The sequence below is a fragment of the Bradyrhizobium acaciae genome, assembly GCF_020889785.1.
Lineage (GTDB): Bacteria > Pseudomonadota > Alphaproteobacteria > Rhizobiales > Xanthobacteraceae > Bradyrhizobium > Bradyrhizobium acaciae.
The window spans coordinates 1-41,192 of the sequence record NZ_JACMYK010000062.1 but is presented as its reverse complement, the minus strand read 5'-3'; the positions used below and the strand labels follow the sequence as shown (position 1 = coordinate 41,192).

The window sequence follows — 41,192 nt, the reverse complement described above, 5'->3', positions numbered from 1 at the left end:
CCCGGTTGCGACAGCGCCGGCTTCACCGCCGCCCGCACCAAAGGGCCCCGAGATCGCCCTGCCGCCACCCGCGCCTCCGCCGCCGGTGGTGATCCAGCCCACGCCGGCTCCGAGCAATTCGCCCGTGCTCGCCGACGATCCGACGATCAAGGGCCTGAGCGACAAACTGGACAAGAACCCCGACGACGCGGCCGCGCTGTATCGCCGCGGCCAGGTCTATGCCAGCAAGGGTGCCTACGACCTCGCGGTGAAGGACTTCACCAATTCGCTGCGGCTGAACCCGAAGGATGTCGAGGCCTATAACAACCGCTGCTGGGTCCGCACCGTGATGGGCGACCTGCAGGCGGCGCTGAAGGACTGCAACGAGGCACTGCGGCTGCGCCCGAATTTCGTCGACGCACTCGACAGCCGCGGCCTGATGAACCTGAAGGGTGGCCAGAACAAGAACGCCATCGCCGATTTCGATGCCGCGCTGAAGATCAACCCGCGGCTGACCTCGTCGCTGTACGGCCGCGGGCTCGCCAAGAAGCGCAACGGCGCGGTCGCGGAAGGCGACCTCGACATCGCCAACGCCAAGGCGATGGACCCGAACATCGTCAAGGAATTCGCCGACTACGGCGTGCAGTGACAAATCAATCGAGGCCGCCCTGGCCTCGAACCGCCGCTGGAATTGCGCGACTAATCAGAGGGTGCGCGCCGGGCCGCAATGCCCGCGATCTGAAGAGTTGCATGGAACCGCGCCAGCCTGCGCAGGAGGGACCGAAATGTTCAAGCCGTCGGCAAGGGCCGCGATCCTTTCAATCATGACCGCCTGCGCCGCCCTGTCGTTCGGCATGGCCGCGCGCGCCGGTGACGGCGTCACCGAGGAACAAATCATCAAGGCGCTTACGCCGGAGAAGAAGCCGCTGACCCGCGGCCTTTCGGTCGGCCCGCAGACCTCGCCCGGGCTGAACGCCGACCAGGCCAAATTCATGCAGAGCGTCCGCGGCCGCACCACCCGCTCGCTGTCCTCGACTGAGCGCGAGGAAATCGCGACCATCGTCCAGGACAAGCCGAAGATCGATCTCGAGATCAACTTCGACTACAACTCCGCCGACATCAGCGCGAAGTCGCTGCCCTCGGTGCAGGCGCTCGGCCGTGCTCTCACCAATCAGGACCTGAAGGGCTCGACCTTCGTGGTCGCCGGCCACACCGACGCCGCCGGCGGCGAGGACTACAATCAGGGCCTCTCGGAGCGCCGCGCCGACGCCATCAAGCGCTATCTGGTCGACAAATATGGCATCAACGGCACCGATCTCGTCACCGTCGGCTATGGCAAGAGCAAGCTGAAGGACCCCGGCCACCCGATGGCGGACGTCAACCGGCGCGTGCAGGTCGTGAACGTGGAAAACAAGGACACGGCCTCCAAGTGATCCAGTCCAAGTAATCCAGCTGTGATGGGCGGTGGCGTGGCCGCTTTTTGAGGTTACAATGCGTCCCGCACCCCCGGCGGGGCGCATTTGCTTAGGGGCTGAGGCCCAAAGCTGCCCACAGGTGACCCGCCTCACATGACGTCATGGCATGATCCGGAACAATGGACACCGGCCTTCCGCATGCTCAAAGAATACGATGGCGAGCGTGATGAGACTTCGACGAGCGCACATGACGCGCCAAGTTCTGGATTGATCAGGCGATGAATTTCTCCCAGTACCTCAAGCCTGCGCTCGGCACGGTGGTCTTCCTCGCTTTGGCTGTCGCCTATTACGCGTTCGAGCACCGCTCCCATCCCGAGGAGAAGGAGACGCCGGGCCAGGCGCTGGTCGTGGTGACAAAGTCGACCAATGCCTGCTTCTCCGACATGGTCCGCGTCACCGGCTTCATCGTGCCGCGCCGCGAGGCGCAGGTGAATGTCGACCAGGACGGCTCCAAGGTCACCGACGTGCTGGTGCGCGAGGGCGATATCGTGACCGAGAACCAGGAACTGGCGCGGCTGACCCCGCCGCCGCAACAGGCCGCCCAGGCCAATGCCAAGCCGATCGTGCTGCGCGCGCCGGCAGCCGGCCTCGTCACCGAAGTGCGCACCGCGCCCGGCGCGCCGGCCTCGCCGCAAGGTCCCCCGATGTTCAAGATTTCCATCGGCAACGAGATCGAGCTCGACGCCGAGGTGCCGGGCTTCCAGCTCCTGAAGCTCAATCCCGGCGCCAATGTGCGGATCAGCCGCGACGATGCACCCGACATGGTCGGCAAGGTCCGCCAGATCTCGCCGCAGATCGACCGCGCCACCCAGCTCGGGCATGTCCGCATCACCATCAACAACAATCCGACACTGAAGGTCGGCATGTTCGCGCGCGCCAATATCGACGCCAAGCGCTCCTGCGGCGTCGCGGTGCCGCGCACCGCGATCGACCGCCTGACTTTGCAGGTCGTGAAGGGCAACACCGTCGAAACCCGCAGGGTGCGCGTCGGGCTGACCTCCGACACCTCGACCGAAATCCTTGAAGGCCTCGACGTCGGCGAAATCGTCGTGGCCGATGCTGGCACCTCGCTGCATGACGGCGACCAGATCAAGACCATGTTCGCCGACGAACTCGATCGCTCGCGATCACGGTAATTCGGGCACGCTAATGGCTTTGAACATCTCAGCATGGTCGATCCGGAACCCGCTTCCCTCGATCGTCTTCTCCATCATCCTGCTCGTGCTGGGCTGGGTCTCGTTCACCAAGCTCGCGGTGACGCGGCTGCCGAGCGCCGATATTCCGGTGATCTCGGTCGCGGTCTCGCAGTTCGGTGCCGCGCCGTCGGAGCTCGAGTCGCAGGTCACCAAGACGATCGAAGACGGCGTCTCCGGCGTCGAGGGCGTGCGCCATATCTCCTCCTCGATCACCGACGGCCTGTCGGTGACCACGATCCAGTTCGCGCTGGAGACCAACACCGACCGCGCGCTCAACGACGTCAAGGACGCGGTGACGCGGGTGCGCGCCAACCTGCCGCAGAACGTCACCGAACCGCTGATCCAGCGCGTCGACGTGATCGGCCTGCCGATCGTGACCTATGCTGCGATCTCGCCCGGCAAGACCCCGGAGCAGCTGTCTTACTTCGTCGACGACGTGGTGAAGCGCGCGCTGCAGGGCGTGCGCGGCGTCGCCCAGGTCGAGCGCATCGGCGGTGTCGAGCGCGAGATCCTGGTCTCGCTCGATCCCGACAAGCTGCAGGCGGTGGGGCTCACCGCGGTCAATGTCAGCCAGATCCTGCGCGGCACCAATGTCGACGTCGCCGGCGGCCGCGCCGAGATCGGCAAGAATGACCAGGCGATCCGCACCCTCGCCGGCGCCAAGACGCTGAACGAGCTCGCCGGCACCATGATTCCGCTGTTCGGCGGCGGCGAGATCCGGCTCGACGATCTCGGCACCGTCACCGACACCATCGCCGACCGCCGCACCTTCGCCCGCTTCAACGGCGAGCCTGTGGTGGCGCTCGGCATCAAGCGTTCCAAGGGCGCCAGCGACGTCGTCGTCGCGGCCGCGGTGCAGAAACGCATCGACGCGCTGAAAATTGCCTATCCCGACGTCGACCTCAAGCTGATCGACACTTCGGTCGAATTCACCAAGGGCAACTACGAAGCTGCGATCTCGACCTTGTTCGAGGGCGCGATCCTCGCCGTCATCATCGTGCTGCTGTTCCTGCGCGACATCAGAGCCACGATCATCGCCGCGGCCTCGCTGCCGCTGTCGATCTTCCCGGCATTCTGGGCGATGGACCTGCTGGGCTTCTCGCTCAACCTGGTCTCCTTCCTCGCCATCACGCTGTCGACCGGCATTCTGGTCGACGACGCCATCGTCGAGATCGAGAACATCGTCCGCCACATGCGGATGGGCAAGACGCCGTATCGTGCCGCGCTCGAAGCCGCCGACGAGATCGGCCTCGCGGTGATCGCGATCTCGCTCACCATCATCGCGATCTTCGCTCCCGCGAGCTTCATGTCCGGGATCGCCGGGCAGTTCTTCAAGCAGTTCGGCATCACCGTCTCGGTGCAGGTGTTCTTCTCGCTGCTCGCCGCGCGCTTCGTGACGCCGATGCTCGCCGCCTATTTCCTCAAGCATCACGACCACGACGACCCGCCGCCCGGCCGCATCCTGCGCACCTATCACAGCCTGGTCACCTGGTCGGTGAGGCACCATTACATCACCGTGCTGGTCGGCTTTGCGGTGTTCGCGGCGTCGATCTGGAGCATCACACTGCTGCCGCAGGGCTTCCTGCCGGCGCAGGACACCGCGCGCTCGCTGCTGGCGATGGAGCTGCCGCCCGGCTCGCAGCTCGCCTACACCGAGAAGGTCACCGAGGAGATCGTGGCGCGCTTGCGCAAGCGGCCCGAGGTGAGGAGTGTGTTCGTCGACGGCGGCCGCGTGCCGCCGGGCATCCAGGAGGTGCGCCGCGCCGCGCTGATCATCAACTACACGCCGAAGGCCGACCGCAGGATCACCCAGCGCGAGCTCGAGCTGTCGATCGGCAAGGAGCTCGATAACGTCCCCGATATCAGGTTCTGGTTCCTCGACGAGAACGGCCTGCGCGCCATCTCGCTGGTTGTGACCGGCACCGACAGCAACATCGTCAACAACGTCGCCAGCGAGCTGGCGACGCAGATGAAGCGGATCCCGATCATCGCCAACGTGATCTCGGAGACCGCGCTCGATCGGCCGGAGCTGCGCATCCGTCCGCGTGCCGAGCTTGCGGCGCGGCTCGGCGTCTCGACCGAAAGCCTGTCGCAGACCATCCGCGTCGCCACCATCGGCGATGTCGGCCCGGCGCTGGCCAAGTTCGACGCCGGCGAGCGCCAGGTGCCGATCCGCGTCCAGCTCGAGGACAATGCGCGCAGCGACCTGCAGATGCTGGAGCAGCTGCGCGTGCCGCTCGGCCAGCGCGGCGAACGCGGCGGCGTGCCGCTGTCCGTGGTTGCCGACATCCAGCTCGACCAGGGCCCGACCAGCATCAACCGCTATGACCGCGAGCGGCAGGCCACAGTCGCCGCCGATCTCGTCGGCAATGCCGCGCTCGGCGATGCCACCAAGCTGATCTACGATTTGCCGGTCATGAAGAGCCTGCCGAAGGGCGTGAAGGTCAGCCCATCCGGCGACGCCGAGAGCCTCGCCGAACTGTCGGACGGCTTCGCCACCGCGATCACCGCCGGCCTGATGATGGTCTACGCCGTGCTGGTGCTGCTGTTCGGCACCTTCCTGCAACCGATCACCATCCTGTTCTCGCTGCCGCTCTCGATCGGCGGTGCGATCGGCGCACTGCTCTTGACCGGAAAGCAGCTCACCACGCCGGTGTGGATCGGCATCCTGATGCTGATGGGCATTGTCACCAAGAACGCCATCATGCTGGTGGAGTTCGCGGTGGAGGCGATCCGCGACGGCAAGGCGCGCGAGGAAGCGATGATCGACGCCGGCATGAAGCGCGCCCGCCCGATCGTGATGACCACGATCGCGATGGCCGCCGGCATGATGCCGTCGGCCCTTGCATTCGGCGCCGGCGGCGAATTCCGCTCGCCGATGGCGCTCGCGGTGATCGGCGGCCTGATCTTCTCGACCGTGCTGTCGCTGGTGTTCGTGCCGGCGATGTGCATGGTGATGGACGACATCGGCGGCCTGATCTGGCGCTTCGGCAAGCGGCTCGTGGTCTCGCATGCCGACCACGAGCTGACCCCGAGCGAGCCCGAGGCCGACAAGGCCAAGAAGCCCGGCCCGCCGAACATGATCTCGCCCGCCGCTGAATGAGGCCGCCGCCGCAGCGGCGCATTTGCCAAAATATCGAAAACAACCCCATGCAAAGTAGCCAGCGGGCGCCGGCGTACGACACGGCAACTTGACACGCCGGGCAACTCAGGGGTACTTTTCCATTATTCCGAAATCGTGCGGACGCCCTGGGGCTTGCGGGCGAGGTCGCCTCGTATCAGGGGAAAACCCTGGCGCGTTGCGTTCACTGTGGCCATCCTTCGAGACGCCGCCGTTGAGTCCGCGGCCCCCCAACACGTCGGCCCTGCGAAAGGGGACCCATACGTCGCCGCGGACCTTGTTGCAGGGACTCGCCGTTCCAGCACCGCCCAACAATTGACAGTTGTGGTTATGGGTCCCTGCTTTCGCAGGGACGACCACGAGGATGATTCTCGATTCAAGGCGTCACACCTGCGGTCAGCCTGGTGATGACAGCGATAGACGAGGGTATACAACCTGTTTCGCGGCTGACGTGCCCCCTCAATACAGCCGCGTGCGATAGGCTTCTTCCATCGCCTTCTCAGCGGTCTCGACCTCGATCGCCGCGGTCTGCTCGGCGATGATGCGGCCCAGCGTCGGGAAGCTGTGGCGCTCGACCTGTGCGGCGGGACTCCACAGCTTCGAGCGCATCAGCGCCTTGCCGCAGTGGAAGTAGGTTTCATCGACATGCACCTTGAGGCCGATGATCGGCGTCACATTCTGCACCGTCAGCGGGGTCAGGAGATCCGGCTCCTGCGAAATCTCCGCCCGCCCGTTGATGCGCAGCGTCTCGTTGATGCCGGGCACCATGAAGATCAAGCCGATTCCGGGCGACGCGATGATATTGCCGAACGTGTCGACCCGGTTGTTGCCGCGACGGTCCGGGATCAGCAGCGTCTTATCGTCGAGCACGGCGACGAAGCCCGGCGCATCGCCGCGCGGGCTGGCGTCGGCGTGGCCCTTGCCGTCGCTGGAGGCGATGACCAGGAACGGCGACAGCGCGATGAAGTCGCGGCAGAACCTGTCGAGATGGTGGAGCACCTTCTTCTCGGCAAGCGGGCTCACTTGCCCGAAATGCCCACGAAGATCCTCCTGCGACTTGACCGGCGGCTTGCCGCCTGCGCCCTCGTGACCCATAGCGAACCTCCCTTTGTTTGTTAGTCTATACCGCGTCGATGCCCGATTCGATCCCTGCTATGTGGCGTGCGTCGGCCGCAAAGCCCGGCTGATCGAAGAAGTCGCGACCCGGAATCGCATCGAGCAGGTCCCGCGTGTAGGCCTGTCGCGGCGCGGTGAAGACCTCGGCCGTGGTGCCTTCCTCGACGATTTGCCCCCTCTGCAGCACGATGACGCGGTCGGCGATCTCGGCGGCAATCCGCAGATCATGGGTGATGAAGATCATCGCCAGCCGCATCTCCTGACGCAGCTCGGCGAGCAGCGCCAGCACCTGGGCCTGCACCGAGACGTCGAGCGCCGACACCGCCTCGTCGGCGATCAGCACCCGCGGCTTCAGCGCGAGCGCCCGCGCGATGCAGATGCGCTGGCGCTGGCCGCCGGAGAATTCGTGCGGGTAACGACCCGCGGCGGTCTCCGACAATCCGACCCGCACCAGCAGCTGCCTTGCCTGCGCCATCGCCTCGGCGCGCGACGTGCCATAGGCCATCGGACCGCGCGCGATGGCATCGCCGACCTTCTGGCGCGGATCGAGGCTGGCAAACGGATCCTGGAACACGATCTGGAGCTGCCGCCGCGCCTGGCGCAACGCCTCGCCACGCAGCTGCCGGAGATCAGCGCCGCCGAAGCGAATGGCGCCGGCATCCGGCTCGGTCAGCCGCATGATCATGCGCCCGAGCGTCGATTTTCCGGAGCCGGATTCGCCGACGACGGCGAGCGTCTCACCCTCGTGCAGCGTCAGCGAGATCCCATCGGCGGCGAGCACCTCGCGCGGCGGCTGCAACCAGCCGCGCTTGACCCGAAAGGTCTTTTCCAGGCCGACAACCTCCAGCAGCGGCTCCGGCCGTACGATGGTGGCATGGATATCCGCAAGCCGCGCCTTCGGCACCGCGTCGATCAATTCGCGCGTGTAGGCGGCTTGCGGATTGCGCAGCACCTCACTGGCCGTGCCCTGCTCGACCACCTTGCCGTGGCGCAGCACCACGACGCGATCGGCGACGTCGGCGACGACGCCGAAATCATGGGTGATCAGCAACACGCCCATGCCGCGCTCGCGCCGGAGATCGTCGATCAGGCGCAGGATCTGACGCTGGGTCGTGACATCGAGCGCGGTGGTCGGCTCATCCGCGATCAAAAGCGCGGGTCGGTTGGCCATTGCCATTGCGATCATCACGCGCTGGCGCTGGCCGCCGGACAGCTCGAACGGGTAGCTCTTTTCCAGCAGCTCGGGGTTCGGCAGCCCGACCTGCGTCAGCAGCGTCTGCACCCGTTCGTGAATCTCCACCATCGAGGGCGCGGGCCGCTGGTGCGCCAGGATCATCTCCTCGACCTGCTTGCCGACCCGCTTCAGCGGATTGAGCGAGGACAACGGCTCCTGAAAGATCATCGCCGCATTGCCGCCGCGCAGGTTTCGCAGGCCGCGGCCGCCGAGCTTCGACGGATCCTGCCCCGCGACCGTCACGGTGCCGGACACGATATCGACGCCCCGCGGCAACAGCTGCAGCACCGCATGGGCGATCATCGACTTGCCGGAGCCGGATTCGCCGACCAGGCAGACCACCTCGTTCGGCTTGATCTCGAAGGAGACGTTCTCGACCGCGAAGGGCCGGTCGCCGCCCTTGGGCAGTGCGATCGAGAGATCATCGACCGCGAGGACCGGGGCGCTGGACTGCATCGCGTCGCTCATGACCGGCGCCTCGCGACGCGCGGGTTGAGGACATCGGACAGTCCCTCGCCGAACAGATTGATCGCCAGCACGGTGAGAAGGATGGCAAGGCCGGGAAACACGCTCATCCACCACGCATTCCGGATCACCGTGCGCCCCGCGCCGATCATGAAGCCCCACGACATCAAATTGGGATCGCCGAGCCCCATGAAGGACAGCGCGCTCTCCAGCAGGATTGCGGTCGCGACCGTCAGCGAGGTCACGACCAGGATCGGCGAGATCGCATTCGGCAGGATGTGGCCGAGCACGATGCGCCAGGTGCGCTCGCCCTGGCACAGCGCGGCCTCGACGAATTCGCGATGCCGCAGCCGCAGGAATTCCGCGCGGGTCAGCCGCGCCAGCGGCGGCCAACTCACCGCCCCGATGGTCAGGATGATCGTGAGCAGCGACGGATTGAAGGTTGCAACCAGCAGGATCGCCAGCACGAAGGCCGGAATGGTCTGGAACAACTCGGTCATCCGCATCAGCACCAGGTCGACCTTGCCGCCGAAATAGCCCGAGATCGCACCGATCACGACGCCGATCGCCATCGCCGCCAGCGCCGACGCGATCCCGATCAGCAGCGAAACGCGCGCGCCATAGGCGACACCGGCCGCGACATCGCGACCGAGCGTATCGCCTCCAAGCCAAAGCCCATCCTCGCCGGGCGGCGTGAACGGCGCACCGACCATCTCCCATGGCGAGACCGGAAACACGATCGGCGCAATGATCGCCACGACCACGACGACGAGCAGCAGGACGAGGCCGATCATGCCGCTGGGATGACGTAGGAAGGCGCGCACCGTCTCCATCACGCAGCCCCCGTGGTCATGCGCGGATCGATCAGCCGGTAGACCAGATCGGTCAAGAGGTTGAGCGCGATCACCACGATCGAGAGGATCAGGAAGATGCCGAGCAGGACCGGATAGTCGCGTTGCAGCAGCGCTTCGAAGGTCAGGCGGCCGAGGCCGGGCCAGGCGAACACCGTCTCGATCACCACGGCGCCGCCGACCAGCGCGCCGGCCTGCATGCCGGCGACGGTGACGACCGGAACCAGCGCATTGCGCAGCATGTGGCCGACGACGATGCGCGATCCGGACAAGCCCTTGGCGCGCGCCGTCTTGATGAAATCCTGCTGCGCGACCTCGATGATCGAGGATCGCATCAGCCGCGCATAGATCGCCAGATAGATCGCCGCCAGCGACGTCACCGGCATGATCATATGCTTCATGATGTCGAGCGCATGCTCGATCGGCGAGAGCTGGACGTTGATCGTCTCGTAGCCGAACGGCGGCAGCCAGCCGAGCGTCACCGAGAACACCAGCACCAGCATCAGGCCGAGCCAGAACACCGGTGTCGCATAGAGCACGAGCGAGAGCACGGTGAACACCGTGTCGAGCACGCTGCCTGCCGCGAGCCCCGCCAGGGCACCGAGCGCGGTGCCGATCACGAGCGCGAGACAGAACGCCGTGACCGTCAGCAACAGCGTCGCCGGAAGCCGTTCGAGGATCAGATCGACCACCGGACGGCGCTGCCGATAGGAGTAGCCGAGGTCGAGCCTGACGACACGGCCGAGATGGCTTACGAGCTGCACGAGATACGGCTTGTCGAGCCCGTACTCCCTGCGCAGATCGTCGAGCAGCTTCGGATCGGACGCGCCGGATTGCCCGGCCATCACCTGGGCCGGGTCGCCGGGGGCGGCCCGCACCAGCACGAAATTGAACGTCGCGATGACGAGGATCACGGCGACGAGCTGCGCGATGCGGCCGATCGCCTGGAGCCCGATCGCCGCTGCGCTGCCGAGCCGGGTCACGATTTGTAGACCGACCCGAAGGTTTCGTGCGAGCCGATGCCCGTCGTCACGACATTCTTGAACGCCTTGTCGTAGATGATGGGATATTCGATCTCCAGCGTCCAGGCCACCGGCACATCCTCGACCAGGATCTGCTGCACCTTGCTGTAGAGCTCCTGACGCTTGGCTTCATCGAGCGTGATCGCGGCCTCGTCGAACAATTTGTCGACCTCAGGATTCGAGTAGCCCTGCGTGTTCGAGAACAGGATGCCCTTCTTGATGTTCGACGAAATATAGGTGCGAGCAACGCCGAGCGCGGGATCGCCGAGCTGGTAGAGCAGGTTCTGGGTCATCTCATAGTCCCAGTTGCCGACCTTCTCGGCCCAGCCGGCCATGTCGGTGCCGACCAGCACGAGGTCGATGCCGACGCGTGCAAAGCTCTGGCGGAAGAACTCGCCGGCGCGCTGATAGGACTCGCCATAGGGCGGCACGATGTACTTGATCTCGGCCCGCTTGCCGTTGGCGCCGGGCTTCAGTCCCATGTCGTCGAGCAGCGCCTTGGCCTTGTCGACCGAGAACTCGTAGCGCTTCACGTTCGGATCGTAGAACTTTGTCTTCGACGAGACCGGGCCGGTCGCAACCTTGGCGTTGCCGAAATAGACCCGCTTGCTGAACGCCTCGCGGTCGATCAGGTGCATCACCGCCTGCCGGAACCGCTTGTCGTTCATCGGCGCGATGCGGTTGTTCATCTCGAGCCACTGATGCGGCGCGAAATACTCGTACCCCTTTGTGGTGAATTCGAGGTTCTTCTGCGCCTTGAAGCGCTGCACGTCGTAGAATTCGACGTCGGACCATTGCACGAGCTGCACCGTGCCGTTCTCGAGCGCGAGCGCACGCGACGCCGCATCGGGAATCACGCGATAGACGATCTCGTCGAGATAAGGCTGATCCTTGAGATAGTAGCCGTCGTGACGGACGAGGTGGACGTGCGAGCCGCGCACCCACTCCTTCAGCTTGAACGGGCCGGTGCCGATCGCCTTGTCGTTCTCCGGATTCTTGCGATAGTCGGTGCCGTCGTAGACGTGCTTGGGCACGATCGGCGCGGACGTGCAGTCGAAGCAGCCGATGAACGGCGCGAACGGCTGTTTCAGCTTGAACACGACGGTGAGCGGATCGGGCGCTTCGGCCGATGCCACGCGGGCGAAATTCTGCCGCGCGCGCGGATGGGTTTCCACCAAGAGCTTCATGCAGCTGAAGACCACGTCCTCCGAGGTCATCGGCTTGCCGTCGTGGAAGGTGATGCCGGGAAACAGCTTGAATGTGTAGGTCAGGCCGTCCGGCGAAATCTCCCAGGACTGCGCCATGCCCGGCATCGGCTTGAGGTCGGCGCCGTATTTCAGCAGGCCTTCATAGATCTTGCCGCCGAGCGTCAGGGTCGGCTGCTGCTGGTTCAGCGCAGTCACCAGAACCGGCGGCTCCGGCTGGATGATGGTGTTGAGCGTTCCACCGCGGGTCTGGCCCGCCGCCCGCGTGATGCCGAACGGGATGGCTGCACCGCAGGCCAGCATTGCCTTGGTGAATTCGCGTCTGTTCATCGGACCTCTCCGTCGCCGCGCGTCAGGCATTCGATTTCGGCGAATGTCGCGGGGTGAGGCATTGTTGCCAAATGCCATACCCCGCGCTACCTGATTGGGGACAACAACCATCGCGATCGGGCCAACTGGCCCGGAAGATGCATGAGCACCCTGCGAAAACGACGATCGATCAGGAGCTCACGACACTTGAAAGTCGCAGCGCGACGAAATGACACCACCGGCTTGCGCGTTTGCCGCAAGCAATCGGGTCCGGTAGCGGCAGCGCATTACGCAGGACAGTTGCAACAGGTCGAACGGCCGCTCGCGGCAATGGCGGCCTCCTATCCGAACGAAAGCACGAGCGCGCGACACACGCATCGACGCGATCAATTCATCCTGCAGACCGCGGGTGTAACCTCGATGATGACCGAGCGCGGTCATTTCGTCGTGCCGCCCGGCCATGGCCTGTGGATTCCGGCCGGCGTTGCGCACCAGTCGCGCGCATGGGGCGAGGTCGAGATCCAGACCGTCTATGTCACGCCGGATCGCGTGCGGGATGCTCCGGCAACCTGCCGCCTGATCAGGGTCTCCGCGCTGGTCGAAGCGCTGATGGAAGAAGCGGTCCACATGCCGACCCGTTACGACCCGGAAGGGCGCGACGGCCGGCTGGTCGATTTCCTGCTGGATGAGATCGGCAGGATGCCCGAAGTGTCGTTGCATGTGCAGGTGCCGCCCGATCCGCGGCTCGCCGCGATCTGCGAAGCGGTGCTGGTCGATCCGAGCTCCGATCTCACGCTCGATGAATGGGCCGATCGCTGCCAGCTCAGCCGACGGACGTTGACGCGTTTGTTCCGGCGGGAGACCGGACAGAGTTTTGCGGCCTGGCGTCAGCGGGTGCGGCTGCTCGAAGCACTGGCCCGGCTCGGCGCCGGCGAGGCCGTCACCTGCGTTGCGCTCGATGTCGGTTATGACAGCCCGAGCGCCTTCGCGGCGATGTTCAAGCGCGAACTCGGCGCCGCGCCGCGCCAATATCTGCGCTGGGCCGATCCCGAAGTGGTGTTGAGGTAGGCACGCTCGCGCCGCGCAGCTTCCGGAACGGAAAACCCCTGCGGTCAACGGGAAGACCGCAGGGGTTTGCAGGTGGATGGCGTGAGGCCAGCAAGGCTGGGTGTCACCCCAAGGACCGGCGCGCCGATGAAAGCGATACCGGCCTCGTCATGCAAGCAAGTCTTTTAGGCAGGGGTGCGTCGACATTCGCAGGCAAAGCGCGCGAGAGAATCAAATCCTCGCGCGCGCGTTGCATGTGATCCGATTGGATTCTTGTTCGACGCGTTTCTTTGCGCGAACCGACGTCCACTTCGCTCGATAATGCCCTAATCGTTCCGTGCGACCGCGGTCAGCTTGGTCATGTTGTGCAGCATGATCCGCCCGCGTTGCAGGTCGACGATGCCGTCCTTGCGCCAGGTCTGCAGTTGCCGGTTGACGCTTTCGCGCGCGGCACCGACGAAGATGCCGAGCTGTTCCTGCGAGATGTGCACCTCGGAACCGAAATCCTCGGCCAGCGCGCACAGCCGGCGCGCGAGACGAACCGGTAACGGCTGCAGCACGGATTCTTCCATCCGTTCGCTCTGCCAGCGGATGCGCTGGCACAGCAACGCGATCAGCCTGACCGCGACCTTCGGCTCGCGCTCGAGGAAGCCCAGGAAATCCTCCCGCCGCAAGACGAACAATTCGGTGGGCTCGCCCGCGGTCGCATCCGCAGTGCGATCCTGACCGTCGAGGACGGCGACTTCGCCGAACAGATCGCCGGATCCCATGAAGTTCAGTGTGAGCCGGCTGCCGTCGGAGGCACCGGTCTCGATGCGCATCTGGCCGCGGCGGACCCCGAACAGGGCATCGCCGGGATCGCCTTTCTGGAACAGCACCTCGCCGGCCGCGAGCTGCTGGGTGTGACAGAGGCCCGAAAGCCGCTGCAACTCGTCCGCACCGAGATCGGCGAACATCGGATTCATCTTCAGAATGACCGCAAATTCGGCCTGTTTGCTCATTGTACTGCCTTCCAAATCCATTCCGAGCGATCCCCTGACGCCCGGTTAGCAAAAATCACCCTCATAAGAGTGTGTGGGAGGTCACATAAGTTCATGCTGGTAACGGAATATTTTTCCGGTCGTTGGAGCGAGGTCCCGTTTGCGGGATAATCTCGTGCGATCGGCCGTGCCTTTCCGCGGCGGAACCCTGTCTGCCCGGCCTGGAATATCGACATGAGAGCACTGAAATTCGCCGGGGCCGCCCTTGCTGGCGTGATCGTGATCATCGTGCTGGTGGCGGCGGTCGGGATCCCGGCCTCCTTCGTCACATCCGCCATCACCGAGCGGGTCGAACGAGAGACCGGCTACAAGCTCACGATCAATGGCGGCGCGAAGGTTGGTCTCTGGCCGACCGTCACTCTGACGCTGCGCGACGTCGTGTTGCAGGACCCGCGTGAGCGCGAGGCCAACAACCGGTTCGCCGCCGATCGCGTCGAAGCCGAGCTGACGCTGTCGAGCCTGTGGTCGGGCAAGCCCGAGATTACCGACCTCGCGATCGAAAGGCCCGTGGTCAATCTGCCGCTGCAACGCGAACGCACCCGCGATCACAATCCGCCGGCGAAGTCGTCCGCGTCCGACAATGGCGGCATCACGATCCGCCATGTCGGCATCACCGGCGGCACCATCGTGTTCGCCAATGTGCGCGACCGGGTCGAGAACCGGATCGAGACGCTCAACGCCGATGCGACGATCGGCGGCGACCGCAAGATCGTCCTCACGGGCGACGCCCGCACGAGCGACAAGCCGCTGAAGTTCGAGATCCGCGCGACCGCGCCGCAAGACCATCAGAGCGTGCCTGCCGAATTCAACATCGATGCGCCCGGCCTGTTGCCTGCGGCGATCAAGGCCAATGCCGAGCTCCGCCTGAACGGCACGGTGCTGATGTTCAACGGCGTGTCCGGCACGCTCGGCGATGGCGGCTTCACCGGCTGGGCCTCGGTCGATTTCGCCAGCAACAAGCCGCTGGTGAAGCTCGATCTCGACTTCCAGCGCATTGCGATCGCGATGACGCCGAGCCCGTCCGACACGGCGCAGCCGCTCGGCACCAACATTTGGAGCAACGCGTCGATCGATCTCAATGGGCTCAACTACGTCGACGCGCAGGCGCGCATCTCGACGCCGGAGCTCGTGATCGGCGACGGCCGCTTCGCACAGGCGGCGATCGATGCCTCGATCGACAGCGGCGTGCTGAAGGGAAAGCTCGCCAATCTCGGCGCCTATGACGGCACCGCCAACGGCGACGTCACAATCGACGCGCGAGCCGCGAATCCGACCTATGCGCTGCGGCTCGATCTCGCCAGCGTGCGCGCGTTGCCGGTGCTGAAGAGCCTCGCCGAGTTCGACAAGCTCGACGGCAAGATGCAGGCGAAGATCGCGCTGACCTCGCAAGGCACCAGCGAGCGGGCCATCGTCGGCAATCTCGGCGGCACCGCTTTCGTCGTGTTCCAGGACGGCAAGATCCTCGGCCTCAACGTCGCGCAGATGATCCGCAACCTCACCACCGGCACCCTCTCGGGCTGGCAGCAGGGCCAGGAGCTGTCGACCGATCTCAGCCAGCTCTCGGCCTCGTTCAAGGTCGACAAGGGCCAGGCCGTCACCACCGATCTCAATTTGATCGGCCCGCTGGTGAAGATGACCGGGGTCGGCACCATCGATCTCAACACCCGCCAGATCGGGTTCCGGGTCGAACCGCAGCTCGTGATGACCACCGAAGGCCAGGGCCGCGCCGGCAATCCGGTCGGCCTCGGCATCCCCGTGATGCTCGAGGGTCCCTGGGTCGCCCCGCGGATCTATCCGGAGATGCAGGGCATCCTCGACAATCCAGAGGCCGCCTATGCCAAGCTCAAGGAGATGGGCAAGGGCCTGTTCGGGGCGAATGGCCAAGGCTTGAGCCAACAAAGCCTGACCCAGGGCCTCAACGGGCTGACCAACCTGCTGAACGGCGTGCAGGGCGGCGCAACCGGCGCACCGCCCGGCAGCAGCGGCCAGGCGCCTCCCGGCGGCGCTGCCGCCAGCCAGAACAACCCGCTCGGCGGGCAGCTCGGCGACACCATCGGGAACCTACTGCAGCAGGGCCTCTCTACCCTGAACCAGGGCAACGCGTCGCGCCCGAGCCGCAGCCTGGCTCCGCCCACGCCGGACGCCCCATCGGCCGCCGATCAGCCCCCACCGCCGCCCCCTCCGCCAGGCGATACCGCCGAGCAGCGCGAGAATCCCGCGATGAAGGACGTGCTGCGTCAGCTGTTCAATCGCTGATATTCCCGGATATTCCCGCCAAGATCGAAGGGTGACTCGGCTAACCATGCACCCGGAGGGGCCGCCTCGGCCCACCGATCCGTGCTAAACAGCGACAGATCCAATGGCGCACCCGACTGATTGGAGGGGACGGACGAGGCTGGATGAACGCGGCTACGGACAAGGGCAAGAACTGGTTCCTGCGCGGCGGCCTGTTCGCCAAATATGTCCTCGCGCTGGTCGGCCTCGTCGTGTTCGTGCTGGCGGTCAACGGCGCGCTCGAGACCTGGATCAGCTATCGCGGCATCAAGAGCACGCTGACCGACGCGATGAGCGAGAAGGCGGATGCCACCGCCAAGCGCATCGAACAGTCGATCTCCGATCTCGAGCGCCAGATCTCCTGGGTGACCCGCGCCTGGTCCAACACGATCGACCTGCGCCGCGCCGACTATGCCCAGCTGCTCGGCCAGGTGCCGGCGGTGAGCCAGCTCACCCTGATCAACGCCAGCGGCCACGAGGTGCTGCGGCTGTCGCGCCAGACCGTCACCCTGAACTCCAACGCCGACCTCTCCCGCGACCTCCGCTTCACCGAGACGGTCAACCGTGGCACCGCCTACGCGCCGGCCTATTTCCGTGACGAGCGGCCGTTCATGTCGATCGGCGAACAGCATGCCGGCTTCAACGCCGACGTCACCGTGGCCGAGATCGACCTGCGTTTCCTGGCCGACTATTTCAGCGATTCCCAGGTCGGCCACGTCGCCTACGCCTATGTTGTCGACGCCAAGGGTCGCGTGCTGGCGAGCTCGTCGAAGGGGCCCGAGGTCGGCAAGGATCTCGCCGCGCTGCCGCAGGTCGCGGCCGTGCTGTCGCCCAAAGGCAGGCCCGTCGCCTCCGGCAAGGATATCGACGGCAACGCCGTGCTGACGGCCGCGACCGCTGCGCCGAACCTCGGCTGGCACGTCTTCTATGAGCAGCCGACGGCGCAGGCGCTGTCGCCGATCCGCGACCAGCTGGTACGCATCGCGCTTCTGATTGCGCTCGGCCTCGTGGTCGCGATCATCGCCGGCACGATTTTGGCGCGGCGCATGCTGGTGCCGATCACCGCGCTCCGCGCCGGCGCGCGACGGTTAGGGGCCGGCGACTTCGGCCATCGCATCGAGGTGAAGACCGCGGACGAGCTGGAGGAGCTCGCCGGGCAATTCAACAGCATGGCGGGGCAGCTTGCGGAAACCTATTCCGACCTCGAGGCCAAGGTGAAGGAGCGCACCCGCGACCTCGCGCAATCGATCAACGAGCTGAAGGTGCTGGAGGAGGTCGGCCGCGCGGTCGCGTCATCGCTCGACCTCAACGCCGTGCTGCCGACGGTCGCCGCCCGCGCGCTCGAGATCACCCACGCCGATGCGGTGCTGATCTATGGCTATGACGCGGCGCGCCGCACTTTCAACCTGACACAATCGATCGGCATCGATGGCGACGCCGAGGGCCATCATCGCGCGATCGATGCGGCGAACAGCCCGCTTGCCGTGGCGGCAGCGAACGGCGAGCCGCTGGCGTTTCCCGATCTCGCCGCAAATCCTGATGACCAACCCGATCATCCGCTGCGTGATGTCGTGGTCGGCGCCGGCTTCCACTCCGTGCTTGTCGTGCCGCTGGTCGACCAACAGGGCGTGCTCGGCGCGCTGGTGGTGCTGCGCAAGGCGGCCGGCGATTTCCCGGCCAACATGATCGGGCTGATGAAGACCTTCGCGCACCAGGCGGTGCTGGCGATGCGCAATGCGCGGCTGTTCACCGAGGTGGACCAGAAGAGCCACGCGCTGGAGCAGGCCAATTCCACCGTGCGCGAGCAGGCCGACAAGCTCCGCGAACAGACCGAGCAGCTCACCGACTGGAACAAGTCGCTGGAGGCGCGCGTCGAGACCCAGCTCGGCGAGATCGAGCGCATCCGCAAGCTCGAGCGTTTCCTGGCGCCTCAGGTGGCGCAGCTGATCGCCTCCTCCGACGGTCATGAGGGACTGCTCGACAGCCACCGGCGTGAAGTGACTGTGGTGTTCTGCGACCTGCGCGGCTTCACCGCCTTCACCGAGGCGACCGAGCCGGAAGAGGCGATGAACGTGCTGCGCGAATATCACGCGGCGCTCGGCAAGCTGATCTTCAAGTACGAAGGCACGCTCGATCGCTATGCCGGCGATGGCGTGATGATCCTGTTCAACGCGCCGATCCAGCTCGAAGACCACACGCTGCGCGCGGTGAAGATGGCGGTCGAGATGCGCGACACCATCGGCGCGCTGACCGAGAAGTGGCGCAACCGCGGGCACAGCCTCGGCTTCGGCATGGGAATCGCGCTCGGCTATGCCACGCTCGGCCAGGTCGGCTTCGAGCAGCGGCTGGAATATGCCGCGATCGGCAGCGTCACCAACCTCGCCTCCCGCCTGTGCGGGGAGGCCAAGGCGGGCCAGATCGTGGTGAGCCGCCGCGTCTACGGCATGGTCGAGCCCCATGTCGAGGGCCGTGCCATCGACGACCTCGTGCTGAAGGGCTTCAATCACCCGATCCTGGCCGCCGAAATCCTGACCTGGAAGGCCGAACCGAGCGCAGAAGCGACCGCGGCGGAGTGAACCCCCGGCGGAACCGGCTACCGCCAAAACCTTGCATTCGCGCGCAAAGTGTGTATATTTGCGACATTCGATTAGCCGTTGTGCCTTGTTGAATGGTCAGAACGGCCCTCCTCCAAAGACATCGTGAACTCAATCGATGATGCGCAATTCCGCGCAGCACCGCGCATCAGCGCATTTTGGAGAAGAGAAGATGGCAACAGGTACTGTGAAGTGGTTCAACGGCCAGAAGGGCTTTGGTTTCATCGAGCCGAGCGATGGCAGCAAGGATGTGTTCGTTCACATCAGCGCCGTCGAGCGCGCCGGTCTGACCGGTCTGGCTGAAGGCCAGAAGGTTTCGTTCGAGCTGAAGACCGACAAGATGCGCGGCAAGACCAGCGCCGAGAACCTTCAGATCGTCTGAGGCTCTTGATCGGCTTGATCTCCGCGCAAACGCTTTGCGTTTGACGCCGGGGATCGTGCCCCTCGTCATTCCACGGATGTACTGGGATGACGTCGCGACCCGCTCGGTCCCACTGGATTGGGCGGGTTTTTGCGTATCTTTATTCCGCGTGATCCCGCGGCGCGCCGTGTCGCCATCTCGCGCGACGGACGCAGACCTCCGCGCAAGATCTCACTTTTGCAGGATCTCATTTTTGAAGGGATGCCGATGACCGCCAGCAAGCCCGCCCCATCGCCCGCAAGCCTCGAGCGAGCCGAGCGCCAGCGGCTGGCCGCCGAGGAAGGCGCCCGCGCCATGGCCGAAGTCGAGCGCGACGCACTCGCCGTGCGCAAGAACATGGAGCGCCTGCGCGCGCTGCGCGAAGCGCGCGAGGCCGGAGCCGCGAGTGAAGACGGCGCAGCGCCGGCTGCCGCTGCCAAGAAGAAGCCGCGGGTGAAGCGCATCGTGCGCTGACGTTATTTGATCCGAAAGAACGCTCTTCCTCGTCCCGTCATCCTGAGGTGCGAGCCTTGCGGCGCACTTGCGCCGCTGGGCGAGCCTCGAAGGATGCACGGCCACCAGCCGGGCCGCCGACCCTTCGAGACGCGCGCAAAGGCGCGCTCCTCAGGGTGACGGAGCCGCGTGTAGTCCCCGATCAACATTGTCAAACAGCTGAGAGATGTGCGTCCGCCATCTCGCGGCGTGTTGCGCCCGAGAGATGCGATCGCGTCGCCCTTGATGATCGTGAGAGGGCGCAGGGAAGGCCGGGCCCGCTTGTCACCGAACCATCGCGAGCCTCAAATCAACATCCAGTGAATCTGATCACGTCCGCAATCACGATCACGACCTCCTCCGCCCCTCCCAGGAATAACCCATCCCCCTCCTCGCTCGCGTCATGACGGGCGCGTGCGAACGCGCGCCCGGCGACAACAAGAACAAGCAGGACGGTGTTGATGACGGGTTTGGACGGGACGCACGCGGCGGCGTCGGTGGTGGCGTTGCACTGCTCGCTGGGGTCGGGACGGCAATGGACGAAGCTCGCGGCCGCGCTCGGAGCCACGCCGTTCATGACGCCGGATATTTCCGGCTATGGCGTCGCCGCCTGCGGGCGCGACTGGCCGCGGACGCTGGATGGCGAGATTGCGCGGCTCGAGCCCTGGCTCGCCAAGGCCAGCGGGCCGATCCATCTGGTCGGGCATTCCTATGGCGGGGCGATCGCGTTTCGGCTGGCGACCACTTCGCCTTATACGCGGCGGATTCGCAGCCTGACGCTGATCGAGCCTGTGTTACCCACGTTGCTCCGCGATGTGCCCGCCGACGCGCGGCTGTACGATCGCTTCGCGCGGATCGCGCAGATCGTGTCGCAGGATATTTTCGACGGCGCGGTGCTGGAGGCGGTGGAAGCGTTCACCGCGTTCTGGGCCGGCTCCGGCCCGCGCGAGCAGTTCTCGCCGAGCGGGCGGCTGCGGATGATCGAGCAGGCCGACAAGCTGCCTTACGATTTCAACGCCGCGCTCGATCTCGACGGCGTGGCGGCCACCGCGCGCGCCTTGCGGGTGCCGACGCTTGTGATGTCTGGCGGGCTGTCGCCCTATGTGACGCAGCGCATTGTCGCAAAGCTCGCCGCGCTGATTGATGGCGCCGAGTTGCGGCATCTGCCGGCGGCCGGCCATATGCTGCCGGTGACGCATGCCGACCGGGTCAACCCGGAGATCCTGCGGCACATCTGGCGCGCCGAAGAACTGGCGAAGCTGGAGCTCGCCGCAGATGCCGGCCCTGCCGACACGGCGCCGGCCACAGTGCAGCCGGCTGGCTCGGCGCAGCCGCATCTGGTATTCAGGAGGGGCTTCAATTGACGCGTTTTTCTTCACGCGAACCGGTACCCACTTCGCTCGAAAACGCGCTGCATTTTGGGAATAGTTCGCCGATGATGTTGCCTCGCCTGCGCGCTACCGCCCTCGCCGCCTCCGCGCTGCTTGCTCTTGCAACTTCGCCCGCCTCCGCCGCGGGCGAGGCCGACGCTGCGCCGAAGGGCGCCGCCGTCACCGTGCTGAAGGCATCGAAATTCTGCTTCGGCAACATCGTCGAGGTCTCGGGCATCGTGATGCCGCGCGACGAGCAGCAGATCCGGCCCGACCGGTTCGGCTTGAAGGTAGCGGAGGTGAAGGCCGATCCCGGCGACACCGTCACCGCGGGCCAGGTGCTGGCGCGGCTGACCGACGGCGCGAACTCGATCAACCTCACCGCGCCGGTGGCGGGCACGATCTCGGCATCGTCGGCGATCGTAGGCAGCCCGGCCTCGGGCAAGGACGCGCTGTTCTCGATCATCGCCAAGAGCGAATACGACCTCGTCGGCATGGTGCCGACCCGCGACATCGCCAAGCTGAAGACCGAGCAGACCGCGCGGCTGAAGATCATCGGCGCCGGCGAGATGGACGGCAAAGTGCGGCTGATCGCGCCGACCGTCGAGCCGAACAGCCAGCTCGGCCAGGTGTTCGTCGGCATCGCGTCGAACAAGCGGCTACTGGTGAATTCGTCGGGCCGCGCGCAGATCAAGACCGGGCAGAGCTGCGGCGTCGCGGTGCCGCTGACCGCGATTCTCTATTCCACCGCCGGCACCGTTGTGCAGGTGGTGCGCGGCGGCCGCGTCGAGACGCGGCGGGTCGAGACTGGATTGATGTCGGCCGGCCAGGTCGAGATCCGCGACGGCATCCAGGAAGGCGACATCGTCGTCGCCCGCGCCGGCGCGCTGCTGCGCGAGGGCGACCCGGTGCGGCCGGTGGGTGCGAGCGCGGACGCGAAATAAGGCGGAGCTGCACCCAAAGCGTCGTCCTGGCGAAAGCCAGGACCCATAACCACCGGCAGAAATTTTGCGAAGACTAGCAGTGAACGCGCGCCGCGGTACACACAGCACGCTTCACAGATAGATCACGCTGTATGGGTCCCGGCTTTCGCCGGGACGACATGTGGATAGAGCAGAGAAGCCTCAGCCGCCGAGCTTGATGTCTTCCAGCAGCGACGATGAAACGCTCGGCACCTGCTCGCCTTCGCTCGCGCGCGAGATCGCGACGCGGGTCTTGTTGAAGGCGCTTTCGGCGCCGGCCTGGGCGTTGAGGTTGTTGATCAGCTCGGAGACCAGCACGCTGTTGGCACCCTTGCTGTCGTCGGCGACCTTGCCCGGCGTCGCCGAGCTCAGCACGATGGTGTTCTCCGGCGGGCTGATCGGCGCGAGGCCGTGCGAGAACGCGCGGAAGCGGCGCTCATACGGGTTGCGGCGCGAAGCATCGAGCACGACGAGCTTTGCCTTGGCGCCGCGCTCCTTCATTGCATCGAGCACGGACTCGACGCTGACGCCGGTGCGCTTGACGTCGACTTCCTTCCAGATCGTGGCATCGACCGGGATCATGTAGCTCTCACGGCCGACCTGCACGCCGTAGCCGCCGAAGAACAGCATCACGACGGTGTCGGGGCGGATCTTGGCCTTCATGCGCTCGACCGCGCGGAACATGTCGTCCTTGGTCGCATCCTCGACCACGTCGACGTCAAAGCCCTCGCGGCGCAGCGCGGACGACAGGGTGCGGGCATCGTTGATCGGCTGGGCCAGCGGCGCCGCGGCGTCGGGGTAGTGACCGTTGCCGATGATCAGTGCGAGGCGGGAGGTGCCGGCCGGAATGCTGCCAGTCAGCTCGGTGGTCACGGCCTTGTCGCCACCCTTGGCGACATCGAGGGTGCGCTTGTTGAGCGCGGCATGGGCACCAATCGCCAGCGACACCGTGCCGGCCACCGCCACGCAGACGGCGATGGTGCGACGGGAAATCTGAAGCTGCCTAAGGTTCATGGCGTTCCTAATCCCAATCCTTTTCCCGATAACGCTCGAACGAAATCGCGCCGGGTAAACGCGTCAGTGGCCGTCGGTTTAATGGGGTTGAGCTGTGTGTGCCGTCGATTGATCTCAATTTGCGGCGCCGCAACAAACACTCCCTTAACCCGGACGGACGGCCGGGGCAACCCGGTTTGGCGCATGCTGCCGCCCGGCACAGGCCATTGACGCCGTTAAAATCCCGTTACGTGACCTCCGTCACATTTGTGTTTCACACCGATTCATGTAGCTTTCCAAAGGCTTGCGAGTCTGGGGGAGGACCGGGGGAAACACCGCCGGGCGGCGGCGTTAACCGGTTCCTTGAGAAGGGGATGCTTTGAGCTTCTTGGGCCTTCACGAGATCGCCGGTACCGTGTGCCGGGCGCTGACCGCCAAAAAGGACGGTCCGTCGCTTTACGAGGTCTGCGACCCCGTTTTGCAGGCCTATCGCGGGGGCGATGCCCATCTCGGAAAATTTTACCGGACCGCGCTCGGCAATCCGCCGCTGCGCGCGCTGCTCCGCCGCACCGGCCTGCCTGCGCTGAAGGACCCCGACCGGCTTGCTTGCCTGCGCGCGGCGTTGACCCAGGCGCGTGACGTCGAGACACCGGATTGGGCGGCGATCGGCGCGCCCGTCGCCGACCTGATGGACGGCATCGGCGTGCGCCACCCTGCCCCGCCGGCAGCAACCGCGCCGGCGCGACCGCCCGAGATGGCCGAGATCGACCGCGTCATCCGCACCACGGGGACGCATCTGCTGCGCTCGTTCGGCAAAAACGGCTTCATACCGACCTACGCCGCGTTCAATCTGATCGGCGATGCAGATGTCGGCGGGCGCGAGATGCTGATGGCGCTGACCGGCCTCAACGCACGCGGCTACAAGAACTCGACGCTGCTGTTCAACCTGGCGCGGATCTTCATCGCGCATTCGCCGGCGCGTGCGCTGATCAACCCGCCGTGGCACGGCATCGCCGAGCCGATGTGGGAGCCGGTGCAGATCCGCCACCGCTCGGCCTATTACGACGCGTTCTTCACCGAGGCGCTGCTCAGCTTTGTCGAGACCGGGCTGGCGTCGCCGGATCAGGCCGATACCGCGCGGCGCGCGACTGCGGAGATGGTGGAGTTTTGTCTGAAGACCAGCGCCGAGGAGGTGCCGTCGCATGACGGCTCCGTCGTGAAGGTCATCACCGCGCTGGCGCCGGGACGGCATCCGCGCTTCTCGCGCTTCTTCGCCCAGATCAAGCAGGACCTCGGCTTCGGCATCTATGTGCCCGACTGCGACACCACGGCGTGCTCGTTCTCGGCCGCAACCCAAGCCGGCTCCGACGATCCGATCCTCGAGCAGCCGCTGCTCGATTTCTACCGCGGCTATCAGGTGCGCGCCGGCGCCAACGAGCCGCGCGTCACCGTGCCGCTCAACGACAACATCGACTATGAAGGCGGCGTCGTCACCTGGATCGACAATCTCGAGGGCGAGCGGCCCTATGGCAACGACCTCGATCCGACGCTGAACCTCGACATCCTCGAGGTCTCGTTCCGCAACCTCGCCCGCTGGCAGATCATCGAGACGCCGCAGCGGCTGGAGACAGTGCATCGCATCATCGCGTTCCAGAAGAACCTGGTCGAAAGCGGCGCGTTCAGGAATCCGCGCTCGCATATCTATTATCTGCCCGAACTTTATTCGGCCTATTTCGGCCGCTGCTACGCCGCCTTCATCGCGTTGCCGCTGGCGGCGCAGCGCATCATCGATCCCGGCAACGTGTTTGCGCTGATCCGCGCCCGCGTGCTCGGCTACGTCGAGGGCGAACTGATCGCGCATGAGATGAACCCGTTCGACGCCGCGCTCGCGCTGATGGCGCTGGCGCATCTTGGCGCCGAGGTCTCGAGCTTCACGCCGGCGCTGCACTGCATCGTACAGGGCCTCGGCGAGGGCGGCCGCAAGGGACCTTACAAGGCCTATGAGTGGAACAAGATGAAGACGCCGACGCGCATCCTGGTCGGCGGGCCTGAGGTGACGTCAGCGTTCGTGCTGATGGCTCTCGCGCTTGCGAAGCGACGAATGGCCGCGGCGTCAAGGATGACGCGAAGTTGACACTGGCGGAAACAGAACACCACTGGCACGGTTGCCCAATTGCCCGCAAAATCCTTGGGCACTGACTTCGAGACAACGAAAAACCCTGGCCGGGAACGCCGATGCTGAAGACGCTGCTCACTGCTGGCCTGCTGCTGTCGCTGCCGACGCTGGCTGTCGCCGCCGACATCACCGGCGTGCCGAAGATCCGCGACGGCGACCAGGTCATGATCGGCAGCGTCAAGATCCGGCTCGGCGGCATCGACGCGCCGTCGACCGACCAGCTCTGTCTCAACACCAAGGGCGAGCGCTGGACCTGCGGCGTCGCCGCGCGCGACGAGCTGATCAAGCATGCCGGCAACAGGAGCTGGACCTGCCACGCCCGCTCGGTCGATCGCCGCGGTCGCACCATTGCGCGCTGCGAGGTCGATGGTGAGGACATCCAGAAGTGGATGGTCAGCAATGGCTGGGCGCTGGCTTTCACCCGCATCTCGCATGACTACGAGCCGGACGAGAAAGCGGCGCGCGAGGCAAAAGCCGGGATGTGGCAGGGCGCGTTCATCGCGCCGTGGGATTGGCGCGTGCGCAACAAGAAGACCGCCGTGCTCGGCGCCGCGAAGGTGCCGGAGAGTGCGCACTCGATCCTGCTCGCGTCCGCCTCGGGTCCAGTTGCGCCCTCGCCCGACTGCACCATCAAGGGCAACGTCAACCGCTCCGGCGAATGCATCTTTCACCAGCCGACCAGCCGCTGGTACGCCAAGATCGAGATGAAGATCAGCAAGGGCACGCGCTGGTTCTGCTCGGTCGAGGAAGCCGAGGCCGCCGGCTGCCGCGAGACGCGGCGTTGAGGCGCGTGACGCCCTGATCCGGAAGGCGTGTGCCGTGACCGATGTCGAGACCATTCCGCCTGCGGCACGCCGTCGCAAGCGCCTGCGCTATCTGCAGCTGCTGCTGTTCGTGCTGGCGACCTACCTGATCGCGGCCTATCTGGTGCTGCCGGCGCTGTGGACGCACTACGAACACCAGAAGGGCCTGGCCAATCTGCCGATGGTGACGCGGACCGCGCAGGGCATTCCCGGCGATCCCATGAATGTCGGGCTGATCGGCGACACCAAGGACGTGGTCTGCGCCATGCACGAGGCCGGCTGGTTTCCGGCCGATCCGGTCACGCTGAAATCCTCGATCGAGATCGTCGGCTCCGTGCTGCTCGATCGTCCCTATAAGGATGCGCCGGTGAGCAACCTGTTCTATCTCGACCGTCGCGAGGACCTCGCCTTCGAGCGGCCGGTCGGATCGAGCGCGGATCGACGCAACCATGTCCGGTTCTGGCGGGTGCTCGACCAGGGCCAGGAGAAGCGCCCGGTGTGGCTTGGTGCTGCGACGCTCGACCGCAGCGTCGGCGTCAGCCACTACACCGGCGCGGTGACGCATCACATCGCGGCCGACCTCGACGCCGAACGCGCGCTGCTCGCCACCGACCTCGAGTCCGCCGGCATGGTCACCGCGAAATACCAGGTCACCGGCATCGGCCCGACCTTCAACGGACACAATGGCGGCGGCGACCTCTACTACACCGACGGCGAAATCTGGGTGCTGCGGCTGGTCGAGGCCTGCGCCAAGAACCACGGCACCGTCGAGCAAATCCCGAGCCCTGCCGCGACCCAGTTCAAGGACCAGATCTGGCGCGCAGTGGTCGAGACCATCGACAAATGAGGCTGGCTGTGCTCCGCGCTTTTGGAAACGCTGGATTGCTTCGGCCTGCTCGCAATCCGAGCCGTGATGGAATATCCTCGGTGCTTGACCCCTCACACGCATGATTTGCGCGCTTTACCCAAAAGGAACAGGACGATGACCGTTCGCGCGGGCCGGGAATTTCTGGCCATCCCCGGGCCCACCACGATGCCTGATCAGGTGCTGCAGGCGATGCATCGCCCGGCGCTCGACATCTACTCCAGCGAGATGGTCGAACTGACCGAAAGCCTGCTGCGCGACCTCTCGAACCTGTTCGCCACCAAGGGCAAGTCCTACATTTACATCTCCAACGGCCACGGCGCCTGGGAGGCGACGCTCTCCAACGTGCTGTCGCGCGGCGACAAGGTGCTGGTGCTCGAAAGTGGCCGCTTCGCGATCGGCTGGGGCCAGGCAGCGGCCGCGATGGGCGCCGATGTCGAGGTGCTGAAGGGCGACTGGCGCCGCGCGATCCGCCCGGCCGAGGTCGAGGAGCGGCTGCGCCGCGACAAGGAGCACACGATCAAGGCGATCCTCGCCGTGCAGGTCGACACCGCGTCGGGCGCCTATAACGACATCGAAGCGATCGGCAGGGCGATCAAGGCCGCCGGCCATCCCGCGCTGTTCATGGTCGACACCGTGGCCTCGCTCGGCTGCATGCCGTTCGAGATGGACAAATGGTACGTCGACGTCGCGATGTCCGGCTCGCAGAAGGGCCTGATGACGCCGCCCGGCCTCGGCTTCGTCGCCGCCAGCGACCGCGCCTGGGACGCGCACAAGAAGGCCGATCTGCGCACGCCGTATTGGGACTGGACCGAGCGGGAAGGCTCGGAACACTACCGCAAATATGCCGGCACCGCGCCGGTGCACCTGTTGTTCGCACTGCGCGAGGCGATCAACATGCTGCACGCCGAAGGGCTGGAGAATGCCTTCGAGCGGCACCGGCTGCTCGGCGAGGCCGTGCGCCGCGCGGTTGCCGTCTGGGGCGAAGGCCAGGTGCTCGGCTTCAACATCGCCGAACCGGCCGAGCGCTCCAACACCGTGACGACCGTGACCGTGAAGGGCGCCGACCCCGCCGCGATCCAGCGCTATGCCAAGGAGAAATGCGGCGTGGTGCTCGGCACCGGCATCGGCGACCTGCAAGGCCAGGCCTTCCGCATCGCGCATATGGGCCACGTCAACGCACCGATGATCCTCGGCACGCTCGGCGTCGTCGAGGTCGCGCTGACCGCGCTGAACATCCCGCACGGCAAGGCCGGCGCCGACGCCGCCATCCAGTGGCTCGGCGAGAACGTGAAGGCGTAGCGGACGGCGCCTCCACGTCATTGCGAGCGAAGCGAAGCAATCCATGGTTCCGCGCAAGTGGAGCGATGGATTGCTTCGCCGCTATCGCTCCTCGCAATGACGGTTGTACGTTGCTCATTTTGTAGAACGACCCAGCGAGCACGAGCCAAGACTTATTGAGGATGCAGCAACACTTTCCGCCCTCGTCATTTTCCGCTTTACTGCCGGCAACAGCCGGGCCCTGATCCCTGCGACACAATAAAATGGAGGGATCGCTTGGCATCGGTGGAATTGCATAGCCTGGTCAAGCGGTTTGGATCGTTTGTCGCGGTTGATGATGTCTCCCTCAAGATCGATCACGGCCAGCTGGTCTGCCTGCTCGGGCCCTCCGGCTGCGGCAAGACCACGACGCTGCGGCTGATCGCAGGGTTCCTCGAACCATCCGACGGCGAGATCCGCGTCGGCGACCGCGTGGTGTCGTCGAAATCGCGCACGCTGCCGCCCGAGCAGCGTAACATGTCGATGATCTTCCAGAGCTACGCGCTGTGGCCACACATGACGGTGGCGGAGAACATCGTCTACGGGCTGCGCCTGCGCAAAATGGATCGCGACAGCATCGCGAAAAAGCTCGCCGCGATCCTGGCGACGACCAAGCTGGAACCGCTGGCGCAGCGCTATCCGGGCGAGCTCTCCGGCGGCCAGCAGCAGCGCGTCGCGCTGGCGCGCGCGCTGATCGTCGGCCCCGAGACGCTGCTGCTCGACGAGCCGTTGTCCAACCTCGACGCCAATCTGCGCGAGGAGATGCGGTTCGAGATCCGCCGTCTGCACGACGAATATCGCTACACCACCGTCTACGTCACCCACGATCAATCCGAGGCGATGACGACGGCCGACCTGATCGCGGTGATGAATGCCGGCAAGATCGACCAGCTCGGCGCGCCTGAGGACATCTATGCGCGGCCAGAATCCGAATTCGTCGCGCGTTTCATCGGGGCAGCCAACGTCATCAAAGGCACCGCGCGTGACGCGACCCATGTCGAGTTCGCCGGCACGACGCTCGAGGTGGTCGGCGCCAGGCTCACGGCCGGCCAGAGCGCACCGGTCGCGATCCGCCAGCATGAGATCCAGCTCTCGACCCACGTCCCCACGGCAGCGCCGAACACGCTCAAGGCCGTCGTGACCCGGCAGGTCTATCTCGGCATGAACCGCGACTACATGGTGGAAACATCAGACGGCACCTCGCTGCGGGTGACCACGCCGACCGAAACCGCGGTCGAGAAAGGCAGCGAGGTGTGGCTGACCCTGCCGCCCGAGCGCTGCCGGGCGCTCAGCCGATAACAACGAGAAACGGAGGGACGCGATGCGGAAACCAATTTCCAGACGCGATGTCCTGACAGGCTCTGCCGCCCTTGCGGCCGGCGCGGTGTTCGCTGCACCCGCGCGCGCCGCCGCGCCCGAGCCGGCCGCGATCACGCCCGACCTCGTCGCGGCAGCGACTAGGGAAGGCAAGCTCGTGTTCTATTCGTCGATGGACCTGCCCGTCGGCGAAAAGCTCGGCAAGGCGTTCGAGGCGGCTTATCCCGGCATCAGCGTGCAGATCGAGCGCTCCGGCTCGGAGCGGTTGTTCCAGCGCGTGGCGCAGGAATTCGACTCGAACATCCACGCCGCCGACGTCGTCAACAGCGCCGACGCCTCGCATTTCATTCCCTGGAAGAAGAGCGGCTGGCTGATGCCGTTCGTGCCCGAGGACGTCGCCAAATATTTTCCCGACAATTATCGCGATCCGGACGGCATGGCCGTGACCACGCGGCTCTGGCTGTCGTCGATCGCCTACAACACCAATCTGGTGAAGGCTGAGGATGCGCCGAAGAGCTTCGCCGACCTGCTCGATCCCAAATGGCTCGGCAAGATGGTGAAGGGCCACCCGGCCTATAGCGGCACCATCATGACCACCACGTTCCAGATCGTGCGCGAGCTCGGCTGGTCGTATCTGGAGAAACTATCCAAGCAGCGCGTGATGCTGGTGCAATCCTCGACCGATCCGCCGAAGAAGCTTTCGCTCGGCGAGCGCGCCGTGATGGCTGACGGCAATGAATACGGCATCGTGCTGCTGAAGGAGGCCGGACAACCGGTCGAGCCGGTCTATCCGGCCGAAGGCACGCCGACGATCTCGGGTCCGACCGGCATCTTCGCAACAGCGCCGCATCCGAACGCCGCAAAGCTGTTCCAGGCCTGGCTGCACACCCGCGAGACCCAGCAATTCTTCGTCGACTTCACCGGCCAATATTCGCTGCACGCGCAGGTGCAGCCGAAGGCCGGCCGGCGCAAGCTCGCCGACATCAAGCTGATGAAGGAGGATCCGGCTGGCGTGGAGGCGATGACCGAAGAGATCAAGACGCGCTATGCGCGGCTGTTTCGGGTGTGAGTTATGCCGAGCGTCAGTCGCACGATCGTTCTTCACCTCGCCCCGCTTGCGGGGAGAGGTCGGATTGCATCGCAAGATGCAATCCGGGTGAGGGGGTACAGGTCTCACCAACGTCAACACGCGTGGAAGCAGCCCCTCACCCCTACCCTCTCCCCGCGAAGAGCGGGGAGAGGGAGCGGATGGCGCGCAAATCGGGGATAGCATGACAACCTCCTCCCCCGCCGCCCGCCCCCGCATCGACTGGACACGCCCCGTGCTGTGGCTGTTCGCGGCGGTGCTCGTCCTCCTGATCCTGCTGCCGCTGTCGTGGCTTGCGGTGTACGCCTTCACCGACAAGAATCGCCATCCGACGCTTGCAAACTTCGTCACGCTGTTCAGCAATCCCGATTTCCTCGATCCGCTGCTGACCACCGCGATCATCGCGACGACGTCGGCGCTGATCTGCTGCATCGTCGCAGCGCCGATCAGCTGGCTGGTGTCGCGCACCGACATGCCGGGCCGGCAGACCATCCGCGCGCTGGTGACGGCCTCGTTCGTGACGCCGCCGTTCCTCGGCGCGGTCGCCTGGGAGTTGCTGGCGGCACCAAACTCGGGGCTGCTGAACCAGCTCTACCGGCTGTTCGCCGGTGAGGACGCGGATGCGCTGTTCAACATCTACTCGATGACCGGGATCATCTTCGTGATCTCCTGCTACACTTTTCCATTCGTGTTCGTGCTGGTGGCCAACGCGCTCGACACCATGCCGGGCGAGCTGGAAGACGCCTCCGCGATCCTCGGCGGCAATGCCTGGACCACCGCGCGGCGGGTGACGATCCCGCTCGCACTGCCTGCGCTGGTCGCAGGCGCCCTGATCGCGTTCCTGCAGGCGATGACGCTGTTCGGCTCGCCGGCGATCCTGGCGCTGCCGGCCGGCTTTCACACCATGACGACCAAGATCTGGAGCCTGTTCCAGTATCCGCCGAAGCTCGAGCTCGCTGCGGCCGCCGCGGTGCCGCTGCTGGTGCTGACTATCCTGCTGTTGCAGGGCCAGAAGGCCCTGCTCGGCCGCCGCGGCTATTCGGTGATCGGCGGCAAATATGGCGCGCCGCGCCGGGTCGAGTTGCGCGGATGGCGCTGGGCCGCGCTCGGCTTCTGCCTTTTGGTCTTGCTCAATCCTGTCTTCCTGCCCTATCTCGCGCTGCTCAATGCCGCGTTCTCGCCGAACGCGACGACACTGGTGACGCCGTCGACGGCGACGCTGCACAACATCGTCTTCGTGTTCACCGAGCTGTCGTCGACGCAGCTCGCGCTGAAGAACACCGTAATTTTGGGTACCGCGACCGCGACGATCGGCACCATCCTCGCGCTGGTCATCGCCTATGTCACGACGCGCAAGGTGATCGCGGGCCACCGCGTGCTCGGCTTCCTCGCTACTGCCCCGGTCGCGGTGCCCGGCATCGTGCTCGGCGTCGGCCTGTTCCTCAGCTACACGCGGCCGCCCTTCGTGCTCTACGGCACGCTGTGGATCCTGCTGCTGGCGTTCCTCACCATCAATCTGCCCTCGGCGTATCAGCAGTTGCAGGCGGCGTTCACGACCATCCATCCCGAGCTCGAGGAGGCGAGCCGCATCCTCGGCGCCACCCGGCTGCAGGCGCTGCGCCAGATCACCGCGCCGCTGCTGCGCACCGGCTTGATCGCGACCTGGTGCTTCATCTTCATCGGCGTGATGCGGGAACTGTCGGCCGCGATCGTGCTGTTCACGTCGCAAACGAAAGTGCTGTCGGTCCTGATCTACGATCTCAACGAAGGCGGCGACCTCGCCGCGATCGCGGTGCTTGGCATCGCGATGCTGGTGATCACCTTCGCAGTCGTGCTGGCAGTGAACCAGATCCCGATGTCCGGCGGCAATGCGGGCGCACGGTTGAGGAACGGCTGACGCCGCTCCATCCCCGTCATTGCGAGCCACCCGGTCGGCGCAAAGCGCCGCCGGATGACAGGCTCCGCGAAGCAATCCATTACTCCCCGCGGGGATAGAATGGATTGCTTCGTCGCTTCGCTCCTCGCAATGACGGGAAAACGGCCGAGCTTGACCATCTGGCAATCGCCACATTCATCCCGATATAAGGCGGAACCCCGCACCATGAGGATCGTGTGACCAAATCCGCCACCACAACATCGCCCCCTGTCGCGCCGCGCCGGCCGCATTCCTTCACCACCCACGGCATCACGGTGACCGACGATTATGCCTGGATCAAGGATCCGAAATGGCAGGAGGTGCTGCGCGATCCATCGATCCTCGACCCCGACATCCGGAGCTATCTCGAGGCTGAGAACGGCTACACCGAGAGCCTGCTCGGCCATACCGACGGCTTGCAGAAGCGCCTCGTCAAGGAGATGCGCGGGCGTATCAAGGAGGACGATTCCAGTGTCCCCTCGCCGGACGGCCCGTTCGCCTATTTCAGAAAATTCCGCGAGGGCGGCCAGCACGAATTGTACTGCCGCATGCCGCGCGACGGCGGCGACGCGCACGTCGTGCTCGACGGCGACGCATTGGCGAAGGACCATGAATATTTCAAGTTCGGCGGCAGCCGGCATTCCAACGACCATCGCCTGCATGCCTGGAGCGCCGACACCAAGGGCTCCGAATATTTCTCGATCCGCGTGCGCGATTGGGCCACCGGGGGCGATCTCGACGATCTCGTCGAGGAGACCGACGGCGGCGTGGTCTGGGCCGCGGATTCCAGGAGCTTCTTCTACGTCAAGCTCGACGACAATCATCGCCCGATGCAGGTGTGGCGGCACAAGCTCGGCACCAAACAGGCCGATGACATCCTGATCTATGAGGAACAGGATTCCGGCTGGTTCACCCATCTGCACGAGAGCGCGAGCGGCCGCTTCTGCGTGATTGCGGGCGGCGATCACGAGACATCAGAGCAGCGGCTGATTGATCTCAGCAATCCCGACGCGCCGCCGCGCCTCGTCGCGGCGCGCGAGGAAGGCGTGCAATATTCGATCGCCGACCGCGGCGACGAGCTGTTCATCCTGACCAATGCCGACGATGCCATCGACTTCAAGGTCGTCACCGCGCCACTCGCTGCGCCCGAGCGCGCCAACTGGCGCGACCTGATTCCGTATCGGGAGGGCGTCTACGTGCTCGACGTCGAGCTCTATGCCGGCCACATGGTGCGGCTGGAGCGCGCCAACGCGCTGCCGGCGATCATCATCCGCGATCTCACGAGCGGCGAGGAACACGCGATCGCCTTCGACGAGGCCGCCTATTCGCTCGACACCATGGGCGGCTACGAGTTCGACACCACCAATCTGCGTTTCGCTTATTCGTCGATGACGACGCCGTCCGAAGTCTATGACTACGACATGGCGACGCGAACGCGCGTGTTGCGAAAGCGGCAGGAGATTCCGTCCGGCCACGACCCGGCGGACTACGTCACCACGCGCATCATGGCGACGTCGCATGACGGCGCGCAGGTGCCGGTCTCGATCCTGCATCGCAAGGACTTTGCCCGTGACGGCAAGGCGCCCTTGCTGCTCTACGGCTACGGCTCCTACGGCATGGCGATGCCGGCGTCGTTTGCGGCGAACCGGCTGTCGCTGGTCGACCGCGGCTTCGTCTATGCGATCGCGCATATCCGCGGCGGCGCCGACAAGGGCTGGGGCTGGTATCTCGACGGCAAGCGCGAGAAGAAGATCAACACGTTCGACGATTTCGCCGCCGCCGGCCGCGCCTTGATCGAGGCGAAATACACCGGTGAGAAACGCATCGTCGGCCATGGCGGCTCGGCCGGCGGCATGCTGATGGGCGCGGTCGCCAACCGTGCCGGCGAGCTGTTCGCCGGCATCGTCGCCGAGGTGCCGTTCGTCGACGTGCTCAACACCATGCTCGACGACACGCTGCCGCTGACGCCGCCGGAATGGCCGGAATGGGGCAACCCGATCGAGAGCGAGAAGGATTTCCGCACCATCCTGTCCTATTCGCCCTACGACAATGTCGCAGCAAAGGATTATCCGGCGATCCTCGCAATGGGCGGGCTCACCGACCCGCGCGTGACCTATTGGGAGCCGGCGAAATGGATCGCGCGGCTGCGCGCCACCATGCGCGGCGGCGGCCCGGTGCTGCTGCGCACCAACATGGGCGCCGGTCACGGCGGCGCCTCCGGCCGCTTCAACCGCCTCGACGAGGTCGCGATCGTCTACGCGTTCGCGCTGTGGGCGGTCGGGATGGCGGACAAGGCGGAGGTGTAGGATACACACGCCTCCCCATCGTCGTCCTGGCGAAAGCCAGGACCCATACCGCGTGATCTATCGAGCGAGGAAGTCGCGGTACCACGGCGCGCAATGCAACGGCCGGTCTTCGCCAAACTGCTCCCTGTGGCTATGGGTCCCGGCCTTCGCCGGGACGACGGCGGAGTGTGTGGTGATCGCTAAGCAAGGACGACAGCGGCGTGCGTGATCGCCGCTACCTTCCCTTCGCCTTCCGCCAGGCCGCGAAATCCTTCAGCGTCTGCTCGTCGGTCGCGGGATAGAGGCCGAAGATGCCACGACCGTTCTGGACCTGCTCAGTGACGAAATCCTCGAACGCGGTCATCTCGAAGGTCTCGCCCGCGATCTCGTCGGCAAGATGCGCCGGGATCACGATGACGCCGTCGCTGTCGCCGAGGATCACGTCGCCGGGAAACACCGGCGCATCGCCGCAACCGATCGGCACATTGATCTCGATCGCCTGATGCAGCGTCAGATTGGTCGGCGCGCTCGGGCGATGGTGAAAGGCCGGGAAGCCGAGCCGCGCGATCTCGGCCGAATCGCGGAAGCCGCCGTCGGTGACGACGCCGGCACAGCCGCGCTTCATCAGCCGCGTCACCAGGATCGCGCCGGCCGACGCCGCGCGCGCATCCTTGCGGCTGTCCATGACCAGTACGGCGCCCACGGGGCAATCCTCGATCGCCTTGCGCTGCGGATGCGCACGATCGCGGAACACCTCGATCGTATTGAGGTCCTCGCGCGCCGGCATGTAGCGCAGCGTGAAGGCTTCGCCGACCATGGTCGGCTGATCCGGGCTCAGGGGATGAACATCCTGGATCATCTGGATACGCAAGCCACGCTTGAACAACGCGGTCGCGACGGTGGCAGTGGAGACGGATTTCAGCTTGTTGCGGGTGGCGTCGCTGAGTTTTGACATGGTGCTCCGTTCGTCATTCCCCGGTGCGCAATTGCGCACCTGAGGGCGCGCGCAGCGCGAACCCGGAACCATCGGGCCGCAGGCGCTGTGGTGCAATGGGTTCCGGGTTCATCGCTGCGCGATGCCCCGGAACGACGGCTAGTAAATCGACGGCTCGCCCACCGGCTTGCCGAACCCGGTCTCGAGGAAATCGAAGTCGCAGCCCTCATTGGCCTGCTTGATGTGCTTGGAGAACATCCAGCCATAGCCGCGTTCGAAGCGCTGCTCGGGCTGCTTCCATTCCGCGCGGCGCCTGGCCAGCTCCGCCTCCGGCACATCGAGATTGATGGTGCGCGCGGCGACATCGAGCGTGATGCGGTCGCCGTTCTTGACCAGCGCCAGCGGGCCGCCGATATAGGATTCCGGCGAGACGTGGAGGATGCAGGCGCCGTAGCTGGTGCCGCTCATCCGCGCATCCGACAGCCGCACCATGTCGCGCACGCCCTGCTTCACCAGCTTGGTCGGGATCGGCAGCATCCCCCATTCCGGCATGCCCGGGCCGCCCTGCGGGCCGGCATTGCGCAGGATCAGCACGTGATCCGCCGTGACGTCGAGATCGGGATCGTCGACCGCCTTTTTCATCGACGGATAGTCGTCGAACACCAGCGCGGGCCCGGTGTGCTTGAGGAAGCGCGGATCGCAGGCACTTGGCTTGATGACGCAGCCGTCGGGCGCAAGATTGCCCTTCAGCACCGCCAGCGCACCTTCCTTGTAGATCGGGTTTTCGACGCTGCGGATGACATCGTCATTATGGACTTCGGCGCCCTCGATGTTCTCGCCGAGCGTTCTGCCCGACACGGTCATGCAGTCGAGATGCAGATGCGGCTTGATCCGGTTCATCAGGCCGGGCAGCCCGCCCGCATAGAAGAAATCCTCCATCAGATAGAGGTCGCCGCTCGGCCGCACATTGGCGATCACGGGCACCTTGCGGCTCGCTTTCTCGAAATCGTCGAGCGAGATGTCCTGGCCGGCGCGGCGCGCCTGCGCGATGAGGTGGATGATGGCATTGGTCGAGCAGCCCATCGCCATTGCGACCGTGATCGCGTTCTCGAAGGCCTTGCGGGTCTGGATTTTCTGCGGGGTCAGATCTTCCCACACCATCCCGACGATGCGGCGGCCGGCCTCCGAGCTCATGCGGATGTGGTTGGCATCGGCCGCGGGGATCGACGAGGCGCCGGGCAAGGTCATGCCGATGGCTTCGGCGATCGCGGTCATGGTCGAGGCCGTGCCCATGGTCATGCAGGTACCGTAGCTGCGGGCGATGCCGGCCTCCATGTCGACCCAGTCCTTGTCGGAGATCTTGCCGGCGCGGCGCTCGTCCCAGTACTTCCAGGCGTCCGAGCCGGAGCCCAGCGTCTTGCCCTTCCAATTGCCGCGCAGCATCGGCCCGGCCGGCAGATAGATCGCCGGCAGGTTCATGCTGGTGGCCCCGAGCAGCAGGCCGGGCGTGGTCTTGTCGCAGCCGCCCATCAACACCACACCGTCGACCGGATGGCCGCGCAGCAGCTCCTCGGCATCCATCGCCAGCATGTTGCGGTAGAGCATCGTGGTCGGCTTCAGCAGCGATTCCGACAGCGACAGCGCCGGCAACTCCAGCGGAAAGCCGCCGGCCATCAGCACGCCGCGTTTGACGTCATCGACCCGGCTCTTGAAATGCATGTGGCAGGGCTGCGCGTCCGACCAGGTGTTGATGATCGCGATCACCGGCCGGTCGCGCCATTCCTCCGGCGCGTAGCCCATCTGCATCGCGCGCGAGCGGTGGCCGAAGGCTCTGAGATCATCGGGCGCAAACCAGCGCGCACTGCGCAATTGATCCGGGGTCTTGTTCTTTTTCGTCATCGCGATGTGTCTCGACTTTGCTCGCGCGCGGTCACGGCGCGCGTAGGCCCTGCGCCACGCATATACAGGATTTCCGGACGTGTCGTCCCGCGTCAGGCGCAGACGTGCCGTTCGCCGAACGTGCGCTGCACAAACTCAGCGATGTGAAAATCAGGGCAAAACCGGCTTGGGCTTACTTCTGCTGCGCCGTCATCACGATGCGCACCAGGTCGGCGGCGTTGCGCGCGCCGAGCTTCTTCATGATGTTGGCGCGGTGATCCTCGATGGTACGCGGGCTGATCCCGAGGTGGCGCCCGGCCTCCTTGTTGGAGGCGCCGCCCGTGAATTGCTCGAGCACCTCGCGCTCGCGGCGGGTGAGCGGCTCGCGGCCCGGAAAGTGCAGCGAGGCAATGCGCGAGGCCGACGTCTCGGCCTGACGCCTTGTGTAAGCGTCGATCGCCTCATTGAGGCGGCTGACGATCTCGTTGCCGCGGAAGGGCTTCTCGATGAAGTCGAGCGCGCCGTTCTTGATGGCGCTGACCGCCATCGTGATATCGCCTTGACCGGAGATCATGAAGATCGGCGCCGGATAATCCTCGCCGTGCAGCTCTTTGAGGATATCGAGGCCGGATTTGCCGGGAATATGCACGTCGAGCAGGATGCAGGCCGGCGTCCTGCTGCGCGCCACCGCGAGCAGCGCGGCGCCGTCCGCAAAGCAGATCACCTTGTAGCCGGCGGTCGACAGGACCACGGAGAGCGTCTCGCGAACGGCGGGGTCGTCATCGACTACGAAGATTTCCCCGCGAGGAGCGCCATTCTCAACCATATGTCTCGTCCATCAGTGGTGAAGCGTGCTGCCCAGACTGCACAAGAAGTAACTCGACCATCTCGATCAATGGACCCGTATTTGTACGGGACGTCCGCTTAACGCACAAGTAGCACCGCGGTCCCTAAAAGTGGGGGCAGTGGAGAAACATGCATGGAAAATGCAGCGGCGGACGGCATTGCGGCGTGTTTGGACGAGGGCAACGATCCCTACAATCTGATCGTGACGGACCTGGTCGCGCTGATTGGCCATGTCCAGGCGAGCCTGCGGCTGATCGAAGCGGCGATTGCGCGCGAAGCATTGCTGGCCGAGCAGGACGCCGCCGCCAACATCTTCGTCCTTGACGACGTTACCCCGCGCTATGTCTCAGCGTCCACGGCCCTGAAAACCTGCGATACCGGCCTTGGCATGGCGCTCGGCCGGCTGCGCGACTCAGAGGCACCGGCGCGTCTGCTGAATTGATCCGGCAGACCGGCAAACCCCCGGTTCGGCACAATCACCCCGAATTGTCCCGACGACCGCCCCAACCCATCAGGCGACGATCCGTTCCAAATTCGGATGAGCGGCAGGCCATGCCCGCCCGGCCCGGATCAGGCCTTCCCGACGTCAGGCCCTGGCCCGCTCTTCGTCGGCGGCCGATCGCCGCTTGTTCGGCTTGCCCTTGAGGAAGCTGATGTCCATGTCGGCACCGTTGACGCGAACCAGTTCGCACCGGCGATAGGCGAGCCCGGTCGAGGACAGCAGAAGGAAGAACTCCTTCAGGTTGAGCCCTTGAATGGAACCTTCGACGGTCAGCGACGCATCATTGTCGGAGATGGCGTTGAGCTGGCAGTCGCGCCGCCAGGTGCCGTCGATGGCCATGATGCAGACATCGACGCCCCGGCTGAAGGTGACCCGCTCAACGGATTTGCCGTCCTCGGTCATCGCTCAATATCCCACCGCCATGGCAGGCCTCGGCATGGCGAGCGCTGCCCGCACGCCGCTCGGCCGGTACAGGCCACGCCGCTCGGGAATGGGTTTGAACGTGTCGGTCAAGCCAACCACCGTTTCGGCGGCGCCCAGCACCAGGAAGCCGTCGGCCTCCATCAACCGGGCGAGCCGGTTGAAGATGTTGATCTTGGTGTCCTGATCGAAATAGATCAGCACGTTGCGGCAGAACACCACATCGAAGGTGCCGAGCTGGGAGAAATCGTGCAGCAGATTGAGCTGGCGGTGCTGCACCATCGCGCGCAACTCGGGATTGATCTGCCAGAGCTCGCCCGACTGCTTGAAGTACTTGACCAGCATCTGGATCGGCAGCCCGCGCTGCACCTCGAACTGGCTGTAGATGCCGGCCTTCGACTTCTCGAGCACCTCCTGCGACAGATCGGTCGCGATGATCTCGACCCGCCATCCCGCAAGCGCAGCGCCCATCTCCTTCAGGCACATCGCCAGCGAATAGGGCTCCTGGCCGGTCGAGCCGGCGGCGCACCAGATCCGGACGCTGCGGCGCGCAGCGCGTGCTTTCAGCACTTCAGGCATGATGGTGTCGCGGAAATGATCGAACGGCACCTTGTCGCGGAAGAAGAAGGTCTCGTTGGTGGTCATGGCTTCGACCACTTGAACGGTGTGGGTGGACGAGCCGGCCCTGATCTTGGCGACCAGGTCGGGGATGCCGGACAGTCCGCTTTTGCGCGCCAGCGGCAGCAGGCGGCTTTCGATCAGATACTGCTTGTCCGCAGACAGATCGAGACCGGAATGGTCCTTCAGGAGCTTACGCAGATACTCGTAGTCGGGGGGCGTCACGGGAGCCTCGCAAGGGCAAAGGGTGAAACTGGGTATTAGGCTTCGGCCGGCGTATCGAGCGCCAGCAGACCCACTTCCTGGAATTTCGCGATCACGATGTCCTTGTCGAACGGCTTCATGATGTATTCGTTGGCACCGGCGTGCAGCGCCCGCGAGATGTGGTCGATGCCGTTCTCGGTGGTGCAGAACACGACCTTGGGCTGATCGCCGCCGGGCATGCGGCGGAGTTGCACGAGGAATTCGAAGCCGTCCATGACAGGCATGTTCCAGTCGAGCAGCACGGCGTCAGGCAGCGCGCGCTTGCAGGCCTCGAGCGCGACCGCGCCGTCCTCGGCCTCGATGACGGTGAATTCCATTCCTTCGAGGATGCGGCGCGCGATCTTTCGCACCACACCGGAATCGTCGACGACAAGACATGTCTTCATGTGTTGGCCTCCTTGTAGAATCCGCCGTCTCCGCGGCGGAACGTTACGCTGCAGCAGCTGTCCTTGAATCTGTTTTGGGCACCAGTTCGAGCACACGATCGATATCGAGGACGACCATCAGCTGGCCGTCGAGGCGGTGGACACCGCCGGCGAGCTTCGCCATGCGGGGATCGAGGTTGACCGGATTGTCCTCGCGGCCATCATCGGGCAGCCGCAACACCTCGCCGATCTGGTCGATCAGGAGGCCATAGGATTCGCCGCGCTGGTCGACGCCGACCGCCATCGGCAGCTTGCCGTCGTCGGCCCTCGGCAGCCCGAGCCGGGCGCGCATGTCGACCACGGTAACGATGCGGCCGCGCAGATTGAGCACGCCGGCGATCTCGCTGGAGGCCAGCGGCACCCGCGTCAGCCGCTCCGGCATGAACACGTCC

34 protein-coding genes are annotated in these 41,192 nt (G+C 65.4%); 20 read left to right on the top strand and 14 right to left on the bottom strand.

What is annotated here, in order from left to right; translation table 11 throughout:
* The 4 genes from H8A92_RS22645 to H8A92_RS22630 all read left to right on the top strand — a co-directional run.
* Nucleotides 1-628: tetratricopeptide repeat protein (locus tag H8A92_RS22645; protein WP_229197815.1), on the top strand; the 628-nt coding region annotated here is incomplete at its 5' end.
* 136 nt (nt 629-764) lie between these two features.
* Nucleotides 765-1,412 (top strand): OmpA family protein, encoded by a 648-nt coding sequence (locus H8A92_RS22640; RefSeq protein WP_229197814.1) that lies wholly within the window; start codon nt 765-767, stop codon nt 1,410-1,412.
* Nucleotides 1,413-1,672: 260 nt separating this feature from the next.
* Complete coding sequence (locus H8A92_RS22635; protein WP_229197813.1) at nt 1,673-2,590, top strand: efflux RND transporter periplasmic adaptor subunit; 918 nt, start codon at nt 1,673-1,675, stop codon at nt 2,588-2,590.
* A 13-nt stretch (nt 2,591-2,603) separates the two neighbouring features.
* Nucleotides 2,604-5,753 carry an efflux RND transporter permease subunit gene (locus H8A92_RS22630; RefSeq protein WP_229197812.1) on the top strand — a complete coding sequence of 1,050 codons (3,150 nt, stop codon included), beginning with the start codon at nt 2,604-2,606 and terminating at the stop codon, nt 5,751-5,753.
* A 477-nt stretch (nt 5,754-6,230) separates the two neighbouring features.
* Here H8A92_RS22630 and H8A92_RS22625 read toward each other — a convergent pair whose 3' ends face one another.
* Genes H8A92_RS22625 through H8A92_RS22605 form a run of 5 tightly spaced genes read right to left on the bottom strand, consistent with a single transcriptional unit; the run spans nt 6,231 to nt 11,994 of the window.
* Nucleotides 6,231-6,866 (bottom strand): pyridoxamine 5'-phosphate oxidase family protein, encoded by a 636-nt coding sequence (locus H8A92_RS22625; protein WP_229197811.1) that lies wholly within the window; start codon nt 6,864-6,866, stop codon nt 6,231-6,233.
* A 25-nt stretch (nt 6,867-6,891) separates the two neighbouring features.
* Complete coding sequence (locus H8A92_RS22620; RefSeq protein WP_229197809.1) at nt 6,892-8,589, bottom strand: dipeptide ABC transporter ATP-binding protein; 1,698 nt, start codon at nt 8,587-8,589, stop codon at nt 6,892-6,894.
* Nucleotides 8,586-9,419, bottom strand: coding sequence for an ABC transporter permease (locus H8A92_RS22615; protein ID WP_229197808.1), 834 nt, complete (start codon nt 9,417-9,419; stop codon nt 8,586-8,588). Before H8A92_RS22615 ends, H8A92_RS22620 begins: the two co-directional genes overlap by 4 nt.
* Nucleotides 9,419-10,420, bottom strand: coding sequence for an ABC transporter permease (locus H8A92_RS22610; RefSeq protein ID WP_229197807.1), 1,002 nt, complete (start codon nt 10,418-10,420; stop codon nt 9,419-9,421). The genes H8A92_RS22615 and H8A92_RS22610 overlap by 1 nt, the downstream gene beginning before the upstream one ends.
* Nucleotides 10,417-11,994, bottom strand: a complete 1,578-nt coding sequence (locus tag H8A92_RS22605; protein ID WP_229197806.1) for an ABC transporter substrate-binding protein — start codon at nt 11,992-11,994, stop codon at nt 10,417-10,419. Before H8A92_RS22605 ends, H8A92_RS22610 begins: the two co-directional genes overlap by 4 nt.
* A gap of 279 nt (nt 11,995-12,273) precedes the next feature.
* Here H8A92_RS22605 and H8A92_RS22600 point away from each other — a divergent pair, with 279 nt between their 5' ends.
* Entirely contained in the window at nt 12,274-13,041 is a 768-nt protein-coding gene (locus H8A92_RS22600; RefSeq protein WP_229197805.1) for an AraC family transcriptional regulator, read from the top strand.
* Between the two features lie 305 nt (nt 13,042-13,346).
* On the opposite strand, the gene H8A92_RS22595 is transcribed toward H8A92_RS22600, so the two are convergent.
* A complete protein-coding gene (locus tag H8A92_RS22595) occupies nt 13,347-14,021 on the bottom strand; it encodes a Crp/Fnr family transcriptional regulator (RefSeq protein WP_229197804.1) in 675 nt (224 codons plus the stop codon).
* Nucleotides 14,022-14,234: 213 nt separating this feature from the next.
* On the opposite strand from H8A92_RS22595, the gene H8A92_RS22590 reads away from it, so the two are divergent.
* From H8A92_RS22590 to H8A92_RS22565, 6 genes are all read left to right on the top strand, one after another.
* A complete protein-coding gene (locus tag H8A92_RS22590) occupies nt 14,235-16,316 on the top strand; it encodes an AsmA family protein (protein ID WP_229197803.1) in 2,082 nt (693 codons plus the stop codon).
* Between the two features lie 143 nt (nt 16,317-16,459).
* A complete protein-coding gene (locus H8A92_RS22585) occupies nt 16,460-18,910 on the top strand; it encodes an adenylate/guanylate cyclase domain-containing protein (RefSeq protein WP_229197801.1) in 2,451 nt (816 codons plus the stop codon).
* A gap of 190 nt (nt 18,911-19,100) precedes the next feature.
* Nucleotides 19,101-19,310, top strand: a complete 210-nt coding sequence (locus H8A92_RS22580) for a cold-shock protein (RefSeq protein ID WP_029084280.1) — start codon at nt 19,101-19,103, stop codon at nt 19,308-19,310.
* A gap of 246 nt (nt 19,311-19,556) precedes the next feature.
* On the top strand, nt 19,557-19,802 hold the full coding sequence (locus H8A92_RS22575) for a hypothetical protein (RefSeq protein ID WP_229197799.1): 246 nt from the start codon (nt 19,557-19,559) through the stop codon (nt 19,800-19,802).
* A gap of 479 nt (nt 19,803-20,281) precedes the next feature.
* The gene (locus H8A92_RS22570) at nt 20,282-21,184 is read left to right on the top strand and encodes an alpha/beta fold hydrolase (RefSeq protein ID WP_229197798.1); all 903 of its coding nucleotides are present in this window, start codon (nt 20,282-20,284) and stop codon (nt 21,182-21,184) included.
* A 71-nt stretch (nt 21,185-21,255) separates the two neighbouring features.
* On the top strand, nt 21,256-22,134 hold the full coding sequence (locus tag H8A92_RS22565; protein WP_229197797.1) for an efflux RND transporter periplasmic adaptor subunit: 879 nt from the start codon (nt 21,256-21,258) through the stop codon (nt 22,132-22,134).
* Between the two features lie 180 nt (nt 22,135-22,314).
* On the opposite strand, the gene H8A92_RS22560 is transcribed toward H8A92_RS22565, so the two are convergent.
* On the bottom strand, nt 22,315-23,166 hold the full coding sequence (locus H8A92_RS22560; RefSeq protein WP_229197796.1) for a caspase family protein: 852 nt from the start codon (nt 23,164-23,166) through the stop codon (nt 22,315-22,317).
* 367 nt (nt 23,167-23,533) lie between these two features.
* Here H8A92_RS22560 and H8A92_RS22555 point away from each other — a divergent pair, with 367 nt between their 5' ends.
* The 8 genes from H8A92_RS22555 to H8A92_RS22520 all read left to right on the top strand — a co-directional run bounded on the left by H8A92_RS22555 (nt 23,534) and on the right by H8A92_RS22520 (nt 34,934).
* Nucleotides 23,534-25,279 (top strand): hypothetical protein, encoded by a 1,746-nt coding sequence (locus H8A92_RS22555; protein WP_229197817.1) that lies wholly within the window; start codon nt 23,534-23,536, stop codon nt 25,277-25,279.
* A 101-nt stretch (nt 25,280-25,380) separates the two neighbouring features.
* Nucleotides 25,381-26,106 carry a thermonuclease family protein gene (locus tag H8A92_RS22550; RefSeq protein ID WP_229197795.1) on the top strand — a complete coding sequence of 242 codons (726 nt, stop codon included), beginning with the start codon at nt 25,381-25,383 and terminating at the stop codon, nt 26,104-26,106.
* 34 nt (nt 26,107-26,140) lie between these two features.
* Entirely contained in the window at nt 26,141-26,971 is an 831-nt protein-coding gene (locus H8A92_RS22545; RefSeq protein WP_229197794.1) for an LssY C-terminal domain-containing protein, read from the top strand.
* 135 nt (nt 26,972-27,106) lie between these two features.
* Nucleotides 27,107-28,291 (top strand): pyridoxal-phosphate-dependent aminotransferase family protein, encoded by a 1,185-nt coding sequence (locus H8A92_RS22540; protein ID WP_229197793.1) that lies wholly within the window; start codon nt 27,107-27,109, stop codon nt 28,289-28,291.
* Nucleotides 28,292-28,555: 264 nt separating this feature from the next.
* A complete protein-coding gene (locus tag H8A92_RS22535; RefSeq protein ID WP_229197816.1) occupies nt 28,556-29,608 on the top strand; it encodes an ABC transporter ATP-binding protein in 1,053 nt (350 codons plus the stop codon).
* Nucleotides 29,609-29,630: 22 nt separating this feature from the next.
* Nucleotides 29,631-30,695, top strand: a complete 1,065-nt coding sequence (locus tag H8A92_RS22530; RefSeq protein WP_229197792.1) for an ABC transporter substrate-binding protein — start codon at nt 29,631-29,633, stop codon at nt 30,693-30,695.
* Nucleotides 30,696-30,897: 202 nt separating this feature from the next.
* Complete coding sequence (locus tag H8A92_RS22525) at nt 30,898-32,610, top strand: ABC transporter permease (RefSeq protein WP_229197791.1); 1,713 nt, start codon at nt 30,898-30,900, stop codon at nt 32,608-32,610.
* Nucleotides 32,611-32,825: 215 nt separating this feature from the next.
* Nucleotides 32,826-34,934 carry a S9 family peptidase gene (locus tag H8A92_RS22520; RefSeq protein WP_229197790.1) on the top strand — a complete coding sequence of 703 codons (2,109 nt, stop codon included), beginning with the start codon at nt 32,826-32,828 and terminating at the stop codon, nt 34,932-34,934.
* Nucleotides 34,935-35,148: 214 nt separating this feature from the next.
* Here the strand turns inward: H8A92_RS22520 and H8A92_RS22515 are convergent, their stop codons facing one another.
* The 3 genes from H8A92_RS22515 to H8A92_RS22505 form a co-directional block, all read right to left on the bottom strand.
* Nucleotides 35,149-35,868 (bottom strand): ribonuclease activity regulator RraA, encoded by a 720-nt coding sequence (locus H8A92_RS22515; protein WP_229197789.1) that lies wholly within the window; start codon nt 35,866-35,868, stop codon nt 35,149-35,151.
* Nucleotides 35,869-36,006: 138 nt separating this feature from the next.
* A complete protein-coding gene (araD, locus tag H8A92_RS22510; protein WP_229197788.1) occupies nt 36,007-37,746 on the bottom strand; it encodes an L-arabinonate dehydratase in 1,740 nt (579 codons plus the stop codon).
* A gap of 172 nt (nt 37,747-37,918) precedes the next feature.
* Complete coding sequence (locus H8A92_RS22505; protein ID WP_163161848.1) at nt 37,919-38,551, bottom strand: response regulator transcription factor; 633 nt, start codon at nt 38,549-38,551, stop codon at nt 37,919-37,921.
* A 153-nt stretch (nt 38,552-38,704) separates the two neighbouring features.
* Between H8A92_RS22505 and H8A92_RS22500 the strand changes: the two genes are divergently transcribed.
* Nucleotides 38,705-39,013: a hypothetical protein gene (locus tag H8A92_RS22500; protein ID WP_229197787.1), complete on the top strand. Its 309-nt coding sequence runs from the start codon at nt 38,705-38,707 to the stop codon at nt 39,011-39,013.
* A 144-nt stretch (nt 39,014-39,157) separates the two neighbouring features.
* On the opposite strand, the gene H8A92_RS22495 is transcribed toward H8A92_RS22500, so the two are convergent.
* The 4 genes from H8A92_RS22495 to H8A92_RS22480 all read right to left on the bottom strand — a co-directional run.
* Nucleotides 39,158-39,475, bottom strand: coding sequence for a PilZ domain-containing protein (locus H8A92_RS22495; protein WP_229197786.1), 318 nt, complete (start codon nt 39,473-39,475; stop codon nt 39,158-39,160).
* A 3-nt stretch (nt 39,476-39,478) separates the two neighbouring features.
* Nucleotides 39,479-40,336, bottom strand: coding sequence for a CheR family methyltransferase (locus tag H8A92_RS22490; protein ID WP_229197785.1), 858 nt, complete (start codon nt 40,334-40,336; stop codon nt 39,479-39,481).
* Between the two features lie 35 nt (nt 40,337-40,371).
* Nucleotides 40,372-40,761 carry a response regulator gene (locus H8A92_RS22485; protein WP_229197784.1) on the bottom strand — a complete coding sequence of 130 codons (390 nt, stop codon included), beginning with the start codon at nt 40,759-40,761 and terminating at the stop codon, nt 40,372-40,374.
* Nucleotides 40,762-40,804: 43 nt separating this feature from the next.
* The coding region (locus H8A92_RS22480; RefSeq protein ID WP_229197783.1) for a chemotaxis protein CheW at nt 40,805-41,192 on the bottom strand (388 nt) is incomplete at its 5' end.

Bases quoted from the DNA above. Each gene is read 5' to 3' on its own strand.
- H8A92_RS22640 (WP_229197814.1), top strand. From the start codon at position 765: ATGTTCAAGCCGTCGGCAAGGGCCGCGATCCTTTCAATCATGACCGCC.
- H8A92_RS22635 (WP_229197813.1), top strand. From the start codon at position 1,673: ATGAATTTCTCCCAGTACCTCAAGCCTGCGCTCGGCACGGTGGTCTTC.
- H8A92_RS22630 (WP_229197812.1), top strand. From the start codon at position 2,604: ATGGCTTTGAACATCTCAGCATGGTCGATCCGGAACCCGCTTCCCTCG.
- H8A92_RS22625 (WP_229197811.1), bottom strand. From the start codon at position 6,866: ATGGGTCACGAGGGCGCAGGCGGCAAGCCGCCGGTCAAGTCGCAGGAG.
- H8A92_RS22620 (WP_229197809.1), bottom strand. From the start codon at position 8,589: ATGAGCGACGCGATGCAGTCCAGCGCCCCGGTCCTCGCGGTCGATGAT.
- H8A92_RS22615 (WP_229197808.1), bottom strand. From the start codon at position 9,419: ATGGAGACGGTGCGCGCCTTCCTACGTCATCCCAGCGGCATGATCGGC.
- H8A92_RS22605 (WP_229197806.1), bottom strand. From the start codon at position 11,994: ATGAACAGACGCGAATTCACCAAGGCAATGCTGGCCTGCGGTGCAGCC.
- H8A92_RS22595 (WP_229197804.1), bottom strand. From the start codon at position 14,021: ATGAGCAAACAGGCCGAATTTGCGGTCATTCTGAAGATGAATCCGATG.
- H8A92_RS22590 (WP_229197803.1), top strand. From the start codon at position 14,235: ATGAGAGCACTGAAATTCGCCGGGGCCGCCCTTGCTGGCGTGATCGTG.
- H8A92_RS22585 (WP_229197801.1), top strand. From the start codon at position 16,460: ATGAACGCGGCTACGGACAAGGGCAAGAACTGGTTCCTGCGCGGCGGC.
- H8A92_RS22580 (WP_029084280.1), top strand. From the start codon at position 19,101: ATGGCAACAGGTACTGTGAAGTGGTTCAACGGCCAGAAGGGCTTTGGT.
- H8A92_RS22575 (WP_229197799.1), top strand. From the start codon at position 19,557: ATGACCGCCAGCAAGCCCGCCCCATCGCCCGCAAGCCTCGAGCGAGCC.
- H8A92_RS22570 (WP_229197798.1), top strand. From the start codon at position 20,282: ATGACGGGTTTGGACGGGACGCACGCGGCGGCGTCGGTGGTGGCGTTG.
- H8A92_RS22565 (WP_229197797.1), top strand. From the start codon at position 21,256: ATGATGTTGCCTCGCCTGCGCGCTACCGCCCTCGCCGCCTCCGCGCTG.
- H8A92_RS22560 (WP_229197796.1), bottom strand. From the start codon at position 23,166: ATGAACCTTAGGCAGCTTCAGATTTCCCGTCGCACCATCGCCGTCTGC.
- H8A92_RS22550 (WP_229197795.1), top strand. From the start codon at position 25,381: ATGCTGAAGACGCTGCTCACTGCTGGCCTGCTGCTGTCGCTGCCGACG.
- H8A92_RS22540 (WP_229197793.1), top strand. From the start codon at position 27,107: ATGACCGTTCGCGCGGGCCGGGAATTTCTGGCCATCCCCGGGCCCACC.
- H8A92_RS22530 (WP_229197792.1), top strand. From the start codon at position 29,631: ATGCGGAAACCAATTTCCAGACGCGATGTCCTGACAGGCTCTGCCGCC.
- H8A92_RS22525 (WP_229197791.1), top strand. From the start codon at position 30,898: ATGACAACCTCCTCCCCCGCCGCCCGCCCCCGCATCGACTGGACACGC.
- H8A92_RS22515 (WP_229197789.1), bottom strand. From the start codon at position 35,868: ATGTCAAAACTCAGCGACGCCACCCGCAACAAGCTGAAATCCGTCTCC.
- araD (WP_229197788.1), bottom strand. From the start codon at position 37,746: ATGACGAAAAAGAACAAGACCCCGGATCAATTGCGCAGTGCGCGCTGG.
- H8A92_RS22505 (WP_163161848.1), bottom strand. From the start codon at position 38,551: ATGGTTGAGAATGGCGCTCCTCGCGGGGAAATCTTCGTAGTCGATGAC.
- H8A92_RS22500 (WP_229197787.1), top strand. From the start codon at position 38,705: ATGGAAAATGCAGCGGCGGACGGCATTGCGGCGTGTTTGGACGAGGGC.
- H8A92_RS22495 (WP_229197786.1), bottom strand. From the start codon at position 39,475: ATGACCGAGGACGGCAAATCCGTTGAGCGGGTCACCTTCAGCCGGGGC.
- H8A92_RS22485 (WP_229197784.1), bottom strand. From the start codon at position 40,761: ATGAAGACATGTCTTGTCGTCGACGATTCCGGTGTGGTGCGAAAGATC.